The following is a 57671-nucleotide window of genomic DNA, read 5'->3' as shown; positions in this document are numbered from 1 at the left end:
CATTTTCTTTAATACTGGATTTAAAATAAGTAATAATAAAGCTGTTGCCGCTGGAACTATGGCAAAAATCATAAAGAAGTATGACATAGAATGTTCAGCTGTAATTTTATCAATATAGGATCCTAAATATCCACCAATAAAATTAGCAATAGCTGATGCACAGAACCAAAATCCAAATAACAAACCTAATAATTTCTTAGGGGATAGTTTACTTACATAAGATAGTCCAACTGGTGATAAGCATAACTCTCCTGTAGAATGAAAGAAATAAGCTATAATTAACCAAACCATACTCACGGTTGCAGTCTTAGCTCCCTGCGGAATTTCACTTGCACCATAAGCTAATGCAGCAAAACCAACACCGACAAGAAGAAGTCCTAAGGCAAATTTCACCGGCCCTGAAGGATTCCATATTTTTTCCCAAAATTTACTAAAAGAATTAGCCAATGAAATAATAAAAAACGCATTCAAGATCTGGAACCAAGAAGCAGCTACTTCTGTTTCTGTTGCTCCAAACTCCCTAAAAACTTTCCATAGACCTAAACACCAAATAACAATAAATGAAACTCCTGTGAAGATAATCGTTAATGGATATTGTTTATAGATTTTCTTTGCTAGCGTTAGCAACACAATACTCACAATAACCATTGGAGCAATGGTCAAGATCGTATCGATCCATTTGAAAGTAGTAGCTGTATTTCCTGAAAGGACACGTTGCGTATAGTCTTTAGCAAAAATAGACATCGATCCTCCTGCTTGCTCAAATGCTAAAAAGAAAACAATACTTGCGATCATCAAAACAGCAATCACAATCAAACGATCTCTGACCACATTAGCAGGAATCACCTCTTCGGGTTCCTCTTCATGATTTTTGATTTTTTCATCATGGAAAGCTTTAGTCGCTTTTGGAGATTCTCCAATAACACCGAAAATCTTTTGAGCAAAATAAAACTGTAACATACCAAAGAACATGAAAACACCTGCTAATCCAAAACCATAGTGCCAACCTACTTTCTCTCCGATATATCCACATAAAAGCATACCTAAAAATGAACCGGCATTGATACCCATGTAAAATATGGTATAACCAGCATCCTTCTTAGAACTTGCATCGGGGTAAAGATTACCAACCATCGAAGAAATATTGGGTTTAAACATTCCATTACCGAGAATCATTAAACCAAGACCTACGTAAAAGAAATTTGCGTTTATTCCCTCGAAAGCCATAGATAGATGCCCCATTGTCATGATTAGCGCTCCAATTAAAATGGCTTTTTTAAATCCGGTCAATTTATCGGCAATCATACCACCTATCAACGGGGTTAAATAAACCAGTCCCGTATAAAGACCATATAGTTTCATTGCCTCTTCATTACTCCAGCCCCATCCTTTATCAGCAAGGGAACTGATTAAGAAAAGTGTTAATAAAGCACGCATGCCATAATAACTAAACCTTTCCCACATTTCGGTAAAAAATAGGACAAATAATCCCGCAGGATGTCCAATTACCATCTTATCATCCACGCCTTGTTTTTTCAAATGGATAACAAGAGCTTCATCTCTTTCTTGATACATATATTTAATAATAGGGTTCTCTAAGTTATAATTTTAGCAAAATAATAAAAAGATATCGAATTAATGAATTCCGTGCATCATTTTCTTGATACCCGAACTACACAAAACTAAAATAATAGCAAATATAAAAGAAACAACGGTAAACATCCCAAAGAAATAAGACATCGAGTGTGTTGCTGTAATATTATCTATGTAAGAGCCTATAAAACCTCCTATAAAATTGGCGATGGCATTTCCACAATACCAGATGCCAAATAGAAGTCCTATCACTTTTTGAGGGGATAATTTACTGACATAAGATAGCCCAACGGGTGATAAACAAAGTTCCCCAACGGTCTGTAAAAAATAAGCCAGTACCAGCCAAATCATACTAACAGATGCTGTTTTTGCTCCCGGAGGTATAGCTAAACTTCCATAGGATAATGCGGCAAAACTTAAACCAACAATTGCCAAACCCAATGCTAGCTTAATGGGACCTGAAGGATTCCATACCTTTTCCCAAATCCGACTAAAAGAAGTTGCTAAAGTGATGATAAAAAATGAATTCAACATAGGAAACCAAGATACAGTGACTTCGGAACTTAGAGAATTAAATTCTCGATATAATTTCCAACCGCAAAGCACCCAGATGATCGCGAATGACAGTCCTGAGCAGATGACAATAAGGGGATACTTAAACCAGATTTTTTTTGCTAACGCAAACAAAACTGCCGATACAACAAGAATTGGAAAAACAGTCAAAGCTGCATCGACCCACTTAAAAAGGACTGCAGTTTGGCCTTCTAAAATACGTTGTGTATAATTCTTTGCAAAAATAGTCATCGAACCTCCAGCCTGTTCAAAAGCCAAGTGAAAGATGATGCTTGCAAACATGAAAATACCGATCACAATTAATCTGTCGCGAGTAACATGTGCTGGTGTTGTTACCTCACTCTTATCCTTTACTTCTTTTATTTCCTTCTCTTTAGTCGACTGTGGAGTATCACCGATAATGCCAAATATTTTTTGAGCGAAGAAAAATTGCAACATGCCCAAGAACATAAATATACCTGCTAAACCAAATCCAAAATGCCAACCCACCTTTTCTCCGATATATCCACAAAGCATCATTCCTAAAAACGCTCCGCCATTAATACCCATATAAAAAATGGTATAACCGGCATCTTTCTTACTACTGGAATCTGGATAGAGCTTTCCAACCATGGAGGCAATATTGGGTTTAAACATACCATTGCCCAAAATCATCAAAATCAATCCAAGAAAGAAAAAATGAGTATGAATTCCTTCCAAGGCCATAGCAGCGTGGCCAGCAGTCATAGTTACCGCACCAATTAGAATGGCTTTTTTATAACCCAACAGACGGTCTGCAATTACTCCTCCAAGCAGCGGTGTTAAAAATACAAAACCCGTATAAAGTCCATACAACTTCATCGCCTCTTCATTACTCCACCCCCATCCTCCATGTGCAATTTCACTTATCAGAAAAATTGTTAGTAAGGCACGCATGCCGTAATAGCTGAAACGCTCCCACATCTCAGTAAAAAATAAGACAAATAGACCAGCAGGATGTCCTTTTACTAAAATATTATCGACTTGCAGTTGCTCCAAATGTGAAACAAGGGCTTCATCTTTTAATTGATTCATAGGTATGGTTTGTTTTTTTATTGATTGTTTCTAAAGGTGCTGCAAAATACTAATTTAATTCAGTTGCTGAATTAAATTAGTATTTTATTGGCTTAAATTTCGCTATTCGTTTACCACATGTAAGATCTGTGGATATTTCGATTGATAATCGTTCAACCCCAACTTATACGAAATGGTAGATCTTTAGACAACGATTTGCATCTTTGAATTTCTAACAAGTCTAATGGGTACTAGGAGAAAATAACGATCACAAAAAAAGGGAAAATCAATAATAGATCTCCCCCTTTTAATATATAGATATTGATGGTAAAATTTCATACCACAATTACCATATCATAATTAAATTGTAGGACGCAAACGCTCCAATAATTTTTTTGTTGCAAAAATACCTTCTTCTTCACTAAGCTTACTTCCTTCGTATTCAATACCGATGTAACCTTTAAATTTAGCATCTTTTACTATTTTAAGCATTCGTGCATAATCGATTTGAGTCTCATTACCATTAGCATCAAAATCATGTGTTTTAGCACTCACTCCTTTGGCGTACGGCATTAAATCTGCTACTCCCTGATAACGATCGTACTCATAAAAATTACCTAAATCTGGTAAACTTCCACAATTTTTCTTACCGACAGTTTTTAAAGTATCTGCCAACCAATCACCATGAGATGAGATCCCACCATGGTTTTCAACGATAACACTGATCTTTGATTTTTTACCGTAATCGGCTAATGTTGAAAGACTGTCAACCACCGCCTTTTTCACTTCCTCAGGAGTTCCTTTACCAGCAGCATTTACACGTACAGCGTGACAACCTAAAAAGTGAGCCGCATCAATCCATTTGTAATGATTTTCTACAGCTTGTTTACGTTTGGTTGCGTCTTCATCTCCTAGATTGCCTTCACCATCGATCATAATCAATACATTGCGAACTCCATTATCTTTCGCGCGATTATTTAGATCTTTCAAATAAGTCATGTCTTTCGCTTTATCTTTGAAAAAGGCATTTACATATTCTACGCCATAAATTCCAAATTTTTTAGCTGCTAGCTCTGGGAAATCAATATTTTTTAGATCCCCCTTAAAAAGGGTTTTGTGCAATGACCATTCGGCCAGTGAAATATCAAACCAGTTCTTCGGAGCAGCGAGCAAATCTAAGCTCGGCATTAACGCTACTCCTGCAGCAGTTAAACCCAAATTTTTGAGAAAATCTCTTCTTGAATTCATAATTTTAGTATTTAGTTTAAGTTCTTTTAAATATTACCCCAGCCAGTTGTTAGTACATCTACCAAATGAATAGTTCTGATCGGCAATTTATATTGGTCGATATAGGCTTGTAACTGTAACAAACAGGAGGCATCTGTCGAAATGATATAATCTGCACGCATATCAAGAGCATTTCTCACTTTTTGCTCTGCCATCGCAGACGATATACCTTCAAATTTAACAGCAAATGTACCTCCAAAGCCACAGCAAACTTCACTATCCTTAACTTCCACCATTTCTAAGCCAAGTACTTTACTCAATAGGCGCCTGGGCTCCTCTTTGATTTTACATTCGCGCAATGCTGAGCATGCATCATGATAAACTCCGATTCCTTCCAATTCTGCTCCAAAATAATCTTTCTTTACTACATTGACTAAAAAATCAGAAATTTCAAATATATTTTTTTGGATCGATCGACAGTGCGATTGCTCAATGGAGCCCGTGAACAAATCATTATAACTATGTTTGACCATACCCGTACATGATGCCGATGGAGAAACTATATAATGATCTGCACTAAAATCCTTTAAAAACTTTTGCCCAACTATCGTTGCTTCATCCCAAAAACCAGCATTATAAGCTGGTTGACCACAACACGTTTGCTCAGCATTATACGTAACTTCACATCCTGCTTTCTCTAACAATCGTATGGTATTAAAAGCCGTTTCCGGATACAACTGATCAATAAAACAAGGAACAAAAAGTTCAACTTTCATATCGTATATTCTTAAATTTAAATTTAGGATTTATTATATCGCAATAGACGAATTAATAGTAACAATCCAATTATAAAAAATAAAGATAAGGATAATGCCGAATATCTGATATTGTGTGTGATTTGTTCTATCATCGCGAATGAAAATAATCCTACAACAATGGCTATTTTTTCCGTCACGTCATAAAAGGAGAAAAATGCGGTCGTATCTTGTATATCTTCAGGAATTAACTTTGAAAATGTCGATCTGGAAAGTGATTGAATGCCCCCCATCACCAAACCAACTAAGGCCGCTAATATGTAAAACTGAATCTCTGTTGTCAGAAAATAAGCTGAAATACAGATACTGATCCAAATCACAACGACTAACATTAATACTTTAACATTTCCAATACGAGCAGAAATAGCAGACATAATGAATGCTCCAGCTATCGCAACAAGTTGAATTAAGAGAATGGTTCCTATTAATTTAGTAGCTCCCAAATGTAGCACTTTCTCCCCGAAAGCAGATGCTACGATCATCAAAGTCTGCACACCGATACTATAAAAGAAAAATGCAGGTAAAAACTTTTTTATTTCTGGAATTTGTTGAATATGTCCCCAGACAGAACTAATTTCAGCTTTTACTTTTTCAACTAATGATAAGCCTTCTCCTTTTCTTGTTGCAGGAATATTAGGAAGATATTTAAATGGAATAAGTGAAAACCCTAACCACCAGATTCCAACCATTAAAAATGAAATCCTTGCGGGCAAAGATGGGTCCGATATGCCAAACCATTCGGGTTTCAGGACAACAATGAAACACAAAATCTGCAACGTCACACATCCGACATAACCATATGAAAAACCTTGCGCACTCACTTTATCTTGCTGATCAACAGACGCAATAAGAGGTAAATATGAATTGTTAAAGAGAACACCGCCAATATAACCCATAGCAGCTATTACAAAACAGATAATACCGATTTCTAACGTTTCTAACTTAAAGAAAAACAGTCCCATACAAGCGATTGCTCCCGCTGTAGTAAAAAATTTCATAATTTGTTTCTTCTTTCCGTTGGCATCAGCATAGGACGAAATAAAAGGCAGCGTCAATGCCATGACCAAGTAAGCAACCGCCAAAGCAAAGTTTGATAGGGCCGTATTGACAAACTCAGCACCAAAGAAACGTACGACGTCACCATGCTCTTTTGTATTCGTAATTGTGGTATAATAAACAGGAAAAATAGTCGAGGTTATAACCAAGTTATAGGCTGAATTAGCCCAATCAAACATCGCCCATGAGCGAATTAATTTTTTATTATTTTTTTGAATGACAGACATACTTGAGGTTTAGTTGATAAAAATAATGATTAACCCATATAAACTGAAATATTAATAATTTTGCCTGATATAAGTCATGATATTAACCATTTCCTTTCTAATATTACTCCCTTTTTCATCAATAAAATTGTTATTCAGAAAAGAAAACGCGAGTCTTTTACCTGATCTTGTGATTAAGTAACCACTTTGACAATATACGGAAGTGATCGTACCTGTTTTTGCAAATATAAAAGGAACACCCAGATCTTTACTATAAGCTCTTTTCAATGTACCATCAACACCGCCAGCAGAAAATAGTTTAAATCTTTTCGTTTCATCTGGAATTTTATTCTTTATAGCAACTAAAACATCGACCATGCTTTGGGGGCTTATTTTATTGTAGGATGATAATCCTGATCCATCATGGAGAACAGTCTCATCAGAATAATATTTATAGTAATTATCCTGCATCCAATTTCGAACTAAATAGGTGTCAAATTTTTTAAAGTTCTGTAGCGATGCCATCATTAGAATTTGTTCTGCTAGATAGTTATCACTTGGTAACATCATTTCACGTAAAACATAATTTGTAGCATTAGAATATAATGTTTTTACATCTATGGGCTTCTTATAATCAATGATTTGTATTTTTTTATTTAGCGTATCAGACAATAATTTAATAGCCAGATCATCCGAGTATTTAAATGGGATTTCATTCACATAATTGGCAGGAATATTTTCTCGAGATTGTAAAAATTCATTTTCAGTAAATGATCGACTCAATGCAAATTGACCTTTGTCAAGCATGGGTTGTATGGCTTGCTTATCTTGAAAATAAGCTGGAACGATACTCATTTTATTATTTCCGGTCGCTCGAAAGGTAACCACGTTTCCATAAATAGGTAAAACGGCAATTTCAGGTTGATAATATGCATCGAAATCATCCATAGACCACCCAGCAGCAAAAAATCGATTTCGCATCGGACTTGGAACATAGAATATTTTTTTATCTGTTTTCTTTAGAAAATTATAAACGATGTGAGAGTCCATTTTACTATGTAAAAATGTCGGATCACCTGTTCCCCAAAATAAAAGAGAGTCACCTTTTTCTACATATTGCAATCCTGGAATAGAATCACCCAATAACTCTAAAGCGGCATAAAGTGTGAACACCTTTGTATTGGAAGCTGGTGTAAAATGCTTGTGCCCATTAATATCGACAACAAATCGATTACTATCCAAATCGTACAAGGAAAATCCAAAAAAGTGATCGTTAAGTATTGGGGATTGCTGTAGTTTAGTATAAACGTCATTATACTGTTGGGCAAAAGAACTAAAACTATATGTACCTACAGCTAGAAAAAAAAGTATCTTCTTTAAAAATTTCATCAGCGTAAAACTACGAAAATTGATATATAAAATTGATTTAACATCTCTTAATCAAAAAAAGAGTTGAAGTCTGCTGCAATCTATATTTTGATAACTATAACACGTAATGATCATAAATTAATGATCTAAAGATGACGACATCGTGATGCCATAACCAACAAAAAAGAGATCCGCCGGTTTTAAAGCCTTCAAATTAGTATTGATGAAAACTTACAGTCAATCAATAAATATAAAGCAAAAGGTGCTTATATTTGTTCTTAATGGATGTAAGCAATTTATTAGAAAGAGCCTTAAGATTTGAGTTTTTAACCAAAGATGAAGGTATATATTTATATCATCATGCAGCCACAGCTGATTTAAGCTATGTTGCAAATGAGTTACGTAAAATACAAGTACCTCATGGTAAGGTTACTTGGCAAATAGACCGTAATGTAAATACAACAAATGTTTGTATTGCAAACTGTAAATTTTGTAATTTCTTTCGTAGACCTGGTCATGATGAGAGTTACATTACGGATATCGAAACCTATAAGCAAAAGATTGAAGAGACCTTTATGTATGGCGGAGATCAATTATTGTTACAAGGGGGGCACCATCCCGACCTAGGATTAACATTTTATGCTGATCTATTTAAACAATTAAAAGAATTATATCCGACATTAAAGTTACATTCTTTAGGTCCACCAGAAATTGCGCATGTTGCTAAATTAGAAAACATGTCACATATAGAGGTGCTTAAGGCGCTAAAAGAAGCGGGTTTAGACTCACTACCTGGAGCAGGAGCTGAAATCTTAAATGACCGTGTTAGACGTCTTATATCTAAAGGTAAATGTGGTGGTAAAGAATGGTTAGATGTGATGCGTGCTGCTCATCAAATTGATCTACCAACTTCAGCAACGATGATGTTTGGTCATATCGAAACGATTGAAGAGCGTTTTGAACATCTGGTGTGGATCAGGGAGGTACAGGCTGAAAAACCTGAGGGACACTTTGGTTTTGTAGCATTTATTCCTTGGCCATTTCAAGATGATGGCACCTTATTAAAAAGGTTAAGAGGCATTACTAATGATGTCACTGGCGAAGAATATATTCGTATGATCGCTTTAAGTAGAATTATGCTTCCAAATATCAAAAATATTCAAGCCTCGTGGTTGACTGTAGGAAAAAGAACTGCTCAGTTATGCTTACACGCTGGTGCCAACGATTTTGGATCCATCATGATTGAGGAGAATGTTGTTTCGGCTGCAGGTGCTCCACATCGATTTACAGCAAATTCTATTCAGAAGGCAATACAAGAGGCCGGATTTGAACCTCAACTGAGAACACAGCGCTACGAATTTCGTGAACTTCCTGAACATATGGTTGAACAAGTAATCAATTATTAATCCGTGAAAGATATTATTCGTAATATAGAGGCCATTATATATGCCTCAGAAGATGGTGTTGGTCTACAGGATATTAAACATGTTCTACAAGAGGCATTAGCCATTGAAATTTCTAAAGAAGAGCTGCAAACTTTTATTGATAAGATAAGCAGTAAACATCAAAGCGAAGACGAAGTATTGGAATTGAAAATTATTAATAATACTTTTCAGTTTTTGACAAAATCCGCTTATCATGAAACGATCAATCAGTTACAGCTTCATCGTGATAAGAAGAAATTAAGTCAAGCTGCGTTAGAAACACTGGCAATCATAGCTTATAGACAACCTATTACAAAGCTGGAAATAGAGCAAATTAGAGGTGTTAGTTGTGATTATTCCGTTCAACGACTCTTAGAGAAAAAATTAATTCAAATTGCTGGAAAAGCGGATTCAATCGGAAAACCACTCTTGTATAGTACAAGCTCGCAATTCATGAATCATTTTGGCATCAATGGAGTTCGAGATCTGCCGCAATTAAAAGATATTGTGACTGTTGAAAATGAAATCGGAGAGGTGGCTGAATAGTTTCAATACTCATTTTTTTCATCATTAACAAATTATCGAATTTCACTAATAATCAATATTTTACGTCAATTATTTTTTTTCAAAAAAAGTTTAAACTTCGAATTTTGTTATATAATTTTACAATATTAAATAAGCAAAAATAAAGTATAATTTTATGAACACGGCAATGATGAAAAGTGAATCTATGCATGCAGTAGATGAAGAGAAATTTGGTTCATTCAATGGACCTGATGATGATTCTGATGACATCTTAGAAGATGACTTTAATTTAGAAGACATTGATCCTATTGGTGGATTTGACGATTTCGGGGACGAAGACGACTTTTAATCTAAATAAATCACGCTATCTATAGAAAACAACTTAAGTTGTCAATCAGAAGAAAGTAAAAAGGCTTGCAGATAATCTGCAAGCCTTTCTTTTATTCATTCCCAAAATTGAATAAAATCTATTTCTTGTGTAATTGCTCGTAAAGATCAATTACTTTCTTTTGCAATTCGATCACTTCGGTTTCACGTACTTGCAATTTTTTAGTTAATTCTGCCAATTCATTTACAGCTTCTTTATCCTCTTCCATATCTGAAGTTGATAAAAGTTGAACTACTGACAAATTAAATAATTTTGAAATCTGATTTAAACGAGATAAATTTACATCTGTAATTCCCGTTTCAATTTTTGAAAAAGCTGGAATGGAGATATCTAATCTCTTTGCAACATCTTCTTGACTCCACCCTTTTTGGTGTCTCAATAATCTAATTTTTTTTCCTAATGCATTCATTTGGTAGATATTTTTTATTTACAAAACAAATATAAAATAAAAAATTCTTTAATCAAAGTATTAACGCAATTTTATTAATAATTCTTAAAAAAATGATCCGCTAACTCTGTTAAATTAACCCCACTGTAATTGCCCGAGCTCATTAGCAATAAATTATTGCCTTTTGATTTAAAATTCTCAAGGAACTTGTATAGGTCTCCTAAGTTCGTCACAATATCCAAATCCGACCGGTTAAAAGCACTTCGAATATCTTCCAAAAGATGAGTAGTACACTTATTAACTTCCTTTATTGACTCCATATTAACAAACACAACGGGAAGATCAGCTTCATTCATGGTGTCCTTATATTGATTCACAAAGCTTTCATCTAAACTATCGTATGCATTTAATTCAATTATTGCAACCAGCTTCTGACTTGGAAATTGTTCCTTAATCGCATGAATACTTGCCTTCAATTTTTTAGGCGTATGAGCAAAATCCTGATATACCACAGAACCTTCAAAACTAGATACAAATTCCAAATATCGAATGGAGCTTTTAAATGTTTTTATTGTTTCAAAGAAATCTTCCTTTTTTATCCCCAGCCATTCACATACCGTATAAGCGCCAGCGATATTAGAAAGATTATGCTTACCAAAAATTTGCAAAGGAACGTCCCCTTTGGTTGATTTTATAGAAGTTATACCCTTATTAATAGCATATTCAGGAATTTGATATCCGTGCCGGTTGATTTTACATGATTTAGTCTCAGCAATAATCTTCTGCAGGTATTTATCTTCCTTGTTATAGATCAAGGTTCCTTTGGCCTCTATGGTGTTGATAAAGTCTTCAAATTGCTTTAGATAATTATCAAAAGTTATTGTAGTGCTATACTCATTCCAATTAATACCGCTAATCAAGGCAATATTGGGTTTGTAAAACATAAACTTGGACTTACTGCTCAAACTAGAAGCTACATTTTCGTCGCCCTCTATTAAGATGATTTTATTTGTTTTTGTTATCTCAATCAAGTTATCAAAACCTTCAAGCTGTGCTCCAACTAAATAATCGAAAGGTCTATTGAGATTTTTCAGAACATGCATGACCATACTCATGATAGTCGTTTTACCATAACTACCAGCAATGACCACGCGTGTTTTATCTTGAGAAAGTTCTTGGATAAATTCAGGAAAAGAATAAATTTTAAGACCTAATTCCTGAGCTTTTATTAATTCAGGATTATTAATAAGTGCGTGAGCTCCTAAAATAACGGCATCAATATCATCCGTAATCTTTTCCTCAAACCACCCCAATTGTTCTGGAAGTAATCCCGCATCAATTAGATGGCTGCGAGAAGGCTCTACAATTTGATCATCAGATCCAGAAATCTGATGGCCCTGCCGCTCTAAAGAGATAGCAAGGTTATGCATGATACTTCCACCTATCGCAATAAAATGTATGCGCATATGATTAATTTACTTTCACGAATTTTGCCGAGCACCAATTGTCTAACACCTGATTAGAAACAAACTCCAGTCCAAGTGATTCTGCACGTTGTTTTAAAATTGATAAATCTTCTCCTTCAAAAAAACCGCTAATATATAATTCTCCATTTGGTCGCAGAGATTTACTGTATTGTGGAAATTGTTCCATCAATATATTACGATTAATATTAGCTAAAATGGTATCAAAATGACGATCGACGATGGTTTCATAAGATCCTAATTTCGATTCGATATTCGTAATATTATTCAAGAGCTTATTCTCTTCGACGCTATCTACACAGACATCATCAAAATCCACTGCAAGTAATTGTTTTGCACCTTTTTGGGCGGCTAAAATCGCCAATATTCCTGTTCCACACCCCATATCTAAAACTTCCTTACCTTGAAAATCATTTTCCAAAATATAACGAAGCATCATGGTTGTAGTCTGGTGATGACCAGTCCCGAAAGACATTTTAGGATCTATTACGATCTCATATGAAATATCAGGTTTAGCTTCATGAAAAGTTGCTCTTACATAACATTGATCATCTATCAAAATTGGACTAAAATTACTTTCCCACAGTTTGTTCCAATTTTGATCTTCAATATCTACCACCTCATACTCAACTTCAAAACCATCTTGTTGAAGTAAAACAGTTTCCAAAGCTTGAAGATCAAGGTTTGCAGTTGGAATAAAAGCTGCAAACCCCGATTTCGTATGTTCAAAAGTATCGAAACCTATATCAGCTAGTTCGGCAATAAACAGATCCTGTTGCCACTCTTCCCCTACTTTTCTCGTAAATATTACCTCACTATATTTCATAATAGATTCTTACTTATTAAAAACTTTTACAATATCTAAGAAATCTCGTGACTTCAGAGATGCACCACCGATCAATCCACCATCAATATCAGCTTGTGCAAATAATTCACCTGCATTCTTAGGATTACAACTACCTCCATATAAAATACTCGTTTCACCTGCTACAGATTGATCATATTGCGCTGCTACAGTAGCACGAATAAAAGCATGTACTTCTTGAGCTTGTTCTGGAGAAGCGGTCAATCCAGTACCAATAGCCCATACCGGTTCATAAGCTAATACAACCTTTGAAAACTCTTCTTTTGATAAATGAAATACAGCCTCTTCCAGTTGTGTTTTTATTACGTCAAAAAACTTACCTGATTCTCTTTCTTCTTTTGTTTCACCAATACAGAAAATAGGCAATAGACCATGCTTTAATGCAGCATCCACTTTTTCACTTAATAACGCATTTGTCTCTCCGAAATAAGCTCTACGTTCTGAATGCCCTAAAATGACATATTCAACACCAATAGATTTAATTTGGCTTGCAGAAATTTCGCCTGTGTACGCTCCTGATTCAGCCTGATGAATGTTTTGAGCACCAACAGCAACATGTGATGCTGTTTTTGCTAATTGCGCAATACTATGTAAATGAATAAATGGGCTACAAACCACTACTTGCTGATCACCAACGATCTCATCTTTAGCCATATTCACTACCTCAGAGAATAAACTCACCCCATCTTGGTAATCCAAATTCATTTTCCAATTCCCTGCTACAATTTTCTTACGCATAATACTTTAGTTTTTAAATTTTGATTGATTAATTTCTATAATTTTTTCAATTAGCTTCTTGTCTAATTTTCTATTTTTTGATAAAAATACAACTTCTAAATCAGAAATAAACTTTTGAAGTTGATAAGTCTCGTTCCCTTCGTTATATAACCACGTAAATGATGATACAAATTTAGGATAAAAACCGGTTATCGACAACATACACCCCAGACCAACAACAGTACCTGTATTAAACATGGATTGAATACCCGTACGAGTAAAATCTCCCATAAATAAGCCACACTTCATCAATCCGGTATCACGCAATGAATCAGACCTGTAATCATATAGTTTGATTGAAGATAGGTTGTTTTTGAGATTCGAATTTGTTGTTCCAGCACCCAAATTACACCAGTCGCCGACAACTGAGCAACCTAGATATCCATAATGCCCTTTAGCACTGAAATCTCCTATACTCGAGTTCGAGATTTCCCCTCCCACCACAGCATAGTCGCCAATGGAAACATTGCTATAAATGGTAGTTCCCATTTTTACAACGGCATTTTTACCTATATATAAAGGGCCTCTTAAATTAGCTCCTTCCATAATAATGGCACCATCATCTATATAAATCGGACCCGTCTTTGTATTCAAAGTAACACATTCCATCTCCACTGACTGACCAACAAATAATTGATCCCCCAAAACTATATTTGTATTTGAATAAAATTCTGAGCGTCTGTCATGCGTTAAGATTCCAAATTCACGTATGATTTCAGATCCGATGTTTAAATATAAATCCTCAATAAATTGTAGCTGTATACAATCCTGACCAAAAAAGACTTTTTCCATACTGGCATTAAAGGGTTGATCAAAATCAGCTCTAAATGCAAATAAGTTATTATCGGATCGTAAATATTGTCCTTTTGCCAAAGAAATTAATTTTTCAACAAAGGATTCGGTAGGGATAACATTTACAGAAACGAAGAAGAGTTCCTGACCTTCATGTGACCATGAAGCGATTTGTTCATCAAGGGACACCTCACTTGCCTGAGAATCGTATAAGACTACAGCATCTAAGGCATGTGCCCATTTTTCAAACAATGGTAATATGCCCACACGTAGCAAAGCAGTAGATTTGAGACTCGTAAATGGCCATAAAGAATCGGGGTTAAATAGATTCCCCAATCCATTAAAACATTGCAGATAACTTGACTGCGTCGATTGATCAAATAACACAACTATCACCCTATAAAAATAACAAAAAAAAACTCGATAATGAATATTATCGAGTTTTAATATTGTGATACCCTTAGGATAACAAAAATTATTTTTTGTTATAACGGCTACGGAATTTATCAATACGACCAGCCGTATCAACCAATTTCATTTTACCAGTATAGAAAGGGTGTGAAGTATGAGAAATCTCTAATTTCACAACTGGATATTCAATACCATCTTCCCAAGTGATCGTCTCTTTTGTATCAACACATGATTTTGTGATGAAAGAATAGTCATTTGACATATCTTTAAACACAACTAATCTGTAATTTGAAGGATGCAAATCTTTTTTCATTTTTATCTTATGATTACGTATATTCAATAATTGAGGTGCAAAGATAATTTATTAAAACCTTATTTGCAAGAATATTCCGTAACAAATATTCTAAGAAAGTGATTTATTTTTTATCCTTCACGCCTACTGCAAAGATAGGCAATTTTAACATTAAAAAAGACAATATTTATTCCTTATTTAAGGAATATTGTTTAATTTAATGATCAATTATAAAAATCAATTTAATAACACCCTATTATGAGCAAATTAGATGAAAAAATCACTGCATATATTGCAGAAGCAAAAAAATTAAAGTTGCCATTGGAAGATTCTCTTATTGAATCTGTTACAAGAGGACTCGGCCCCTCTATCTATAAAGCAGATGCCGAAACAATCGCATCTTCCGATCCTGATGAAATCAAAGGATTAAAAACTAATTTTCTAATTAAAAAATTAGGTCTTGCAGATGATGCAAAACTTGACGCAGCGGTTGATGAGGTTTTCACTCAAATTGGTAAATCAAATCGTAACAAGTACCGTGTATTAGTATATGCACTACTTGTTAAGAAATTCAAAAAAGAAAGTGTCTATAAATAACTCTAACATTAAAGAGTCATCCAACTCTTACTCAAAAAATAATTCACCAAAGAATTCTGGTAAATGAAAATTAGGAGTTGGATGATTTATTTTATTCCAAGACAAAAAGTGAGGTTTTGGTAAATGGTCTCCACACTTATAAAAATTAGCGAAAATTGGATTTTCTTTCAAAAAAGCATAGGTCACTTGACTATAACTAAATGCACTATAAGGAATGTACTGAATTAAGCTCCACTGTGTCCCCAAATTATTGCGTTCAATGCACGTAAACACTTCGACTTGATCTACCTGTTGCCTGGTCAACCTCGAACGCTCTGCTTTGATACTAGTACCATAACCAATCAAGCCAGCTCCTATAGGATTAAACTCAAAATTATAATAGTGTTTTCTATTATCAAAAGAAATAAAAAACTCAACACAACTATCCTCCCAAATATTATCATTATGCATGTAATAGTGCGCCTTTATAACTTCTTCTTCTATTTTATATTGGATTACTATTGCTTGCTGATCATACGCAATTCTAAATTTTGCTGTAGGTGCATAGGGATAATCATGATTCCAATTAGCAATAGCGATATCGTTCCATGCAATGGCAGATAGTAATTTATTTAAAGACTGGTATCCCTTTAAATCTCCAAAATCAATAGAAGGTACAATGATAGAATTTGTCATATACAATAATACTAAATATAAACAAAGAGAGAGCACAGTTTTACCTATACTCTCATCTGGTAATTATTAATCTTGTAAAACCGAGCTAATAGCATTTTTCAGTTCTTCTTCCTGTCTTTCCATTTCCTCAACCAATTTCAATTGCGTCTTTGTTCTTACTAAATTATGATCAGTATATTTTGTTTTAAAGTAGTGATCACCTTCAAGATAATCTGTTAAAAAACGTACACCCTGCATATAAGGTAACAAAAATACTCCTTCTACTAAAGAGTGAACTTCCACGTCCGTTAAAAACTCTTTCGCCTCGTTGAGATAACCTTCTGCATAAGCAGCGTATAAAGGAATATTTAAAACAATCTTAGATAAATCTTTTTCATCCTCTTCAACTGGATTGATGATCGTTCGTATGGCATCTCCAAAATCATAGGCAACATAACCCGGCATTACTGTATCTAAATCAATGACACACTGCGCCTGATCATTTTGATCTAGCAGCACATTATTAAATTTAGTATCATTATGGGTAATGCGCAATGGCAACTCTCCTTTATCACCTAGATTAAGTATTGTTTTCATACGATCTTCTCTTGACAAGATAAAATCTAAGATCTCAGGTACATTTTTAACCCGATTATGAGAATCATTAGCAATTGCACGCTTCAAATTGTCTAAGCGAAATTGAATATTATGAAAATTAGGTAATACTTCAACAATCTTAGATGCATCTAAATCCGCCAATTGTAATTGAAATTGACCAAAAGCTTTTCCACCCTCTGAAGCCTGAATTGTTGTCTCTACAACATCATAGCTCTTGGTGTCATCGATAAGAATAAACATACGCCAATAATTGCCATCTTCATCTATATGATATAAATCATTCGATTTTGTTGGAATTATGGTCAACACCCTTGATTGTTGGATATCTGCTGGCAAATGTGCAATTTTCGTTTTTAAATGATCCGTTACATGCTTAATATTAAGCATAAGACCATCTACATTTTGAAAAATGTAATGATTTATCCTTTGCAATAAAAAGGATTTACCATGTGTATTTTTTGTTGTTACACGATATGTATCGTTGATATGTCCTGAACCAAAAGCATCTACACTAATGATATCCTCACTTAAAGAAAACGCAGCTGCAGCTTTCAGACCATTTATTTGATTCGAATTTGACATTAAAAATTTTACTAACTATAAATAATTAAGTTTTTAACTGGATTGCAATATCTCAAATAGTTGTGAAAAGTGCTAATAAAATATTAACACAAACGATTGTTCTTTTTTTTCATTTTAGACAAACGTTTGCACATTAAGTTTATATTTCCAATTTGATATATTTGTTTAATAGCGAATTCTGTGATATCAAACTAAAATCACATGTTATTAAAAAAGGATATTTAATATCCTGATTATAAAAGAACAAAAATTATGGACAGAAGAAATTTCATAAAATCTACAGCAGTTACAACTGCGGGATTGGGCATCCTTTCTAGTACAGATCTATTTGCAAAAGATGGTAAAGTAAGGTTAGCATTTATAGGTGTAGGACTTAGAGGTCGTAACCATGTTGCCATTGCATTGAACCGTGATGATGTCGAAGTTGTAGCAATTTGTGATACACAAGAAGAGTCTTTATCACAGTGCCGCAAGCAATTTGACAAAAAAGGAATTAAACTTCCAAAGGAATACACTGGTGGTATCGATGCTTACAAGAAAATGTTAAGTAAAGAAAAGTTAGATGCTGTCATCATTGCAACTCCTTGGGAATTTCACAAAGATCAAGCCATTGACTCTATGAAGGCAGGTCTATATGTAGGTTGCGAAGTGATCGCAGGTTTGACTTTACAAGATCACTGGGATGTTGTTAAAGCATCTGAGCAGACAGGTAAGCCGTACATGACTTTAGAGAATGTTGCTTATCGTCGTGATGTAATGGCTGTCCTTAATATGCACCGTCAAGGATTATTTGGTGAATTGCTACATTTAGAAGGAGGTTATCAACATGACTTACGTGAAGTACTTTTTAATGATGGTAAAAGCTACTATGGCAACGGTGTCGAATTTGGTCCAAAGGCTATTTCTGAAGCACAATGGCGTACAAAATACAATGTAGAGCAAGATGGAGATTTGTATCCTACTCACGGTTTAGGTCCAATTCTACCTTTTATCAATATAAACGCAGGAAATCGTTTTACACACCTGACTTCGTATTCAAGTAAAGCGAGAGGCTTAGCTTCTTATGTTGAAAAGAAAGCACCAGGTCATCCAAATGCAAAATTGAATTATAAAAATGGTGACATTACTCAAACCATGATTCAATGCCAAAATGGTGAAACCATTTTATTAACGCATGATACACACTTACCAAGACCCTACTCGATCGGTTTCCGTGTACAAGGGACTGAGGGAATATGGATGGATGTTGCACAAGGTATTCACATCGAAGGTAAATCTAAACCACATACATGGGATCCGGCAAAAGAATGGGTAGAAAAATATGATCACCCGATCTGGAAAAAATATGAAACACTTGCAACAGGATCTGGTCACGGAGGTATGGATTGGTTTGTATTTAACTCCTTCATCCAAGCCACTAAGCAAGGCAAACAAACTCCATTTGACGTATATGACTCTGTTACCATGAGTGCAGTATTTCCACTATCAACTGATTCCATCAAACAAGGAAACAAAACAGTTGACTTTCCTGATTTCACTTCTGGAAAATGGAAAGCAAAGAAAAACACTTTTATGCTTGACGATAGCGGATTATAAAAACACACAAAAGGCTTCTGATTTAGAAGCCTTTTGTATTTCAGACGAAGGCTAAAACGATGACAAAAGAGAGCTATCAATCTTTTTTACAGATTAATTTCTAAAAATTCACTACATTTAGCCTAAGTATAAAAAAAACATGCTCACAGAAGTCCTTATTATATTAGCTCTAATTATTCTTAATGGAGTATTATCTGCATCTGAAATTGCAATCGTCTCCAGTAGAAAAGCCAGATTACAAGCTGCATCTGACAAAGATAACCCCGCAGCAAAAATAGCTTTAGCATTAAAGGAATCACCAAATAACTTTTTATCCACCGTTCAAATCGGTATAACATTAATCGGGATCTTAACAGGTTTTTTTAGTGGTGGAAGCATTGCGACCTATCTGAAACAATTATTTGTACAGATATCTTTTTTAGCTCCTTATAGCGAGCAATTATCGGTCATAATCGTTGTTTTTGTCATTACATTCTTCTCCCTAGTATTAGGAGAACTCGTGCCAAAAAGAATTGGAATGGCGATTCCAGAAAAGTATGCTATGGTGATCGCCTATCCCATGAATCTATTAAGTAAAATAGTTCGTCCATTTGTATGGTTGCTAAGTATTTCAACAGATTGTATTGTCAAATTATTTAATATCAAAAGCACGCACAATTCAGTAACCGAAGAAGAAATAAAAGCATTAGTAGATGAAGGGGTTGATAGTGGTGCTATTGAAGGAATAGAGCATGACATCGTAGATCGCCTATTAAGCCTTGGAGATAAGAAAGCGATAAACCTAATGACACACAGAAGTAATATAGCATTCTTAGATTTAGAAGATAGCTTCGAGGAGCATCGACATATCATCATGAATACAGAGCATACCATGTATCCTATTTGTGAAGGCAATCTAGATAATATTAAAGGGGTTGTCCATGTTAAAAAATTATTATCGCAATACCTAAAAGAAAAACCAATTGATTTACAACAATTGATTGAACCTATAAAATTTGTCAACGAACATAGCTCTGCCTATAGTATATTGGCAATTCTCAGGGCTTCACATATCCATCAAGCCATTGTAATTGATGAATACGGTTCTACACAAGGGGTAATTACGCTTCGAGACATTCTTTCGGATTTAGTCGGTAATTTACCGGAAGATCAATCAACAGGCAAACCCCGAATTCGAAAACGTGAAGATGGATCTTACATTGCCGATGGACAATATCAATTAGATCGATTCATGGAAGAATTTGAAATTGGTCTTTCTGAAGAAGATGAAGATGAAATCAATAATATTACAACACTTGGAGGGCTCGTATTTTTATTGCTTGACCATGTGCCCCTAGAGGGAGAACAAGTTCACTATAAAAATATTGAATTTGAAGTTCTTGATATGGATGGTAATCGAATTGACAAGATTTTGTTCAGAAAAAAGGATGATGATTAAATCATCATCCTTTTTCTATTTGTGTGAATCAATAAGCTTATGGAGGTCAGCCTTTGTGATCATTCCACTCTGCCTCCATACTTGTGTACCATTTTTAAACAGAACAAATGTAGGTACACCACTTACCTTGTAAATTGCCGCTATCTTAGGATTTTTGTCCACATCAATTTTAATAATTGACAAACTTTCATCATAAAATTCTTTTACATCTTGTAATATGGGCGCCATAGTTTGACATGGTCCACACCAAGTTGCAAAAAAATCCACTAATACAACGTCATTTGATTTTATAATCTCATCGAATGTAGCCATTATTTTTCCTCCTTTATTTTTTTCAATGCTTGATAACCACCTTTTATATTAATTACATTTTCAATACCTTTTGCTTTTAAAATAGATATAGCGATCATACTGCGATATCCAGAAAGACATTGAACGTAATAATTGTTATACTCTGGTAAATTAATGTTAAAGTTACCTAAATCTTTAAGTGGAAAATTCATCGCATTGTCAATATGCCCTTCTGCAAACTCTTTTTCCGACCTAACATCAATTATTTGACCTTTTGTTGATAAATCTAAATAAGTTGCTGCATCAACCTCATCAACAGTATTTAACAAATACTGTTTCTTATAACTATCTACTCCATCATGAAGATAACCCAGTACTTGTGTATAGCCAAGTTCTGTAAGCATTTCAAATACAAGTGTAATAGATGAATGGTCTGCCACGTATATTATAGGCTGATGCTTGTCCATAAATATTTTTTGCACCCAAATTTTAAATGGACCTTTCCATCCGATATGAATAGATTTGGGGATATAACCCGCTTTGAATTCTTCAGAAGATCTAGCATCCAATATAACCGCTCCAGTAGCTTCTAAAGCCATAAATTGAGTCAGATTTAAGGGTAAAGGACTTATACTATCTTGATGGATACTGGATAAAAGCGATTTATTCATTGTCGCAAACGACTTTCCAAAACTTAGAAAGGTAACGAACGTAAAAAGTATAAGTGAAATTGCTATGTTTCTATATGTATGTTTCATGATGATTAATTACGCATGATTGCGTTGCTGATTAAGCTATCTGATGTTCAGCAGCACGCTCATGATTATTTTGTATACTAATTTTAAAAAGGAAGAGTCAGTCGTTCCAATTCTTCAATGTTTCCGTTAAAGATATTTAAATCTACATTTCCTTTAATCCCCCTTACCGTTCCTTTTTCCGAAAATTGCCAAAAATTCCAATGATCTTTTAAATCTTCAACCCAAAAATTATAATTAGCGATCCACAATACATAATCGCTAAATTCCCTTTGTAAAAAATCTGTGAAATATTTATCTCCTGAATATAAAATCGGTTTGACCTTATAATGTGATTCAACTTCATCCAACCAACGCTTTAATCCTACTTTCAAACTATCCATAGGTTGATGCTTAGGCATCTCCTCAATATCCAAGACTGGAGGCAGATCTCCAGGCACAAGTTTAACAGCTTTAATAAAATTTTTAGCTTGCTTGACAGAGTTTTCATTAGGTCGGAAATAATGATAAGCACCTCTTAGATTTGCTCTTTTAGCAACAGCATTCCAATTCTCTTTAAATCTTTCGTCTACATTACGTTCCCCCATAGTTGCCCTTATAAATACAAAATCGATTGGAAATTGATCATTTATTGTATTTACTTCATTCCAATTAATATCACCTTGATATTGTGAAATATCAATACCAAAAATTTTATCTGAATGGCTCGACATGATCTCTACATTTCGAATATCATACTTAGCCTCTTTACTAACTACTGCACGACCGGCTCCCCATGTGCCGATATAGTATTTAATACCTGCACGATAATGCCATGCGATTGCTAAAAGCAAAAGTAAAAGAAGCGTTCCGCCTAATATAATATAATTCCATTTTTTATCTTTAACGTTAGCGGCATGATAAGTCTTACTAAGCTGCACTTTTTTTTTCTTCATTTGGAAATGAAATTAATCTATCTTTTACAAAGTATCAAAATTAAAATAAACATTTTGTATTTTTGTCTATGATTGTTTACAACCCAAAAGATTGGCTAACCTCAACTATAAAACTTCATAAAACAGATACTTTTCGAAAATTATTTCCCTATCTGATTTTAGCAGCACTGTACTCTTGGGGGATTGCATATCTCGAACTTGAATATCTTAAACTAGCTGAAAAAAGTTGGATTAAAAATATTACAATCGTACATAGCTTACTTGGATTTGTACTTTCTTTGTTACTTGTTTTTCGAACAAACACAGCTTATGATCGCTGGTGGGAAGCAAGAAAGCAATGGGGAACTTTAACAAATATCAGTAGAAGTTTAGCATACAAGATGAATGCTTTTTTAGAGACCGATGATAAAGTAAACCGAAGTTTTTACAGAAAAGCAATTCCATTATATGCCGAAACACTCTATACCTTTCTTCATTCAGATTATACCAAGTTTATGTTAGATGAGGTTCTGCATCCTGAGCTTAAAAATTTAGATGATCAAAAACACGGACCTAACCAAGTGGCATCTTTAATTTTTAAAAATACTAATTCATTATATAAAGACGGAAAAATAACTGGAGATCAGTTTATCATTATCAACGATGAACTACAATCTTTCACAAATGTATGTGGAGCTTGCGAACGTATTAAAAATACCCCAATCCCACTATCATATAATGCATTTATAAAAAAGTTCATCATAATATATACCGCAACTTTACCGATGGGATATGTTTTTTCGATCGGTTATTTTGTGATCGCAGCAGTCCCTTTTATCTTTTATGTACTGACGTCATTGGAATTAATTGGAGAGTCAATTGAGGAACCATTTGGAACTGATACTGATGATCTACCGATTGATAAAATAGCAAGTAATATCAAAAAACATTGTTTTGAAATCTTACATCCATAGCGTTTAAAGGCATTTTAATGCTTTTTTAAACCTAAAAAAAAGCATTAAAAATTAATCTACCTCATTTTCAATCAACTAAAAAATAAGTTTTGGTGACTAAATGAATTTTTCTACTTTTGTGGCGGAGAGCTGGCAGAGTGGTCGAATGCGGCAGTCTTGAAAACTGTTGACTGTCATAGGTCCGGGGGTTCGAATCCCTCGCTCTCCGCCAATAAAAAATAAAGCCCAAAGCAATTTGGGCTTTTGTTGTTTATAGACTTTTGGGAGCTTGCTCCAACAATAAGACATAAACAACAAAGTAAATGAGCAAAGCGAATGGCTTTATTTTATGATGAAGCCTCCCCCCCTTTAAGGGATCATGTAATAATCCATCGCTCTCCGCCAACAAAAAATGAAGCCCAAAGCAATTTGGGCTTTTGTTGTTTATAGACTTTATATCCGATAAAATAGTAATGTTAGCTTAAATAAAAATACCCCCAAAAAGTAAGATACTTTTTGGGGGTATTTTAAAAATCCTATATTTTATATGATGAGTAGTATTTATATCATACAGATTATTTATCGATATTAACTTTTTCAGACTTATCCTCTTCTTTTGGAAATCCAGAACGCATTATTTCATCCCATAGTGAAGAACTAACTCCAAATCCATGTTCAGGATCTGAATAGTGATGTAACATATGGTGTTGTTTTATTCGCTTAAATATTCCACTTTTAAAATTAGCGTGGTGCATAGCATAATGACATTCATCATATATTAAATACCCAATCATAAATCCTGAAAAAAATGCAGCTAATACAATATCAGAACTAAAGAAGAACGTGAATAAATAATAAACCAGAGCCGCTAAAGGAATACTAGCAGATAAAGGCATTACCAATCTTAATCTATCTTTTGGATAGTCATGGTGCACTCCATGAAATATAAATGCGATTCTCTTACCCCATTTGGTGGTTGGATGATAATGAAAAATCCAACGATGCAAAGCATATTCAAATAAAGTCCAAAAAGCAAGTCCAAAGACAAAATATTGTATATAACTAAAAATACCAAGCTCACCAGGACCTAGGGCCTTCCATGAAAAATAACCTATTACAGGTAAATAAAATATTATAGGAACACTCCAATGAACCTTAGTCAGTGATTCTAATAAATCACTTTTGAACATCCTTGAAGATTCAGTGGAATTTGAAACAAAATTACGCTTTGCCATACCATCTAATTATTAATAAAATTGCTAAAGATTAACTTTTGCAAAAATAATAATTTTAAAAAATATTTAACCCTTTATTCATCAAGTTAAAGTCAAATTACTGACTTTTATAATTCAAAAGTTAAATAACTGATTTATAAAGATTAATCAAAATATAATGAAATAAAATAGGAAATTATCTAACCAATTCTTTCAACTCTCCTTCACTAAAAGAATTTGCTCCTTTTATATATTGATATATTATTTCTTTAACATCGCGATTTTGCATACTATAAAGATGATTAATCATAAATTTCTTATCTTCCAGTATATCTGCACTATAATTTAAAATAGAAGGGGCATGTGTCTGGACACTCCATCTTATAAAACGGAGTTCAACATTATTAGGTTCTTGTACGATTAAACTCTCCAATAAATTTTTTCCTTTATTGAATTGACCAAGTTTTTTAAATGGATTACCCATATGCTTCGCATAGACCATTTCGTATACAGCTAAATAACCTTTTTCTGTTGTAGCTTTAGCTTTAGATCGTAATAAATTCAAATTATTTTCGCAGATATCTTCACTTTTTACTGCCGAAGAGTATTCTTTCCGAATTTTAAGGAGGTTCAATTCTTGCGCGGAAATATGTGATGAGATCATCAAAAACAATAATAGAATCCTAATCGCCATAAATAAAAAGTTTAAATAAATAAAATGAGTGCATTTATATTCTTGGTTTATTAAAACTAATAAAAAGCCTCTAATTTTCAAAAATAACATAAACAGATATTCAATTATCATACCACGCCCAATAAATTTGAGATCTAATTAAGAAACAAAAAACGATCGAAGCATATGTATCGAGAATTACGAATTAAAAAGATGACTTCTAGCGTTGGGTACAATAGACTTCACGCTTTCTATAAGAAAAGCACGCTATCTGATCACTTAACTTTAAGGTTGTTTTTTTGTTTCACTATCTATGCTTACTGAGCAATGCCTATAGGTCTCAATTAGTTCGTATGCAGTCGATTAATACAAGCAATAGAAATAAAAAAAGCCGAGGTAGTTTTTAAAAAAATACTAAACAAATTTTTATTATTAATTGTTTTTGACTATATTTAAGTAACCGATTATAATTAATTAACAACTGAACTATGCAAGCGTCTTTAGAATATGAAATTTGGGATATTATTGTCAATAGTGCCAAAACAAAGTTTGATTATAACCACATCCTATCCCTATTCAAACAAACTGATAGTGAAATTATTGACAAATTTTTATTTCATATATTGGTAGCATTTGCCTGTGGTGAAGAACATGAAACTATATCAACGAATCTCTTCAATGAATTACAGCAAATTGGATTTGACTGTACCGAACATCAAATTGACGAGTTTATTGCGGATAAACATGAAAAATTAAGCCTTGAAATTTATGCAACTTATATTGCGTTTTCCCTGTTAGAAGATGAAGAGGATACTACAACAATTACGGCAACAATACAAGAATTACTGAGACAACCCGAATAAATCGTATCTATTTTTTAGACCAATATTACCTTTCATATAGGGGACATCTATCGTGTTAATAGGATTACACTATCCTATGGAATTTTTTGTGCATAAAATTTAACAGATTTACTACCTTCGCAAATAAAAAATGATGATTGAGAGGGACAGATCGATTGATATTATACGTGGTTTAGGATTAATCTGCATTATATTGGCACATGTCAACCCTCCATTCTTTATTTTTCAAGTTCGAAATTTTGATGTACCACTAATGGTGTTTATCTCAGGTTTTTTATTTGGCGATAAAAATCAAGAATTTAAATCCATTGCAGACATTACCTCTTATCTATGGAAACGATTTGTTCGTCTTGTAGTACCTGTTTGGGCTTTTCTAACCCTATTTTATAGTATTCAATACTGCTTTCCCTATTTATTCAAGGTCGACTACACACAATATCCGCACATCATCCTATCAAGTTATATGTTAATGGATGGATTCGGATATGTTTGGATAATCCGTATTTTTTTGATGATCGCTATTTTAGGACCATTATGTAGCAATTTCATAAAAAATAAATGGCAGCTATTATTATATTATGTTATCTATGAAATAGTAATCCACTATTCAAAAAATCTCTTTGAGCCTACTGTACAGAGATATATAGATCAATTTGGCTCTTATAGCTTGGGGTTTCTTCTTTTTTTTATGCTCGGAGCACAATACAAAGATTATACTTCAAAGACCAAAATTACCTTATTTATGACCTGCATGGTCATAACTATTCTAGGAATGGCATATACTATATTTTACTTAGATAAACCATTTGATATTGGATCACTTAAATATCCACCACGTTCATTTTATATTTATTATGCTATAATTATTTTTTCGATTATATTTTGGATAAAACCCCGTCTCAGAAATATAAACGTTACCATTTTAAATTTTATCGGATCATCTACTATTTGGATTTATCTATGGCATATCTTGTTTATATTTTTAATCAATTTTAAACATTGGTATTTAAATTGGATTATTATTATCATTTTTTCCATGGTATTAACATATTTGCAGCAGAGGATTGTAAGTAAGGCCATCACTTATTTCCAGCTATCAGATACAATCTCGAAACAGCTTCGGATAATTTTTTGTTCATAATTTCATTTATGAATAACAAACATTATAGAAGGGTAATTTAAGGTCAAAAATGTACCTTAGCACTATGAATAGTTATGCCGTTATTTTCGATATGGATGGAGTTATATGTCACACCAATCCTTATCATGCTAAAGCTTTTGATGCTTTTTTCAAAAAATATAATATTGAAAGCAGTGAAAAAGAATTTGAGGAACATATGTATGGTAAACATAATAGTTATATCATGCAACATTTTTTCAAGAGACCTATATCTGCTACTGAATTAAAACAACTAGAATTTGAGAAAGAAGAACTTTTTAGAACCATTTACAAAGATGAAATCACTCCAATACCGGGTTATATAGAATTCTTAACAGAGCTGAAAAACTATAATTTTAAAACAGGTGTTGCCACCTCTGCACCAAAAGAAAATATGGATTTAATATTAGATGGCTTGGGTCTTCGTTCTAAAATGAGCTCTATATTATGTAGCGAGGATGTTACCGCCCATAAACCAGATCCAGAAGTATATTTAAAATCGGCTTATAACTTAGCAGTAGATCCAAAAAATTGTGTCGTATTTGAAGACTCCTTTTCAGGAATTACAGCTGGGCTTAATGCGGGGATGACCGTTGTAGCTGTGCTATCTTCGCATAGTAAAGAGCAGTTACCCATATGCCATGAATATATCAATGATTATACAGAAATATCTGCAAATAAAATATTAACATTATTAGAAAAGGCTTAACAGAGCTTAGTTTGATTATTTTACACCATAAAAAAAGTAGCAAACAAATTTGCTACTTTTTTCATGGTGTATTGAATATTTCAATATCTAATATAAAATCTTATAACTAATCTCTTTTAAGACCAAATTTTTCAATCTTACTGTATAAATGACTACGTTGAATATCTAAATCATCGGCTGTTTTAGAAACGTTCCAAGTATTTTTCTCTAATTTGTACTTAATAAATTCTTTCTCAGCAAAATCTTTAAAATCTTGAAAAGAAGCAAAATTATCAAGATCTACCTTACTACCATTTTGGTTAGATTGGCTAGCTCCGTTACTTGGATGACTCGTAGTAGATATTGCATTGACGGTATTAGAAGGATTGGCAAATGCAATAACATCTCTATCAGTGATTGATTTATCACTTAAAATAATCAAGCGTTCAATCATATTACGTAACTCTCGAATATTTCCTGTCCACGGAAGATTGCACAACTCTTTTAATGCAGCTGCAGTGATTTCCTTTACCGGAACACCATATTCATTACAGATCTCTTCACAAAAATTCTTAGACAACAAAGGTATATCATCAACCCGTTCTGTTAGTGAAGGTACGTGAATCAAAATTACAGAAAGACGGTGATACAAATCCATTCTAAAATTTCCAGCATCGATCTCTTTAAATAAATTTTTATTTGTTGCCGCTACAACACGTACATTGACATCAATTTCTTTGTCTCCACCTACCCTTGTGATCTTATGCTCTTGCAAAGCGCGTAGTACTTTAGCTTGAGCCGAAAGACTCATATCACCAATTTCATCTAAAAAAAGTGTTCCATTGGTGGCAAGTTCAAATTTACCAAGACGTTGTTTAATCGCAGAAGTAAAAGATCCCTTCTCATGTCCAAAAAGTTCTGATTCAATCAGTTCAGAAGGAATTGCAGCACAATTAACTTCAATTAAAGGTCCTTCTGCACGATTAGATTTCTCATGAATCCATCTTGCCACCAACTCTTTACCAGCACCATTTGCACCAGTGATAAGTACACGAGCTTCGGTAGGTGCAACACGATCGATGGTTTCTTTGATCCGACTGATAGCCTCAGATTTACCAAGAATTTCTTTTGTTTTGTAACTTGTAACTTTTCTCTTTAAAACTTTAGTTTCCGTTACTAAAGAAACTTTTTCCAGACCATTTCTAACCGTAATCAGTAAACGATTCAAATCCAATGGTTTTTCCAGAAAATCAAAGGCGCCTTTCTTAGCCGCTTCAACAGCTGTTTCTATAGTACCATGACCCGAGATCATGATAAAAGGAAGATCTGGATTTATTTTTTGAGCTGTTGCCAAAACTTCCATACCATCCATCTTATTCATCTTAATATCACAAAGAACAAGATCAATTTTTTCCTTTTTAATGATTTCCAAGCCGTCACTACCGTTATCTACATCCAGTATATTATAATCTTCATATTCTAAGATATCTCTTAGCGAATTTCTGATTGCCCGTTCGTCATCAATAATTAATATGGTACTCATAAATAAGTTTTATTACTCCTCTTTAAAGATTATTTAAATTACTGGTAATATAGTAAAAAAGAAGCAAACCTTATAAGCCGGGTTCTGTAAACCGAAAAATCGGAGTTTCTACCATTTATCTAGGCTAGTCATCACTAACTAGCTCCATCAACCTACCCATTACGAATCTTAGCCAAAGCTAAAAGAAGACGAGCAGCCTTCGAATTTCGCAACCTATTTGGTCTTTCAACACACGAGGTTTACCGTAATGCATGTCGCCATACAAGACTGTGAGCTCTTACCTCACATTTTCACCCTTACTCCGAAAAGCGGTATATTTTCTGTGGCACTTTCTGTCTACTAAGTCAATAGCATCCTTCCCGTTAGGAAGCGTGTTGCTCTGCGTTGCCCGGACTTTCCTCTCCTCCTTTAGGGAGCAGCGATAGAACCAGTTTGCTTCTTCTGCAAAGGTAGGATTTAGATTGATAAATATTCGCTTAAAAAAAAGAAAAGAATGAAATTTTGTATCATATCGCCTGTGCAATTGCATAACCAGATGCCCAAGCCCATTGAAAATTGTATCCTCCTAACCACCCCGTAATGTCTACGGCCTCACCTCCAAAAAATAAGCCACTTACGTTTTTACTTTCCAAAGTTTTAGCGTTCAGCTCTGCTGTCGAAACACCTCCACGCATCACCTCAGCTTTATCATAACCCTTATCGCCTGCTGGCTTAACTTTGAATTTATGAATCGTATCTATGATTAAATTGGCGTCTACTTTGCTTAGAGAAGCTATTTTAGTATCTAATGGCAGAAATTTACCGAGGGCTTCTACCATTCTTTTTGTAAAATAATCATTCAAGATATTCGAAACCAAACGTTTTCCACCTTCATTACGTTCATCTTTGATTATTTTATCCAGTTGAAACTGAGGCAAAAGATCAATATAGAACTCTTCTCCAGCACGCCAATAAGATGAAATCTGTAGAATCGCCGGACCACTTAAGCCCCAATGCGTAAAAAGGATGTTCTCTTCAAAACTAATCTTATGATTATAAACTCTAGAAAAAACTGAATTACCAGCTAAAGAAGCATACCAGTCGGCCTCCTTTCCTGTAATAGTTAGAGGTACTAAAGCAGGTGCGGTAGGTACAATTGCCATCTCAAATTTCTTAGCCGTACGAATAGCAAAATCAGAGGCCCCCAACTTCGCGACAGGTAAACCTCCGCTGGCCATAACAACCTTCTTTGTCGTTAACTGCTGAACGCCCTTTTCACTTTCCACTGTTAAGACAAAGTCATCTTCAAGCTTTTCTATAGCCTTAACAACCGTGTTTAATCTTATATCCTGATCCGTTGCAAATAAAATCTTAGTAAAAACGGCTACAACATCTTTAGCCTTATTCGAAGAAGGAAATAATTGTCCCAACGTTTTCTCCTCACCAAATATACCATGCGACTCAAAAAAACTCAATGTATCATCTACCGTCCATTGACTAAATGCAGATCTTAAAAAATCTACATTCTCGGACACAAAATTATCGATGTCAGTACCCAAATTGGTATAATTACACCTTCCTCCTCCAGAAATTAGTATCTTAGCCCCAACTTTATCATTTCGCTCAATTACTAAAGTTCGCTTACCTAATAATCCAGCTTGAGCAGCACACATGAGCCCACACGCCCCTCCCCCAACTATAATGGCATCATATTGCTTCATATTTATATTATTAATAGCCTATTAGTTCATTATCTAATGAAATGACACGACGTTCCGCCTGACTTTTTATCCCCAGTTCGATAATACGAATAACATCACGGCCTTGTTCTGCCGTAACAATTAGAGGAGTTTTCCCAAGAATAGCATCTGCTATATTTTGGTAATAATCAGGATAGCTGCCTAATTTCGAAGTAACGGTCTCTTCGAGATCTTTCCCATTATAAAGCAAATTCAATTTACCATAAATAGATGGATCCTCTTTGCCCCAATTAGGATGCTCATCAGGAAACACACCCGCACGTAATAACTCCTCTTGAGGATCAACACCATTTTTCAAGAAGTTTCCGTTTAATGCAAATACAGTGTATCGCGGAGTCGGCTCTTTAGCAAGCATCCCTCCTTTCAAAGAAACACGCATTTCTGGATAGTAAAGGAGTAATTCGAAATTATCAATTGCCCCCGCTCCAGGTCTTTGAATAGTCAAATCTGCAAATACAGCATTTGGTCTCCCGAAGAGTTGTAGCGTCTGATCAATTAAATGCGCTCCAAGATCATAAAAGATTCCTGAACCTGGCAGATTATCTTCTCGCCACGCACCCGGTCTAAGATGGTTACGGAAACGATCGTAACGAACTTCAAAATTCTTGATCTGCCCAAGTCGTTCGTCCTTAATCACCTCTTTGATCGTTCTAAAATCTGAGTTAAATCTTAAATTATGGTACACAGATAGAATTTTACCGCTTTCTTTTGCCAATGCGATCAATTCATCAGCCTGTTCAGATGTATTGGTAAATGGCTTTTCGACTACCACATGTTTCCCTGCTAGCAATGCCTGCTTAGCAAAAGGATAATGCATATCGTTTGAGGTCGCGATAACGACTAAATCAATAGATTCGTCATTTAATATATCATCAATATGATCCACAGCTAATGCTGTAGGATACTTTTCACTTACAATTACTTTTTGTTCTGCTTTACGAGCAGTTATTTTCACTAATTCAAGTTCAGGAATGGATCGCATAACCGGAGCATGAAACACTTGTCCTGAAATACCAAAACCAACTAAACCTACACGAATTTTCTGAGTCATCATCTTTTAAATTACATACGTTCAGGAACTTCAATTCCTAATAAATTCATGCCTTTAGCGATAATTTTTGCAGCTGCTGCTGAAAGATGCAAACGGAAGTTTTTGACTTCTTCAATTTCTGCTTTCAAAATCGTCTCCTCATGATAAAACTTGTTGTACAATTTCGCAACTTCATAAATGTAGTTGGACATCTGAGCAGGGCTAAATTCTTGAGCTGAAATCGCAATAATATTCGGAAAATTTCCTAAACTCATGATTAAGTCTCGCTCGTAAGCCGATATAGACGCAGGAACCGATATTGCTGACAACTCATCAAAGTTTGCCTTTGAAAGCACGGATTTGATACGAGCATATGTGTATTGAATAAACGGACCTGTATTCCCTTGAAAATCAACAGATTCCTTTGGATCAAATAATAATCGTTTCTTAGGATCAACCTTTAATAAGAAATATTTCAATGCTCCCATACCGATGGTATTATATAGTGCATTTTTATTTTCCTCAGACAGACCTTCCGTTTTACCCAATTCCTCCGTGCGCTCTTTAGCTGTTTGAATCATCTCATTCATCAAATCATCAGCATCAACAACAGTACCCTCACGAGATTTCATTTTGCCAGAAGGTAGATCAACCATCCCGTAAGATAAGTGAAATAAGCCACTAGCCCAAGATTTGCCCAATTTTTTCAAAATTAAGAACAATACCTTAAAATGATAATCTTGTTCATTCCCTACAACATAAATAGAATCATTCATATTGAATTCATCGTATTTCAATTGAGCCGTACCTAAATCCTGTGTAATGTACACTGAAGTCCCGTCTCCACGCAAGACGAGCTTTTCATCCAATCCTTCATCCGTTAAGTCAATCCATACAGAATTATCCTCCTTTTTGAAGAAAACACCGCTATCTAATCCTTCTTGAATAATATCCTTTCCTAGCAAGTAGGTATTTGACTCATAATAATACTTATCAAAATTAACACCTAACTGATTATACGTTTTTTCAAAACCTGCGTATACCCAGCTATTCATTGTTTTCCAAAGATCAATCACAGCCTCATCACCAGCTTCCCATTGCTGCAACATCGCTTGTGCTTCTTTTATCAATGGTGCATTCTTCTTAGCCTCATCTTCAGTTTGACCTTCAGCTTTGAGTGTCTCTATTTCTTTTTTATATTCTTTATCAAAAACAACATAGTATTTACCTACCAAATGATCCCCTTTCATACCTGTCGACTCAGGAGTCTCTCCATTTCCAAATTTTTGCCATGCAAGCATCGATTTACAAATATGAATACCACGATCATTTACCAAATTTGCTTTGATCACCTCATAACCATAAGCTTTTAAAAGTTCAGCAACAGAGTACCCTAACAGGTTGTTACGAATATGTCCTAAGTGAAGCGGTTTATTGGTATTTGGAGAAGAGTACTCCACCATTAACTTTTTACCATTTGATGGAAATACGCCAAAATCACTTTTCACGATTGTTTCATTTAAAAGAGAAATCCAATATTCATCAGCAAGACAAATATTTAAAAATCCTTTAATAACATTAAAATCTGAAATAGCTGTAATTTGACTTTTCAAATATTCACCTATCTCTGTACCGGTCTGCTCAGGAGATTTCTTAGAAAATCGGGTAACAGGAAAAGTTACAATTGTAATTTGTCCTTCAAACTCTTTGCGTGTCTCTTGTAAAGCAATTTGATTTTCAGAAATATCTGCATTATAAAGCTGTTTTACAGCTTGAACAGTGACTTCAATAAGTCTGTTTTGAATAGAATTCGCCATGTAATGATTATGTAAAATATGCAACTCCCTGATATAGAATACAAAAATAATTCACCTTCCCTGTTCTTGTATTCATATTGAAAGTATATCTTTGCAAAAATAATAAAAAATGCAGAGCTATCAGGAATTTCTTGACCTAAGTGTTGGTTTTCCGCAAGACGGATTCGAAATCATCGACGACGAATTGTATTTCCACGATTTGAATTTAATGGAAATGATAGAAACGTACGGTACGCCGTTGCGTTTTACTTATTTGCCAATCGTCAGCAAAAAAATTCAACAAGCGAAAATTTTGTTTCAAACCGCAATTTTGAAACACAACTACAGAGGGTCCTACAAATATTGTTATTGTACTAAATCTTCCCACTTCAAACATATTGTTGAAGAGGCATTGAAGAATGAAATTCACTTAGAGACGTCGTCTGCATTTGATATGCCGATGATTGACTCTTTAGAACGTCAAGGTACCGTAACAAAAGACATTACAGTAATTTGTAATGGCTTCAAAACATATCAGTACAAACAGTACATTATTGATATGATCCATGATGGGTATAAGAATATTATCCCCGTCTTAGATAACAAAGAAGAATTCAATCTCTATGATGATGAAATTGAACTGGAAGAACCATGTGCTTTGGGTATTCGTATCGCTTCAGAAGAGCAGCCAGACTCCCAGTTCTATACATCAAGATTAGGCATTCGTATTGAGGAAGTTATAGAATTCTATAATAACAAGATCGCCAACAACCCTAACTTTAAGGTTAAGTTGTTACATTTCTTCATCAATTCAGGTATATCGGACACACCATACTATTGGAATGAGCTAGAAAAGTATGTTACCCTATTCTGTAAGTTTAAGAAAGTAAACCCAGATTTAGATACGTTAGATATTGGTGGAGGTATGCCTTTTAAAGATTCTCTAGTTCATGATTTCGATTATGAATATATGGTCAATGAGATTGTGAACAGAATCAAGCAGATCTGCGCGCAGCATGAAGTAATGGAGCCTGATATTATCACCGAGTTTGGCAAATATACCGTTGCAGAAGCTTCAGGCATTTTGTACAAGGTATTAGGCAGAAAATTACAAAACGATCGTGAAAAATGGTTTATGATCGATGGTTCATTTATCACAAATTTACCAGATGTTTGGGCTTTAAATCAAAAATATATCCTACTTCCCATCAACAATTGGGATTCAGAATACGAGCGCGTTAATTTAGGCGGTATTACATGTGATGGTCAAGATTACTATAATCAAGAAGCACATACCAGCTCTGTTTTTATGCCCAAAACACGTAAGTTACAGTATTTAGGTTTTTTCCACACAGGAGCTTACCAAGATGTACTAAGTGGATATGGAGGTATTCACCACTGCCTGTTACCGTCACCAAAACATGTACTTATTCGTCGTAACCGCGACGAAACATTTAATTATGAAGTATTTGGTGAAGAACAAAATTCAAAACAAGTTATGAAACTATTGGGCTACCAATAAGAGCGTAGACAACAGATAATAAAAAGGTTAGAAATTTTCATTTCTAACCTTTTTTGTTTTATTTAATATCTGTTATTCATGATTAATTTGTATTTTTAGGTGTATAATACTTTAACGCAACCATAGTTATGACAGATTCAATTTATAATTGTTTATGGTTTGATGGTCAAGCCCAAGATGCAGCAAACTTCTACTGTTCAGTATTTAAAGATGGAAAAATCATTTCCTCCAATCCTTTGGTCGTTATTTTTCAAATTAATAACACTCGATTTATGGGACTAAACGGAGGTCCATCTTATAAACCTTCCGATGCTGTCTCATTTGTTGTTGAATGTGAAGATCAACAAGAAATCGATCACCATTGGAACATGTTGACCGCAAATGGCGGGCAAGAAAATATGTGTGGTTGGTTAAAAGACAAATTTGGATTTTCTTGGCAAATCATACCAAAAAAAATTCATGTACTCATTTCAAATCCAAAAGCAATGGAAGCTTTGGTGAAGATGAAAAAGATTAATATTAAAGGATTAGAAGAGGCGTCATAAGACAAAGTATTTAATGGCATGAGCACAAAAGCTATTCCTTATAAATCGCTCTCGTTATAACTGTCCTCATATCCAATGTTATTTAGACCGTAACCACAGAAAAATAATTATTTGTCATGTAAAACAATAACAATACGATTGTTATTATGCTATATAAATAAACAACAATACTATGAAAGAAGAATTTATCAATCTATCCTTAACTAAAAATGATCAAGTGAATCATTTTGAGCTTCATATAGGAGAGTATCAAGCTTTTATTGCATTCAAAGAAAGACCTACCAAAATTTGGCTTATACATACGGAGTCCGATCCACAACTGGCCGGCCAAGGAGTCGCAACTGCAATTATTGAAAAAACACTTCACTATTTAAAAGATCATCATTACACACTGTTTCCTCTATGCCCTTTAGTATATGCCTATATTAAAAAGCATCCTGAATGGAAAGCAATAGTGGATCCCAGTTTTGAAGGATTCGAACAAGATAAGTAGGTATAAATCTTATTTTTAGCTGAAATATAAAATAAATGTTTCAACAAATTACAACTGCAATCCATAAAATTAAGTTACCTTTGTCGCTTACAAATAAATAATTAGATTGCAATTTCAAGATTTAAAACTCATAGCTCCAATCCTTAAGGCATTGGAAGCTGTTGGATATACTACTCCTACCCCAATTCAGGAACAAGCAATTCCAATCATTTTTAGGAAAAATGATTTATTAGGTTGCGCTCAAACAGGAACCGGAAAAACTGCTGCTTTTGCTATTCCTATACTTCAAATGTTAAGTTATTCAAAAGTTAAAACTGCGAAAAAAAATATTCGTGCTTTAGTTTTAACACCAACACGCGAACTGGCGATTCAAATTGAAGAAAACTTTAATCAATATTCAAAAGATCTTCCACTCAAAAGTCTTGTAGTTTTTGGAGGTGTTGGACAACAGCCACAGCGCGATGCCCTAAAAAGAGGTGTGGACGTTCTTATTGCTACACCAGGTCGCTTATTAGACTTATATGGTCAAGGTTATATCGATTTAAAACACTTAGAGTTTTTTGTTTTGGATGAAGCTGACCGTATGTTAGATATGGGATTTATACATGACGTAAAGAAGCTAATTAAAATAATACCTGAAAAAAGACAAACATTATTTTTCTCAGCAACAATGCCACCTGAGATTCAAAAATTAGCAAATCATATTCTTGTTGATCCTATCAAGGTCGAAGTCACTCCAGAATCTACTACCGCAGAAAAGATCCAACAAGAAGTTTATTACGTTAAGAAAAACGACAAAAAAGATTTGTTAATCCATGTTTTAAAGGAGAAAAATATAAATCACGTGTTAGTTTTTTCTAAAACTAAACATGGTGCAGATCGTATCGTTAAAGATCTTGCAAAAAAGAATATTCAATCTGCGGCCATTCATGGAAATAAATCTCAAAGTGCCCGTCAAAACGCCCTTAAAAACTTCAAAGACCGCACCCTACGCGTATTGGTTGCTACCGATATTGCAGCACGTGGTATTGATATCGATGAGCTGGCATTTGTAATCAACTATGATTTACCCAATATTCCTGAATCATATGTACACAGAATTGGCCGTACAGGTAGAGCTGGTAAAGATGGTCAAGCGATTTCATTCTGCGACGAAGAAGAATATGCTTTTCTATTAGATATTCAAAAATCAATTCGTATGGAAATTCCTTTAGTGGAAAAACATCCCTACGCATTACATATCTCCGGAATAGCACCAAAAAAGCCTGCTGCAGCGAAGAAATCAGGAAGACCAGCATCTGCAGGCAGAAATGGACAAAGCTCTAGTAATGGAAATACTGGTGGAAATAGAAGAAGAACCTCATCAGGTCCAAGATCCGAAAATAGAAATAGAACTACTTCTAGAAGAAGAGATTCTTAAATAGAGAAATACAAAAAAAGAGAGGCTTTAGCCTCTCTTTGATTTTTTATTTCCATACTCGCGATCGCGCTCGAAAGTATTCATATGCCTTTCTTTTTTCACTGGATATACATCCGCTATTGTAATCAAGATCCCCGTCTCTTCTACCTCACCAAATTCATCATTAATAGCTGTTCCAAATGATTTCATAGTTGGAGAAAGATTCATATAGGTATTGATTAAAGGTGGAATATTTTCTCCTAATGCCCTTATTTTACTATTCAAGAGTTTATAAGATTCTTTATAATCTAATCCGTCAAACATACCCTCATATTTAGAAAAATCATTTTCACAATTCAAACTCGGAATAGGTACAACTAAATTCTCTTTATCAGGAAAATGATACTCCATAAAATAAAGAAGCATACCGCGCGCCTCTTTATTATAGTGAGGGTACATCGTTACTTTTCCAAATAAGTATTTGATATCTGGATTGATCATCACTAAAGCGCCTAGACCATCCCAAAGATTATCCAATGAAAAAATTCCTTTACGGTTATCGATTGCAGGCTGAAATTTGGGTTGTACAAAAGATCGACCTAATTCGATCGTATAAGGTAAATAGTCACTTTTAAATCGTTCGGAAAATTGAAAATAATGTGCAGTAGATAAATTCGGAACACCATCTTTCATAGAGGCATTAGCACATTTAATAACACGATAACCTGCAACTACCTCCTCTTCTTCTGGATTCCATGCGATCAATTGATCATAGCAATCTTCACAAGTATCATTTTCGTCAATATCTATAGATAATCCAGTACCACCACCAGCACCTCTAAAAGTCAATTCTCTCAATCTTCCTATCTCACGCATCACATTGGGTGCGTTATGATAATTGATTAAGTATATTTCGTTATTTCCGTTGTTAGTGTAACGTATAAAAGCCTCTTTACCCAACTCAGCTTTTAACAACTCTCTATCAACTGGAGCAATAATTTCTTGCATAATTTTATTTTTCTTGAGACATTCCGTAAACCAATCGCTTAACCTCTTCAGCCCATTTTTTTTCGCCCTTAGATTGATCAAAATGTGTGTAAGATATTTTCTCGCCGATAACAATCGTCACAGTTTGGTTGCGTTGAGAAAACATTTCATCAGGTAGATAAAGCATTTCCAAATTTGCCTTTAAGCCAATCTTCTGTCTTAGCCTTGCAAAATTATAAAAAAAGTTAGAGTTTTTACCCTCAATATATACCGGTACGATATCTTTTTTATATTTCTTTGCCTTATTTATAAAACTTTTCTTCCATTCGAGATCCTCAATCCTTCCATCTGCTTGTTTTCTGGAGACCAGGCCTGCCGGAAATACCAGTAGCGCGGTATCAGAAGCATAAGCCTGTTCAATAGCAGCAATACCACTCTTCCCCTGTCCACCCAATTTATTCACAGGTATAAATAAGGGTTGTAGATTCCCTACATTCATTAATATATCATTGACCAGAAACTTGACATCTTTACGATACCGTCCGATAGCATGCATGAAAGCAATACCATCCAGACCTCCTAATGGATGATTAGAAGCAAAAATTACACTTTCATCAATCGGAATATTTTCTGCACCCTTTAACTCGACATGAACACCCAGGTCCTTTATTAGCGCATCTACGAAGTCTAAACCTTGCAAATTCGCAAAACGAGTCATGATATCATTGATATCATCCTCGTGGATAGTTCGCTCTAAATATTTTAATAAGAATGAAGGAATCCATTTTGCCAATTTTGGACTCTTCTTTCGAATTACTTCCCTAACTTCAATAAATTTCTGACTTGCAACCTCACCCATAAAAATTCCAGTACTATGATTTAACTACCTTACATATTCAAAATATAAATCGCACTTTTGTAAAAGTAGATAAAATTTGTACAATCCATTATCAATAATATATAAACTGTGCAAAGTTAAAGTAAAAATTTAATGACCTTTAATCTGATAAAGCTTTTTTATTAATAAAAATCGGATTGTTTAAACATTTTATTAAATTTAAGGTCAATAGTATACAGATAAACAACGGACATGTATATAGCGAACATCCCCCTATCACAAAACACGACCATAAAGCAAACTGACACGATCGCCTTTGCATTAGATCGAATGGAAGATTTCCAATTTCATTTACTACCAGTCGTAGATGGCGATAATTATTTGGGTTATATAACTCAAAATGATTTATTAAACGCCCTAGATGATCAATTCACTGTTGCTACGATCCATTTAAAAACAGATCCTATTTACGTCATGGCAAATCAGCACCCCTATGATGCAGTTCGCTTAATGACAGCATATCATATGGATACCTTGCCTGTTTTAGATGAACATAATAATTATAAAGGAATATTGACCTCGCTAGAACTAATCAAAACGATTTCAGTACTACAATCTCTCAATGACGTTGGAGCGATTATTGTTTTAGAAGTCGGAGCTCATGACTTTTCATTGTCTAAAATTGCTCATTTGGTTGAAGTCGAAAACTGTCAAATATTAAATTGTTCAACCCAAGCAATACTTGAAAATGCGACAATTCAAGTAACTATAAAGGTTAATCAATCCAATATAGCAAATTTACTTTCCTCTTTCGCACGACAAAACTATAAGGTTATGGCAAGTTTTAATACCCTACAAGAGTTTGATGACCTAGAAGATCGTTACAAACAATTAATGAATTACATCAATATTTAGCAATACGGTAGTTTTTTCTCATCTTTGGCAAACAAATACAATCATCACTGCTAGATAAAAAATACTGTACAATATGAGAGTGGCAATTTATGGTAGAGAATTTACTCCTTCAGTTATTCCCCATGTAAGACATTTACTAGAATATTTAATTGCGAAAGAAGTAGAAATATGGATTTATGATAGTTTTTATAATTTTCTAAAGAAACAATTTGATTGTACTAAAAACTTTTCTACGTACACTTCCAATGCAGATCTTCCTCTCGACACAGATTTTATGTTAAGTTTAGGAGGAGATGGAACTATGCTATCCGCAGTATCCCTAATTCACAACTCAGGCATACCCATCGCTGGTATCAATTTCGGAAGATTAGGATTTTTAGCTTCGATAAACAAAACAGATTTTGAAACATCCATTGATCAAATTCTTGTTAAAAATTATAAAATTCAAAAAAGAGCACTTTTAGCTGTTGAATCCCCGGATAAGGAATTATTTGGAGGAAATAGCAATTATGCTTTGAACGATATTACCGTATTTAGATACGATAGTTCTGCCATGATCACGATCAATGCCTACTTAAACGGAGAACTTTTAAATTCTTATTGGGCAGATGGACTCATTATTGCTACACCGACAGGCTCAACAGCCTATTCACTGAGTTGTGGAGGTCCTATAATTATGCCCGGAAGCGGCAATTTTGTAATCACTCCAATTTCTCCGCACAACTTAAATGTACGACCAGTAGTCATATCATCTGAATTTGAATTAGATTTAGAAATCGAAAGCCGTTCCGAAAAATATATATTGAGCTGTGACTCAAAAAATGAAACAGTACCAAGTAACGTTAGATTGAAAATCACAAAAGCACCTTTCTATATTAATTTAATTAGATTAGATGGAGAAAGCTATTTTGAGACCCTGAGAGAGAAATTACTTTGGGGATTAGACGTCAGAAATTATTGATATTAGCAATAATTTCTAATTCTCTATTCATCAAAAAGATTTATATTTACCACAAAATATTTTGAACAACTTATTCATTTAACTTACCCAGACCAAAGAGTTGTGCTACAAAGAGCAAATAATGCTCAATGCTGACTAGACGATTCTACATTTAATGAAAGGGTGGCTACTGAATATTCAAATCAAAAAGGACAGATATTTAGGTAGACAAGCTGAAATTGCTTATCAAAGTAATTTTCAATCATAGACATAAGTAGACTAATCAACATTCAATCATTACTACACAATAAAAGTTGTGGATAAAAGATAAAGCTAATGTTGATGAAAATTACGACTACACCTATGCAGGTATTAAATAGGTCGTATATTATAAATGTTTTTACCAATCGGGAGATAGGCAGAAGTAAAGAAATAGAACATGAGCACAATAGATCATATTGACAAAAATAAGCTTCCACAACATATTGCTATAATTATGGACGGCAATGGAAGATGGGCAAAGGAAAAAGGAAAACTGCGAATTTTTGGTCATCAAAATGGTGTCAAGGCTGTTAGAGAGGCGCTAGAAGCTACTATCCAAGTTGGAGTAAAACATCTTACTTTATATGCTTTCTCTACAGAAAATTGGAACAGACCTCGATTGGAAGTAATAGCGCTCATGGAACTATTGGTTTCTTCACTCAAAAAAGAAATCAAAACCTTTCAAAAAAACGGTGTCCGTCTCAATGCCATCGGAGATCTATCTAAACTTCCTAAAAATTGTCAAGAAAAATTACAGGAAACGATGGATATAACAGCACATAACACAAACTGTGTATTGACGCTGGCATTAAGCTATAGTTCACAAGAAGAGATCGTACAGGCTACAAAAAATATTGCAGAAAAAGTATTAAAAGGGGAACTAAACATCGAAGAGATTACCACTGAAGTATTTCAACAAAATCTTTATACATCCAATCTCCCAAATCCAGATTTGTTAATACGAACAAGCGGAGAATACAGAATTAGTAACTTCCTATTATGGCAGATTGCCTATGCCGAATTTTGTTTTCTAGATAAGATGTGGCCCGAATTTGAACAAAAGACCTATTTAAGGCCATTCTTGATTATCAACAGCGTGAGAGAAGATTTGGAAAAACAAGTGAGCAGATCTAATCTTTATTAGTAACTTTGCTAACTGATTTTAAACCGTCATATTTTGCTGGTTCTTAAATTTTTCTTAATTAACAAAAATTAACAACTGATTGATGTACTTTAGCATCAATAAAAATTTATAAATGAAGCGCATACTTATTGTTATATTATTTTTAGCATGTACCCAACCACAATTCGCACAAGCTCAAGTGAATGGAACTGCTATAAACCTGAATGATCCCAACCAAATAAGTTATTTATCCCCTAAAGACTATATCATTGGTGGTGTGACAGTTTCAGGAACGCAGCATCTTGACAACAATGTATTAATTACAATATCCAAACTTGTTGTTGGTCAATACATTGAAGTTCCTAGTGAAGCTACATCCAATGTGGTAAAAGTGATGATGGCTCAAGGGCTTTTTGATGACGTACAATTATGGTCCGAAAAGATAGAAGGTGAAACCATTTTTCTAAATATTCGTGTTGTTGAAAGACCACGTTTAACACGAATAGACATTAAAGGTTTGAGTAAAAGCCAAACAGAAGAAGTTCGTAAAAGATTAAATGATAATGCCGGTAAAGTGGTCAATGAAAATCTGATCAATACCACGCGTAACACCATCCAACGCTTCTTAAGAGAGAAAGCTTATTTATATCCAGAAATTAAGATCAGCACAGAAAAAGATAGTGCTCAGGCTAATAATGAGATTTTAATTGCAGATGTTGACCGTAAGAATAAAGTACGTGTCAAAAAGATAACATTTACAGGCAATAAAGAATTTACACAGAAACAGCTTCGAAAAAATTTAAAAGGAGTCAAGCAAAAAGCATGGTTCCGTATTTTTGGTCCTGGAAAATTCAAAGAAGAAAAATATAAAGAAGCAAAAGAAACTTTAGTTTCTAAGATGCATGATAAAGGTTTCCGAGATGCTGAAATCATTCAAGACTCTGTCATTAAAGTTGACGATAAAAATGTCTTGGTCAATATTGATGTATATGAAGGTCCTAAATATTATGTAGGTAATATCAAATGGTCAGGAAATGCGAAATATACAGACACTGTCTTAAATCGGATTTTAGGAATACGTAAAGGTGATATTTTTAGTGAAGAGAAACTGACTACTAAACTAATGGGTCCCACTCGCAATAGTGATGATATTGCCTCATTATACATGAATGATGGCTACTTGACATTCTCGATCGATCCGCAACAAACACGTATATACAACGATACAATTGATCTCAATCTACGCATGTATGAAGGCCCACAGTTTACAATAAATAATATCATTATAAAGGGAAATGATGTGACCAATGATCGTGTCGTATTAAGGTCCATTCGTACCAAGCCAGGGCAAAAGTTTTCAAAAGAGGCAATTATGACTTCTGTTCGAGAAATTGCACAATTGGGTAATTTTGATGAGCAAAAGACAAATCCGATTCCCGACAATGTTAATCATGCTGAAGGAACGGTAGATATCATATATAACTTAACTGAAAAGCCGTCAGATCAAGTGGAATTATCAGGAGGTTATGGTGCAGGACAGATCATCGGTACTTTAGGATTGACCTTCAATAACTTCTCTACAAGTAATCTTTTCAACAAAAGCTCTTGGAAACCATTGCCACGTGGTGACGGACAAAAATTAAGTATTCGTGGACAGACTTCAGGTAAACGTTACCAGTCCTATAGTTTCTCTTTCACCGAGCCATGGTTAGGTGGTAAAAAACCAATCTATTTTGGTTTAAGCGCCTATACATCTAGTTCTTCATATGGAGGTTTTAACTATTATACTGGGGAGCAGACGGTAAAAGATTCGGAACTTAATAGGATATGGATGACGGGTGTAACCGCAACCTTAGGTAAGCGTTTACAATGGCCGGATAACTGGTTCCAAGCCAACACTTCCCTATCGTTTCAACGTTATAAATTGCAGAATTATGCCAACTATTTCTTATTTGACAATGGTACAGCATATAATATTAACTTAACACAAGAATTCAGCCGCAATACAATTGATGCGCCGATCTATCCAACTTCAGGATCTAACCTTAAATTCTCTGTTCAAGTTACGCCACCATACTCGCTGTTTAATAATATCAATTATGAAACAGCAGAAAATAATGTGAAATACAAATGGACAGAATACCATAAGTGGAAATTTGATTCACAATGGTATGCAAAGATTGCTGGTAAATTGGTATTCAAAGCACAGGCACAATTTGGTTTCTTAGGTAGTTATTCTAATAAAACAGGAATTTCTACATTTGAACGCTTCAAAGTCGGTGGTGATGGTATGCAAGGTTTTGACTTCTTACAAGGATCTGAGATCATCGCAATGCGTGGATATGCCAATGGTGTTGTTATTCCAGAAGGAACTCAGAATGTTAACATTGCAAGAAATTCAGGAAGTCCAATTTATACCAAATATCAAATGGAATTGAGACATCCTGTAATGTTAAATGAACAAGCAACAGTTTTCGTATTAGCATTTGCTGAAGCAGGTAATACTTGGAATAAATTCTCAGAATATAATCCATTCAAAGTAAGACGCTCAGCAGGTGTTGGAGCACGTATCTTCTTACCTATCTTTGGTATGTTAGGTATTGATTACGGTCATGCATTTGATCCAATCCCAGGCTTACCAAGCAGTACATGGAAACAAAACTTCACATTTAGTATTATGCAAAACATGGGAGGATTTTAAGACATAATATTTAAATAAAAAAGGGAGAAATTATAAATTTCTCCCTTTTTTATTTAAATATCTAACATAAATTAAAATAACATACTCCAAAAATTACAATTACATACCCTTATTAAAAAATATAAATTTATTATCATTAAGAATAAATGTGCTAGTAATTTCATTTTATTTGATAGGTAGATATGAATATAAATTTGGTATTTAATTTTTAAAAGATTAGAAAGAATTTTCCTTTATTAAATCGCCGAAGAAGAGGATTAAATTTAGAATATAATATAGAACTAACACATATTCCCAATTATTATCAAAACTGGCCTGTTAACTCTAGCTTATCCGGTATTTAGTTAATGATATGCTCAGTATTCTCTATTGGCTCTAGATGTGTGTATCTTTGTCCTTTCTTTTTCAGTGTCTCTAATTTATAAATTAACCATTATAACCTGTTTGTAAGTAAGGTTACACATAAATTCCGATTTAAAAATTCTAATTCATAAAATGGTGTCGAAAATTTCAATAATTCTATTAGTTCTTTATCAAGGAATGAATACATTATCAAAATTTGGTTTTGTCAATCATTATAATTAAATTTATGAAAGTTTTAATACTTATTAATAACTGAAACGATCGTAACCAAAATATTAGTTTTGACTAATTCGCATTTCGTACTCATAATAGACCTACTTAAATTCAATATGAATAAAATAATAATAAAAACTAAAGGAAAAACTCTTTTTATTGCAGTTCTTGATATTCTTTTTTGTAGAGCCGCTGGAGCATATTCAGTTATTGTGTTAAATTCAGGTGAAGAAATAGTTAATAGTGTAAATTTACTAACTCTAAAAAATCGACTTGAGCCGAGTGGAATTATGTTTCGAGTAAGTCAATCTTATTTGATTAATATGATTCATATCACTTGTATATATCATAGCTCTAGAGAAATAGAACTATCCAATACAACAAAAGTTCCATATACAGTTTCTCTTAAGGATCTAGAACTTGAATTACTAAAATTCACCAAAAATTATTGACCGAGCCCTATAATTTCATAAATTACTTTGATTAAAAAAGAGTTATTTATGATTTTTAATATTCTTAATTGAATCAATACATCCCATCTTTAAGTAAAGAAATCAAATTATCTTGATTCTTTAAAACTCTCTTTCAATTAAGGTAATTTTCATTCCGAATCAAATCAAAAAACTATATCAAATAAAAAAAATAAAAAGCAAAATATTAAAGAGCAGATGTGTAATACAAAGTTTGAATTAAACATCAATACATATTAATATTAAAAAGGCTAAATTGTGATACACTAAATTTATAAATTATGAAAAGAACAAAGCAAATCTTATTCTTCATGACTTCGGCAATATTGTTTATTGCTATCCTATTTGCTAAAATCGAAAAAAACAGCGAGGGCGGATGGGAGATAGGTATTAGTCATGCTAATGCACAAAATCAACCGCCACAACCACAGCCAAATTGCGTATCAGGTGGTGTCAAAGGGAATTCAAGTAATTATAACCACTATGAATTAGAATGCGGAAATCCATGTAAAGGTTATGCTTATTACAAGTCTGTAACAGGAAGATCTACCTGTAAAGTTGCCATTACTCCACCAGCATTTGCACTTTAAATAATACATAAGAAAACAATCAAATTATATTGATTGTTTGTCTAAAAACGCATGGTAATAAAGCAGTTTATTTTAAGAAAATAAATTGCTTTTTTTAATAAAAAAGCAGTTTACCTAAAATATCAATCGAGCATATGTTCAAAAAGAAATTCAATGACAACGGCATAAATCAATTACTTCATTTATTTAAATTTCTACTAGTGATCCATTTTATAGTAGGCTGTTCACACCCTAATCATATTTTTAATAATGAAAATGGAATTATTAAGAGCAAAAGTATCATATCTATAGATTCTTCAGATTTAGTTATTTGCAATATAAATCCTGGTTGCTACTTGCAAACAGAATTTATCAATGATTCTGTTTTAATGTTAATGGATCTATGTAATGAAAATAAAAAGTTCCTCAATTTATATAACTTTTCTCGAAACAGACCGTTATACAATTCTGGCAGTATAGGTAAAGGAGCTAATGAATACATTTATAGACCCATGTTAGCTCGATCAAATCACAATAATACGATCATGATTTCAGATCAAAATGGATTTCTAAAAGAGGTTAAGATCCAAGATAAAGAAATGAAAGTTATTAACGAATATCCTCTATTAACAGAGACTGGAACTCGTGAATTACATGTTATTGATGATAATATTTATGGTAAAAATACAAATTTTGGAAATGGAATATTTTTTATTCAAAAAAATTACTCAAAACTAAATACCTCATCTCTAAAATGGGTAGCATTACCTCCAAGTTTAGATCTAACCGCAGAAGAACAAAAATATTCACAATTATTAGGAGACAATTACTTTCATATCAATAAACAAAAAAATAGAATTATTTCTGGAATGCGTTACTTTAACAAAATATATTTTTTTGATTTAAACGGAGAATTAATTAATGAATTTGAAGTCCATAATGATATAATAAAGAAGAAAATAATAGATGAGTCTACAGAATTTATATCAGATGATGCTATCATTTATACAAATGGTATTACTTCAACTGATAACTATATATATATAATATTTTATGGTAAAACTTTTGAAAATATGGCTAAAATTGATAAATCCAGCTCCTATATTATACAAATTGACTGGGACGGTAAATTAAAAAACACTTATCACGTAAAATATCGAGTAGAATCAATTTCTGTATCTCCAGATGATAAAACATTATATCTTTCGATACAACAACCTGAAAATGGTGCTGGTAAACTTTGGAAAACTGAAATTTAAAAAATAAATTGAGAGAGTGTAACTCGAACTGTGTCATTGGATAACTAACCTAATGCTAAAAGCCTCTATCAAGTTTGAGTCTATCTCCAAATTTAATGTAAAGTTGCGATATGGTCAAGTCCCAGTTGTGCACTGGCATCGTCCACTTTTTAGAGATGTCCTTTATTATCAAGAACATCAACTTCATAAGAGCCTGCGCAGAACTAAATGCACCTTTAGTTTATTCATTCGTGTTTGTTTTTATAGGTATTCATGAGCTCGCTATGCTCGGTTTGCTAATTTTACGGATCTGACGGTGCATGCCCTCAATTGGATTTGTGGTGTAAATAGTTTTACGTACCTGCTCATCATTCTCAAAAAAAGTAGAGAGATTGGCCCAGTTTTATAGCCATGTCTTAGCAGCTATTGGATATTTCTTTTCCCCATTTCTCTTCGAAGACCAGTTTATTTTCATAGCCCATTTCTTCGTGGAAAGCTTTATAAAACGGCTTCAGGCCCCGAATAACAGCCTTTTTATCCTTTTCTGTAACGTATTATCCTTTTCCGTAACGTAGTGCATACTTGATCGGATCTGGTACACAATGCATAACTGAACTTTGGTTTTTGGATAAATAGCTTCTATAGCTTCCAATTATAATATAGATTATATTGAAGCTGAAGCCTTCCCATTTTGGGGAAGTTTACTATATAGTATTTTATACTTTTAAAAATAAATATACTAATGTGAGTCAGATCTGCTAGATTAGATAAAAAATAACAAAGAAACTAATATTCATTTTGAATATAATCTTTTTAATATATTAAGTCCCATATTATAAGGCTTAATACAAAATTAGTAGATCAATGCAAATAAATGATGAAAATATAAACTAGAGCAAATGAAGATTATAATTGATTCTAACAATGTCAAACACAAATATTCTCTATTTCAGTAAATTATCGTAAAAGAATTACTTTTATACTTTGAAGATATTTTCAATTATATAATATCTTCAATAATCAACTATTTATTTTAACTTCAGTCATAATGAATTATGTTTTGATAGGATTATTACGACATATAAAATATGTGTTCAACAAGCCTTATATATTTGAAAATTTCAAAACGCAAAGTCATACACAATATCAACTGTTAAAAATTGTGAAAGGCTAATATAATATAGCTGTTAAACCATTTTTTTATTTAATTTAGCATACTATTATATTAAACTATTTAGTTTTAGATTTGTCAGAAGATTAAAAGATTGGGTTTATGAAAAAAATAATATTAGTAATAGCATTTGTTGTAGTTACCGTATCAGCTACTTTTGCGCAAAATTTTGCATATGTGAATTCAGAATATATTTTAAAACATATTCCTGAATATACGTCTGCTCAAAAACAATTAGATGATTTATCTCAAAAATGGCAGCAAGATGTTGACCAGCAATACGCGGAAATCGAAAAATTGTATAAAGCTTATCAAAACGATCAAGTTTTATTAAACGAAGATATGCGTAGACGTCGGGAAGATGAGATCGTGAAAAAAGAAAAAGATGTTAAAGATTATCAAAAGCAAAAGTTTGGTTTTGAAGGTGAGTTATTTAAGCAACGTGAAAAACTGGTTCAACCTATACAACAACGTGTCTCTAAAGCAATTCAAGATTTAGCAAAAGCACAAAGCTTAGACATCATATTAGATAGAGGTCAAGAAGTGACTTTCCTATATGCAAATCCAAAACTTGATAAAAGTAATGACGTCATTATTAAATTAGGATTAAAACCAAATCCTGCACTTGCAAACTAAATATTAGTTTACTAATATTGCGAGAACGAATAGGAGTATTATTAAGTATTAAATTAGAAACACAAAAATTTGTCTCAAAATAATTTGAAGAGACGATTTAAGATTAACATGAAAAGAATGAAAAATTTATTTAAAGGTGCTATTGCATTTGTAGCAGTTTTTTTTGCAACTCAGTTAGCTCATGCACAACAAAAAATTGGTCATATCAATTTTGCGGAAATTATTCAATCAACTCCAGAATTCAAAACGGCTGAAGGACAATTGAAAACGTTAAGTGATGGAAAAACAAAAGAGCTTCAAGATATGTATGCGATGTATCAAACAAAACAAAAAGAAGCAAATGACAAAGCACGTAATAGAAGTGAAGCAAACAAAGAAACTGTAGATGTTGAATTGCAAAAATTAGGTACTGAATTACGTGATATCGAAACTCGTATCAATGAAAACCAACGTGTTGCTCAAGAAGAATTAAACAAAAAAGAAGAAGAGTTAATTTCTCCGATTCATAGAAAAGTATCAGAAGCACTTAACAACGTATCTAAAGAAAAAGGATATGCTTATGTTTTTGATATTTCAAGCACTAACATTCCTTATTTTCAAGGTGGTGATGATTTAACTGCTGCTGTTAAAACCAAATTAGGTATTTCAGCTACTGCTACTCCGACACCAGCAAAAAAATAATGAATTAATCTCTGTAAAATCTTTCAGATTTTAACAAAAACAGCAACCTTATAGGTTGCTGTTTTTGTTTTACCTTACCTTACCTTACCTTACCTTACCTTACCTTACCTTACCTTACCTTACCTTACCTTACCTTACCTTACCTTACCTTACCTTACCTTACCTTACCTTACCTTACCTTACCTTACCTTACCTTACCTTACCTTACCTTACCTTACCTTACCTTACCTTACCTTACCTTACCTTACCTTACCTTACCTTACCTTACCTTACCTTACCTTACCTTACCTTACCTTACCTTACCTTACCTTACCTTACCTGGTTATCAGATCATTTACTTGGAACAACACATTGTCGAGATTAATCTTCATCTTTGAACATTTTTACCGGCATTACAAATGCACGCTCGATTCAAATCACTAAACGTTATTATGCTGAAGTATACAGAATCAGAAGATTGACTTATCAGTTATAAAAAACTTATAGGCTCCTCATATGAATATGTCTTCAAATCAAATTATCCAAATCAGCCAATTGTTTTTAAAAATTCTAAATAATGTATTATGCAAGCATAATATATTATTTATATTATATTTGTGTATATACTGTTATAAAAAGATATGATTAGCCAACTTATATTTATATTATGCTTTGTTAGCGCGATTATTCTGTTTGCAAAAAATGCAAGACAGATATATAAAAATATTAAAATAGGAAGAGCGCTCAATAGAAACGACAAACCTGCAGAACGTCTTAAGACCATGCTACTAGTCGCTTTCGGTCAAAAGAAAATGTTTAAAAGAGTTGTACCTGCAATTTTACATCTTTTTGTCTATATCGGTTTTTGCATCATTAATATTGAAATGATCGAAATCGTCATTGACGGAATATTTGGGACACACCGATTTTTATCATTTTTAGGAAGTTTCTATAATTTGCTGATAGCATCATTTGAATGGTTAGCATTTGGCGTACTTCTTGGTTGTATCATTTTCTTCATTCGTAGAAATGTGATTCATCTGAAACGTCTCAATAGTCCTGAATTAAAGAATTGGCCAAAAACCGATGCCAATCTTATTCTGATAACAGAAATTCTATTGATGATGGCGTTCCTGCTCATGAACGCAGCAGATCAAAAATTACAGCTCTATGGTGAGTCACATTACATCACTGCAGGATCATTTCCGATCAGTCAATATATCATCTCCTTTTTACCATCCGATCCTTCATCGTTAATGGTTATTGAGCGAATTTGTTGGTGGTTCCATATTTTAGGTGTATTTGCCTTCCTCAATTATTTACCCTATTCAAAACATTTACACATCCTTTTGGCATTCCCCAACACGTACTTTTCAAATTTAAGGCCTAAGGGAGAATTAACAAATATGGAAAATGTAACAAATGAGGTAAAAGCAATGCTCGATCCTAGCTTTACCCCTCCTACTACAGATGAGCCAGTTCGATTTGGAGCAAAAGATGTCCAAGACTTGACATGGAAAAATCTACTTGATGCCTACACCTGCACCGAATGCGGTCGCTGTACAGCCTCCTGTCCAGCTAATATCACAGGCAAGTTATTATCACCAAGAAAGATCATGATGGATACCCGTGATCGTATAGATGAAGTCGGTAAAAATATAAAGGCAAATGGAAACTTTGTAGACGACGGAAAATCGTTATTGGACACGTACATAACACGCGAAGAACTATGGGCCTGTACGAGCTGTAACGCATGCGTAGAACAATGTCCTGTTAATATTAATCCCCTTGAAATTATTGTTGAATTAAGACGGTATTCTGTCATGGAAGAATCGAAAGCGCCAGCCAGCATCAATGCCATGTTTGGAAATGTAGAGAATAATGGTGCTCCATGGAAATATTCACAGATGGATCGTGCAAACTGGACATCGCAACAATAATACTTTTATAAAATTAGAATCATGGAAAAAGAATTACACGTCCCAACTATGGCCGAATTAACGGCTAAAGGTGAAACCGCAGATATTCTATTTTGGGTAGGTTGCGCAGGAAGTTTTGATGAAAGAGCACAAAAAATAACCCGTGATATTTGTCGCATTTTACAACATGTAGGCATCAAATATGCCATACTAGGCACAGAAGAAAGTTGTACAGGAGATCCAGCAAAACGTGCGGGTAACGAGTTTTTATTTCAAATGCAAGCCATGATGAACATCCAGGTATTGGATGGATACCATGTAAAAAAAATAGTGACCGCCTGTCCTCATTGTTTCAATACCCTTAAAAATGAGTATCCGGCCTTAGGAGGCAATTATGAACTCATCCATCATACGCAATTGATCCAAGGGTTAATTGATGAAGGGAAATTAAAACCTGCAGATGGAAATGTATTCCAGGGTAAAAAGATCACCTATCATGATCCTTGTTATTTAGGCCGTGCAAATGAAGTTTACGAGGCACCAAGAAAAGTATTGGAAAGTTTAGATGCACAATTGATAGAATTAAAAAGATGTAAGAGCAATGGTCTCTGCTGTGGGGCTGGTGGAGGTCAGATGTTCAAAGAGCCCGAGAAAGGGACAAAAGATGTCAATATAGAACGGATCGAAGAAGTTATTGACAGCCAGGCAACAATTGTAGCTGCTGCATGTCCATTTTGTATGACAATGCTTAAAGATGGTGTCAAAATCAAAGAAAAAGAATCAGAAATAGAGGTTTTAGACATTGCAGAAATAACGGTAAGAGCCAACAACATATAAAAAAAGGTCTGGAAGTATCCAGACCTTTTTTATATCATCAATATGATGTACCCAGAAGCAGATTCGAACTGCCACACCCATACGGGCGCCACCCCCTCAAGATGGTGCGTCTACCAATTTCGCCACCTGGGCCTATTTTCAAAATGGTAACGCAAATTTAAACGTTTTTTTAAAATCTGCAAGTATTTTTTACTTAGATCCTAATTTTTATTTTATACGCCCTGATTTAATAAATTCTTTTTTATTAAAGTATGGATCACACCATCAACTAAGCCCACACGTGGTACCATGATCTGTTTCAAATGCCCATACTTCATGATCGTCATGAAAATCTCTGTAGCAGGAATAATAACATCAGCACGATCATCATTTAAACCCAATAACGTAATGCGCTCTTTTAAAGAATACGATGTTAAATAATGATAAAGCGCTTTCAATTTTGCATAAGAAATAGGTTTATCAGCCTTTTCACTAGCCAATCGGGATAGTTTATTAATATTTCCACCCGTACCAATACCATATACCTGTTTGTACATTTTGGTATTGTTGGTTACCCATTCTTTAAGATCATCCCAAGTTTCCTGCTCATCCTTATTATCGAGAATACGGATCGTACCCAAATTAAACGATTTAGAATTCACAAGCTTAGCATTTGCAAATAAAGATAACTCTGTACTGCCTCCACCGACATCTATATACAAATAAACCTTATCAAGATCCATCTTTGCCTCCAAGTGGCTATTGTAGATGATTTCAGCTTCTGTAGTGCCATCAATAATAGCGATGTCTATACCAATTTCACTTACTTTCTTTACTACTTCAGGGCCATTAGATACGTCGCGCATGGCAGATGTGGCGCAAGCCATATAATCTTCCACATTATAGACATCCATCAGATCTCGGAAAGCGCGCATAGTCTTCACTAAATTCTCCGCTTTCTTAGGCGATAATTTTTGATGAATAAAAGCATCATCACCAAGACGAAGTGGCACCCTTAACAGGGTATTCTTTTTAAATGAAAAACCATCCTTTTCTTGAATAATATCAGCAATTAAAAGTCTGACAGCATTTGAGCCGATATCGATCGCAGCATACCTCACATTAATACAGTTAAAGTAAATAAAAATGAAATTGATTTCTTATTGAAAGGGAATAACTTATTCCTTATCAACAATACCTCTTTAATTGTTTCGAAAATATAAATAATAAATGAAGCCAAGGTGCATTTTATGTTAAATTATTATAAACAAAATAATAACTTAACACAAAGATGGTTGCTCCAATATTTCCAGCTGCCAATAAATCTGTTCTTCTGTAACAAAGTATGCTCGATTATTTCTGATTTGCTCATATACGGCATCAAATAATTGCATATAATCACCTTTTAATGCCTTTAATTGCTCAGAAATCAAATTGTCATGCTCCAGATAAGTCAATAAGCCTAGTGCATCTTCATTTTCCTCACCGTAGTGATCATCAATTGGACTGACACCAGCAAGTAATTGATTTTCTTGAACGTCCGTACGGTTCTTCACAAAAGTTCCGTTTGTACCATGTAGCAAAAAACTATATTGTGATTCTAAGACCAACATACTCACTGTAATATATACAGTCAGCCCTTGATCAAAAGTCAGCAATAATGTTGCAAAATCATCCACCTCCGAATCCTTACGATGAATAGATGTTCTTTTCACAGCAGAGATGGGTTTCCCAAATAATGAGATCACCTGATCCAATAAATGCGACCCTAGGTCAAATAAGATACCTGCAGCAGGACGTTTTGTTTCTTTGAAGACCTTTTGACCTATTTCTGCACGATATCGATCAAATCGTAGATGCAGCTCAACCGGTTCGCCCAACTTATTGGATTCTAAAACAGACTTCAAAGAATTAAAATCCGAATCAAATCGTCTATTATGGTACGGCAGCACAAATTTACCAACCTTTCTTCCTAGATCAAACAATTCTTTCGCTTCTGCGACCGTTGGAGCAAATGGCTTTTCTATCAGTACATGTTTTCCCGCTAGTAGAGCTTGCTTTGCAAATGCTACGTGTGTATCATTGGGCGTATTGACAATAACAAGTTCAATTGCCTCATCGGCTAGAAGTTCCTCAACACGATCATAACTGATAATGGAGGGATAATCTATATGCGCTTTTTTAGTAGATCGCTCCACTACTGCCCGCAATTCAAAGCGATCATTATTGGCTATAAATGGCGTATGGAATACCCTTCCGGACATTCCATACGACAAAACACCTGTAACTATTTTATTTACAGTCATTAAAATAAAGTTTTATTTAGTGATGTGCATGCTCATCTACTTTTCCACCAGCAAGTTTATATACTTCCTGTAATTTTTCTAAACTCTCATGTGAAAAATGGTTTACAGCAGCATTAGTATTATGTGACTCTTTCGTCAATTTGTTATTTACTTCAGCCTGAATCTTAGCTACCACATCAGCGTAAGCCTTATCATTAAATGCAGCAGTACTGTCTGTACCTAAAGCAGCAGGTGCTTCAAAAGCAGGAACACCTCTCATAGCATCATTCACATGAAGACTTAATGATAAAGAATCCAACTGAGGAAGAATCGTAGTGTATGCCTCCTGAATCTTTGCTGATAATGCTTTCGTATCAGCAGAAGTCGATTTTGACTCAGCAAACTTGGCCAAATTAACTAAATAATTCCCTTGCTCTCCAACATATTTAAACATTGCATAAGCATCTCCATCAGCTAAAGAAGCACGTGAATTTTTATATTGGTTATCCAAACCTGTTTGGTAGTTACAAGAAGCCAATAAAGAACTTCCACAAACTGCTACCGCTATAAATAACTTATTAAATTTCATATCAATTATATTAACAGCACAAAAATAATAAAATAAACGGGCTTCAAAACTCTTATTAAAAAAGAGTTGAAACTTTATGCCACATTTCGACCTGCATTGACAACACCATAAATGGTCCTAGCAATCAATTTAGCATATATGTCCCGTTTCTTTTCATCCAAATTACCTTCATTGATCACTTTGATCGCATAATGCTGAATAATCAATAAGGGCAATACAATATTTTCACGAGCCAATATGGACTCGCGATCAATAGGATAGTTTTCCATCAACTTAGAAGTATTGCTTAATTTTAGTAAGTACTCCTTAGTCACTAAAAATTCCTCATGAAGCATTTTCCAAAATGCACCATACTTCTCATCAAATTGCATGTAAGAAGTAATATCAAAATTGGATTTGGTCATGGACATCATACAATTGTCGATTAATGTCTGGAAGAACCCGGAAGACAAATATAATTGTTGTACATCCTTCCAAAGATTATTCTGCTCTGCCCATTTCAATGCAGTACCTACACCGTAAAAACCTGGTATATTTTGTTTTAACTGGCTCCACGCAGTGACGAAACTGATCGCACGCAGATCTTTAAGTTTCAATTCCTTATCCGAATTTCGTTTAACTGGGCGACTACTGATATTGATAGACGATAGCGCCTTTAATGGTGATAGGTTTTCTAAATAACTCAAGAATAAAGGATTTTTACGCAAATCCATAAATTTATTATAGCTCAGATCAGCTAATTTATCGACAATACCTTTTTGATGTGGAGTCAACGTATCACTCGATCGCTGTTTAAGATCGGAAATAATACCAGCATGTAAAAGCTGTTCAATATTAAATCGGGCAGTATCTAAAGAACCATATTGGCTACTGATAGTCTGTCCCTGTATAGTCAATTGAATATGATCATTCGCAATT

Annotated in this window: 54 protein-coding genes, 2 tRNA genes, 1 other RNA gene and 1 pseudogene (2 of these 58 running past the window's edge); 26 read left to right on the top strand and 32 right to left on the bottom strand. The window is 34.0% G+C overall.

Annotation, left to right across the window (positions count from 1 at the left end; all coding sequences use genetic code 11):
* The 6 genes from AC06G9_RS05170 to AC06G9_RS05145 all read right to left on the bottom strand — a co-directional run.
* Positions 1–1575 carry the 5' portion of a peptide MFS transporter gene (locus AC06G9_RS05170; RefSeq protein WP_045753218.1) on the bottom strand. Its footprint begins 18 nt before the window's first position, so only the first 1575 of its 1593 coding nucleotides appear in the window; it begins with the start codon at positions 1573–1575; its stop codon lies beyond the left edge, outside the window.
* Between the two features lie 60 nt (positions 1576–1635).
* Positions 1636–3219, bottom strand: coding sequence for a peptide MFS transporter (locus AC06G9_RS05165; RefSeq protein ID WP_084405294.1), 1584 nt, complete (start codon positions 3217–3219; stop codon positions 1636–1638).
* 339 nt (positions 3220–3558) lie between these two features.
* Positions 3559–4446 carry a sugar phosphate isomerase/epimerase family protein gene (locus tag AC06G9_RS05160; RefSeq protein ID WP_045753219.1) on the bottom strand — a complete coding sequence of 296 codons (888 nt, stop codon included), beginning with the start codon at positions 4444–4446 and terminating at the stop codon, positions 3559–3561.
* A gap of 26 nt (positions 4447–4472) precedes the next feature.
* Positions 4473–5201 carry a (Fe-S)-binding protein gene (locus AC06G9_RS05155; protein WP_045753220.1) on the bottom strand — a complete coding sequence of 243 codons (729 nt, stop codon included), beginning with the start codon at positions 5199–5201 and terminating at the stop codon, positions 4473–4475.
* Between the two features lie 23 nt (positions 5202–5224).
* A complete protein-coding gene (locus AC06G9_RS05150; protein ID WP_480957631.1) occupies positions 5225–6523 on the bottom strand; it encodes an MFS transporter in 1299 nt (432 codons plus the stop codon).
* Between the two features lie 51 nt (positions 6524–6574).
* Complete coding sequence (locus AC06G9_RS05145; protein WP_480957630.1) at positions 6575–7891, bottom strand: D-alanyl-D-alanine carboxypeptidase; 1317 nt, start codon at positions 7889–7891, stop codon at positions 6575–6577.
* 260 nt (positions 7892–8151) lie between these two features.
* Between AC06G9_RS05145 and AC06G9_RS05140 the strand changes: the two genes are divergently transcribed.
* The 3 genes from AC06G9_RS05140 to AC06G9_RS05130 all read left to right on the top strand — a co-directional run bounded on the left by AC06G9_RS05140 (position 8152) and on the right by AC06G9_RS05130 (position 10168).
* Positions 8152–9276 carry a CofH family radical SAM protein gene (locus AC06G9_RS05140; protein ID WP_045753223.1) on the top strand — a complete coding sequence of 375 codons (1125 nt, stop codon included), beginning with the start codon at positions 8152–8154 and terminating at the stop codon, positions 9274–9276.
* Positions 9277–9279: 3 nt separating this feature from the next.
* The gene (scpB, locus tag AC06G9_RS05135) at positions 9280–9840 is read left to right on the top strand and encodes an SMC-Scp complex subunit ScpB (protein ID WP_045753224.1); all 561 of its coding nucleotides are present in this window, start codon (positions 9280–9282) and stop codon (positions 9838–9840) included.
* Between the two features lie 154 nt (positions 9841–9994).
* Positions 9995–10168, top strand: a complete 174-nt coding sequence (locus tag AC06G9_RS05130) for a hypothetical protein (protein ID WP_153197523.1) — start codon at positions 9995–9997, stop codon at positions 10166–10168.
* A gap of 118 nt (positions 10169–10286) precedes the next feature.
* On the opposite strand, the gene AC06G9_RS05125 is transcribed toward AC06G9_RS05130, so the two are convergent.
* The 6 genes from AC06G9_RS05125 to AC06G9_RS05100 all read right to left on the bottom strand — a co-directional run bounded on the left by AC06G9_RS05125 (position 10287) and on the right by AC06G9_RS05100 (position 15237).
* Positions 10287–10616 (bottom strand): helix-turn-helix domain-containing protein, encoded by a 330-nt coding sequence (locus AC06G9_RS05125; protein ID WP_045753225.1) that lies wholly within the window; start codon positions 10614–10616, stop codon positions 10287–10289.
* Positions 10617–10690: 74 nt separating this feature from the next.
* A complete protein-coding gene (locus AC06G9_RS05120) occupies positions 10691–12061 on the bottom strand; it encodes a Mur ligase family protein (protein ID WP_094772836.1) in 1371 nt (456 codons plus the stop codon).
* Positions 12062–12065: 4 nt separating this feature from the next.
* Positions 12066–12905, bottom strand: coding sequence for a 50S ribosomal protein L11 methyltransferase (gene prmA, locus AC06G9_RS05115; RefSeq protein ID WP_045753227.1), 840 nt, complete (start codon positions 12903–12905; stop codon positions 12066–12068).
* A gap of 9 nt (positions 12906–12914) precedes the next feature.
* Complete coding sequence (tpiA, locus tag AC06G9_RS05110) at positions 12915–13682, bottom strand: triose-phosphate isomerase (RefSeq protein WP_480957629.1); 768 nt, start codon at positions 13680–13682, stop codon at positions 12915–12917.
* 6 nt (positions 13683–13688) lie between these two features.
* A complete protein-coding gene (locus AC06G9_RS05105; RefSeq protein WP_434441480.1) occupies positions 13689–14900 on the bottom strand; it encodes a putative sugar nucleotidyl transferase in 1212 nt (403 codons plus the stop codon).
* Between the two features lie 88 nt (positions 14901–14988).
* Positions 14989–15237 (bottom strand): type B 50S ribosomal protein L31, encoded by a 249-nt coding sequence (locus AC06G9_RS05100; protein ID WP_084405389.1) that lies wholly within the window; start codon positions 15235–15237, stop codon positions 14989–14991.
* Positions 15238–15474: 237 nt separating this feature from the next.
* Between AC06G9_RS05100 and AC06G9_RS05095 the strand changes: the two genes are divergently transcribed.
* The gene (locus AC06G9_RS05095) at positions 15475–15813 is read left to right on the top strand and encodes a DUF2853 family protein (RefSeq protein WP_480957628.1); all 339 of its coding nucleotides are present in this window, start codon (positions 15475–15477) and stop codon (positions 15811–15813) included.
* Between the two features lie 27 nt (positions 15814–15840).
* Here AC06G9_RS05095 and AC06G9_RS05090 read toward each other — a convergent pair whose 3' ends face one another.
* Positions 15841–16488 (bottom strand): carbohydrate-binding family 9-like protein, encoded by a 648-nt coding sequence (locus AC06G9_RS05090; RefSeq protein ID WP_480957627.1) that lies wholly within the window; start codon positions 16486–16488, stop codon positions 15841–15843.
* A 66-nt stretch (positions 16489–16554) separates the two neighbouring features.
* Positions 16555–17667, bottom strand: coding sequence for a phosphotransferase enzyme family protein (locus AC06G9_RS05085; protein WP_045755123.1), 1113 nt, complete (start codon positions 17665–17667; stop codon positions 16555–16557).
* 252 nt (positions 17668–17919) lie between these two features.
* Here AC06G9_RS05085 and AC06G9_RS05080 point away from each other — a divergent pair, with 252 nt between their 5' ends.
* Positions 17920–19263, top strand: coding sequence for a Gfo/Idh/MocA family protein (locus tag AC06G9_RS05080; protein WP_045755124.1), 1344 nt, complete (start codon positions 17920–17922; stop codon positions 19261–19263).
* A gap of 139 nt (positions 19264–19402) precedes the next feature.
* The gene (locus tag AC06G9_RS05075) at positions 19403–20701 is read left to right on the top strand and encodes a hemolysin family protein (protein WP_045755125.1); all 1299 of its coding nucleotides are present in this window, start codon (positions 19403–19405) and stop codon (positions 20699–20701) included.
* A gap of 15 nt (positions 20702–20716) precedes the next feature.
* Here AC06G9_RS05075 and trxA read toward each other — a convergent pair whose 3' ends face one another.
* From trxA to AC06G9_RS05060, 3 genes are all read right to left on the bottom strand, one after another.
* Entirely contained in the window at positions 20717–21013 is a 297-nt protein-coding gene (gene trxA / locus AC06G9_RS05070) for a thioredoxin (protein WP_045755126.1), read from the bottom strand.
* On the bottom strand, positions 21013–21591 hold the full coding sequence (locus AC06G9_RS05065) for a rhodanese-like domain-containing protein (RefSeq protein WP_434441493.1): 579 nt from the start codon (positions 21589–21591) through the stop codon (positions 21013–21015). The genes trxA and AC06G9_RS05065 overlap by 1 nt, the downstream gene beginning before the upstream one ends.
* A gap of 242 nt (positions 21592–21833) precedes the next feature.
* Positions 21834–22682 carry a glycoside hydrolase family 25 protein gene (locus tag AC06G9_RS05060; RefSeq protein WP_480957626.1) on the bottom strand — a complete coding sequence of 283 codons (849 nt, stop codon included), beginning with the start codon at positions 22680–22682 and terminating at the stop codon, positions 21834–21836.
* Between the two features lie 68 nt (positions 22683–22750).
* Between AC06G9_RS05060 and AC06G9_RS05055 the strand changes: the two genes are divergently transcribed.
* Positions 22751–23635, top strand: coding sequence for a bestrophin family protein (locus tag AC06G9_RS05055; RefSeq protein WP_045755128.1), 885 nt, complete (start codon positions 22751–22753; stop codon positions 23633–23635).
* Positions 23636–23758: 123 nt separating this feature from the next.
* Positions 23759–23846: transfer RNA gene (locus tag AC06G9_RS05050), tRNA-Ser, on the top strand.
* Positions 23847–24189: 343 nt separating this feature from the next.
* Here AC06G9_RS05050 and AC06G9_RS05045 read toward each other — a convergent pair.
* Both AC06G9_RS05045 and AC06G9_RS05040 read right to left on the bottom strand, forming a co-directional pair.
* Positions 24190–24849: a sterol desaturase family protein gene (locus AC06G9_RS05045; protein ID WP_248754580.1), complete on the bottom strand. Its 660-nt coding sequence runs from the start codon at positions 24847–24849 to the stop codon at positions 24190–24192.
* Positions 24850–25024: 175 nt separating this feature from the next.
* Complete coding sequence (locus AC06G9_RS05040) at positions 25025–25522, bottom strand: hypothetical protein (protein WP_045755217.1); 498 nt, start codon at positions 25520–25522, stop codon at positions 25025–25027.
* Between the two features lie 467 nt (positions 25523–25989).
* Between AC06G9_RS05040 and AC06G9_RS05035 the strand changes: the two genes are divergently transcribed.
* The 3 genes from AC06G9_RS05035 (at position 25990) to AC06G9_RS05025 (ending at position 28232) form a co-directional block, all read left to right on the top strand.
* A complete protein-coding gene (locus AC06G9_RS05035; RefSeq protein ID WP_480957625.1) occupies positions 25990–26364 on the top strand; it encodes a hypothetical protein in 375 nt (124 codons plus the stop codon).
* Between the two features lie 130 nt (positions 26365–26494).
* Positions 26495–27505: an acyltransferase family protein gene (locus AC06G9_RS05030; RefSeq protein ID WP_480957624.1), complete on the top strand. Its 1011-nt coding sequence runs from the start codon at positions 26495–26497 to the stop codon at positions 27503–27505.
* Between the two features lie 64 nt (positions 27506–27569).
* Positions 27570–28232 carry an HAD family hydrolase gene (locus tag AC06G9_RS05025; RefSeq protein WP_293923474.1) on the top strand — a complete coding sequence of 221 codons (663 nt, stop codon included), beginning with the start codon at positions 27570–27572 and terminating at the stop codon, positions 28230–28232.
* Between the two features lie 106 nt (positions 28233–28338).
* On the opposite strand, the gene AC06G9_RS05020 is transcribed toward AC06G9_RS05025, so the two are convergent.
* The 5 genes from AC06G9_RS05020 to argS all read right to left on the bottom strand — a co-directional run bounded on the left by AC06G9_RS05020 (position 28339) and on the right by argS (position 34340).
* Positions 28339–29754: a sigma-54-dependent transcriptional regulator gene (locus AC06G9_RS05020; RefSeq protein ID WP_045752426.1), complete on the bottom strand. Its 1416-nt coding sequence runs from the start codon at positions 29752–29754 to the stop codon at positions 28339–28341.
* Between the two features lie 57 nt (positions 29755–29811).
* An RNA gene (gene rnpB, locus AC06G9_RS05015) (RNase P RNA component class A) lies at positions 29812–30192 on the bottom strand.
* Between the two features lie 68 nt (positions 30193–30260).
* Positions 30261–31454, bottom strand: a complete 1194-nt coding sequence (locus AC06G9_RS05010; protein WP_480957623.1) for a BaiN/RdsA family NAD(P)/FAD-dependent oxidoreductase — start codon at positions 31452–31454, stop codon at positions 30261–30263.
* Between the two features lie 10 nt (positions 31455–31464).
* Positions 31465–32547: an oxidoreductase gene (locus AC06G9_RS05005; RefSeq protein ID WP_248754582.1), complete on the bottom strand. Its 1083-nt coding sequence runs from the start codon at positions 32545–32547 to the stop codon at positions 31465–31467.
* An 8-nt stretch (positions 32548–32555) separates the two neighbouring features.
* Positions 32556–34340 carry an arginine--tRNA ligase gene (gene argS / locus AC06G9_RS05000; RefSeq protein ID WP_293923468.1) on the bottom strand — a complete coding sequence of 595 codons (1785 nt, stop codon included), beginning with the start codon at positions 34338–34340 and terminating at the stop codon, positions 32556–32558.
* 109 nt (positions 34341–34449) lie between these two features.
* Here argS and AC06G9_RS04995 point away from each other — a divergent pair, with 109 nt between their 5' ends.
* From AC06G9_RS04995 to AC06G9_RS04980, 4 genes are all read left to right on the top strand, one after another.
* Positions 34450–35841, top strand: coding sequence for an arginine decarboxylase (locus tag AC06G9_RS04995; protein WP_045752429.1), 1392 nt, complete (start codon positions 34450–34452; stop codon positions 35839–35841).
* Between the two features lie 128 nt (positions 35842–35969).
* Positions 35970–36386 (top strand): VOC family protein, encoded by a 417-nt coding sequence (locus tag AC06G9_RS04990; protein ID WP_052627464.1) that lies wholly within the window; start codon positions 35970–35972, stop codon positions 36384–36386.
* Positions 36387–36558: 172 nt separating this feature from the next.
* Positions 36559–36879 (top strand): GNAT family N-acetyltransferase, encoded by a 321-nt coding sequence (locus tag AC06G9_RS04985; RefSeq protein WP_045752431.1) that lies wholly within the window; start codon positions 36559–36561, stop codon positions 36877–36879.
* A 106-nt stretch (positions 36880–36985) separates the two neighbouring features.
* Positions 36986–38299 (top strand): DEAD/DEAH box helicase, encoded by a 1314-nt coding sequence (locus AC06G9_RS04980; protein WP_248754584.1) that lies wholly within the window; start codon positions 36986–36988, stop codon positions 38297–38299.
* Between the two features lie 27 nt (positions 38300–38326).
* On the opposite strand, the gene glsB is transcribed toward AC06G9_RS04980, so the two are convergent.
* Entirely contained in the window at positions 38327–39286 is a 960-nt protein-coding gene (gene glsB / locus AC06G9_RS04975; protein ID WP_045752433.1) for a glycine N(alpha)-acyltransferase GlsB, read from the bottom strand.
* Between the two features lie 4 nt (positions 39287–39290).
* Complete coding sequence (glsA, locus tag AC06G9_RS04970) at positions 39291–40124, bottom strand: lyso-glycine lipid O-acyltransferase GlsA (protein WP_045752434.1); 834 nt, start codon at positions 40122–40124, stop codon at positions 39291–39293.
* 231 nt (positions 40125–40355) lie between these two features.
* Here glsA and AC06G9_RS04965 point away from each other — a divergent pair, with 231 nt between their 5' ends.
* The 7 genes from AC06G9_RS04965 (at position 40356) to AC06G9_RS04935 (ending at position 48698) form a co-directional block, all read left to right on the top strand.
* A complete protein-coding gene (locus AC06G9_RS04965) occupies positions 40356–41018 on the top strand; it encodes a CBS domain-containing protein (RefSeq protein WP_084405263.1) in 663 nt (220 codons plus the stop codon).
* 73 nt (positions 41019–41091) lie between these two features.
* The gene (locus AC06G9_RS04960) at positions 41092–41979 is read left to right on the top strand and encodes an NAD kinase (RefSeq protein WP_045752436.1); all 888 of its coding nucleotides are present in this window, start codon (positions 41092–41094) and stop codon (positions 41977–41979) included.
* 418 nt (positions 41980–42397) lie between these two features.
* Positions 42398–43144 (top strand): polyprenyl diphosphate synthase, encoded by a 747-nt coding sequence (gene uppS / locus AC06G9_RS04955; RefSeq protein WP_480957622.1) that lies wholly within the window; start codon positions 42398–42400, stop codon positions 43142–43144.
* 112 nt (positions 43145–43256) lie between these two features.
* Positions 43257–45824, top strand: a complete 2568-nt coding sequence (gene bamA, locus AC06G9_RS04950; RefSeq protein WP_480957621.1) for an outer membrane protein assembly factor BamA — start codon at positions 43257–43259, stop codon at positions 45822–45824.
* A 692-nt stretch (positions 45825–46516) separates the two neighbouring features.
* On the top strand, positions 46517–46852 hold the full coding sequence (locus AC06G9_RS04945; protein WP_480957620.1) for a LytTR family transcriptional regulator DNA-binding domain-containing protein: 336 nt from the start codon (positions 46517–46519) through the stop codon (positions 46850–46852).
* 299 nt (positions 46853–47151) lie between these two features.
* Entirely contained in the window at positions 47152–47460 is a 309-nt protein-coding gene (locus AC06G9_RS04940; RefSeq protein WP_480957619.1) for a hypothetical protein, read from the top strand.
* 134 nt (positions 47461–47594) lie between these two features.
* On the top strand, positions 47595–48698 hold the full coding sequence (locus AC06G9_RS04935; protein ID WP_480957618.1) for a TolB-like 6-bladed beta-propeller domain-containing protein: 1104 nt from the start codon (positions 47595–47597) through the stop codon (positions 48696–48698).
* A 55-nt stretch (positions 48699–48753) separates the two neighbouring features.
* Here the strand turns inward: AC06G9_RS04935 and AC06G9_RS04930 are convergent.
* A pseudogene (locus AC06G9_RS04930) lies at positions 48754–49326 on the bottom strand (transposase); the annotation flags it as partial.
* A gap of 624 nt (positions 49327–49950) precedes the next feature.
* Here AC06G9_RS04930 and AC06G9_RS04925 point away from each other — a divergent pair.
* From AC06G9_RS04925 to AC06G9_RS04910, 4 genes are all read left to right on the top strand, one after another.
* Positions 49951–50484, top strand: coding sequence for an OmpH/Skp family outer membrane protein (locus AC06G9_RS04925; RefSeq protein ID WP_480957617.1), 534 nt, complete (start codon positions 49951–49953; stop codon positions 50482–50484).
* Between the two features lie 117 nt (positions 50485–50601).
* Positions 50602–51165 (top strand): OmpH/Skp family outer membrane protein, encoded by a 564-nt coding sequence (locus tag AC06G9_RS04920; protein ID WP_045755219.1) that lies wholly within the window; start codon positions 50602–50604, stop codon positions 51163–51165.
* Positions 51166–51785: 620 nt separating this feature from the next.
* On the top strand, positions 51786–53084 hold the full coding sequence (locus tag AC06G9_RS04915; protein WP_045754811.1) for a 4Fe-4S dicluster domain-containing protein: 1299 nt from the start codon (positions 51786–51788) through the stop codon (positions 53082–53084).
* Between the two features lie 21 nt (positions 53085–53105).
* Complete coding sequence (locus tag AC06G9_RS04910; protein ID WP_045754812.1) at positions 53106–53900, top strand: (Fe-S)-binding protein; 795 nt, start codon at positions 53106–53108, stop codon at positions 53898–53900.
* Between the two features lie 48 nt (positions 53901–53948).
* Here AC06G9_RS04910 and AC06G9_RS04905 read toward each other — a convergent pair.
* From AC06G9_RS04905 to AC06G9_RS04885, 5 genes are all read right to left on the bottom strand, one after another.
* A tRNA-Leu gene (locus AC06G9_RS04905) sits at positions 53949–54032 on the bottom strand.
* Positions 54033–54112: 80 nt separating this feature from the next.
* Positions 54113–55000, bottom strand: coding sequence for a Ppx/GppA phosphatase family protein (locus AC06G9_RS04900; RefSeq protein ID WP_045754813.1), 888 nt, complete (start codon positions 54998–55000; stop codon positions 54113–54115).
* Positions 55001–55159: 159 nt separating this feature from the next.
* The gene (locus tag AC06G9_RS04895) at positions 55160–56185 is read right to left on the bottom strand and encodes a Gfo/Idh/MocA family oxidoreductase (RefSeq protein WP_045754814.1); all 1026 of its coding nucleotides are present in this window, start codon (positions 56183–56185) and stop codon (positions 55160–55162) included.
* 16 nt (positions 56186–56201) lie between these two features.
* Positions 56202–56753 carry a hypothetical protein gene (locus AC06G9_RS04890; RefSeq protein ID WP_293928238.1) on the bottom strand — a complete coding sequence of 184 codons (552 nt, stop codon included), beginning with the start codon at positions 56751–56753 and terminating at the stop codon, positions 56202–56204.
* 74 nt (positions 56754–56827) lie between these two features.
* Positions 56828–57671, bottom strand: the final stretch of a protein-coding gene (locus AC06G9_RS04885) for a phosphoenolpyruvate carboxylase (protein WP_480957616.1). 1733 nt of this gene lie beyond the right edge of the window; only the last 844 of its 2577 coding nucleotides appear in the window; its start codon lies beyond the right edge, outside the window — the gene reads right to left on this strand; it ends in the stop codon at positions 56828–56830.

The organism is Sphingobacterium sp. MAE (assembly GCF_056711605.1).
This window is presented reverse-complemented; position numbering and strand designations above follow the sequence as displayed.

What these genes read in the sequence shown, in the direction of transcription:
- AC06G9_RS05165 (WP_084405294.1), bottom strand. Translation starts at nt 3,219, where the DNA reads ATGAATCAATTAAAAGATGAAGCCCTTGTTTCACATTTGGAGCAACTG.
- AC06G9_RS05160 (WP_045753219.1), bottom strand. Translation starts at nt 4,446, where the DNA reads ATGAATTCAAGAAGAGATTTTCTCAAAAATTTGGGTTTAACTGCTGCA.
- AC06G9_RS05155 (WP_045753220.1), bottom strand. Translation starts at nt 5,201, where the DNA reads ATGAAAGTTGAACTTTTTGTTCCTTGTTTTATTGATCAGTTGTATCCG.
- AC06G9_RS05150 (WP_480957631.1), bottom strand. Translation starts at nt 6,523, where the DNA reads ATGTCTGTCATTCAAAAAAATAATAAAAAATTAATTCGCTCATGGGCG.
- AC06G9_RS05145 (WP_480957630.1), bottom strand. Translation starts at nt 7,891, where the DNA reads ATGAAATTTTTAAAGAAGATACTTTTTTTTCTAGCTGTAGGTACATAT.
- AC06G9_RS05140 (WP_045753223.1), top strand. Translation starts at nt 8,152, where the DNA reads ATGGATGTAAGCAATTTATTAGAAAGAGCCTTAAGATTTGAGTTTTTA.
- AC06G9_RS05130 (WP_153197523.1), top strand. Translation starts at nt 9,995, where the DNA reads ATGAACACGGCAATGATGAAAAGTGAATCTATGCATGCAGTAGATGAA.
- AC06G9_RS05125 (WP_045753225.1), bottom strand. Translation starts at nt 10,616, where the DNA reads ATGAATGCATTAGGAAAAAAAATTAGATTATTGAGACACCAAAAAGGG.
- AC06G9_RS05120 (WP_094772836.1), bottom strand. Translation starts at nt 12,061, where the DNA reads ATGCGCATACATTTTATTGCGATAGGTGGAAGTATCATGCATAACCTT.
- prmA (WP_045753227.1), bottom strand. Translation starts at nt 12,905, where the DNA reads ATGAAATATAGTGAGGTAATATTTACGAGAAAAGTAGGGGAAGAGTGG.
- tpiA (WP_480957629.1), bottom strand. Translation starts at nt 13,682, where the DNA reads ATGCGTAAGAAAATTGTAGCAGGGAATTGGAAAATGAATTTGGATTAC.
- AC06G9_RS05100 (WP_084405389.1), bottom strand. Translation starts at nt 15,237, where the DNA reads ATGAAAAAAGATTTGCATCCTTCAAATTACAGATTAGTTGTGTTTAAA.
- AC06G9_RS05095 (WP_480957628.1), top strand. Translation starts at nt 15,475, where the DNA reads ATGAGCAAATTAGATGAAAAAATCACTGCATATATTGCAGAAGCAAAA.
- AC06G9_RS05090 (WP_480957627.1), bottom strand. Translation starts at nt 16,488, where the DNA reads ATGACAAATTCTATCATTGTACCTTCTATTGATTTTGGAGATTTAAAG.
- AC06G9_RS05085 (WP_045755123.1), bottom strand. Translation starts at nt 17,667, where the DNA reads ATGTCAAATTCGAATCAAATAAATGGTCTGAAAGCTGCAGCTGCGTTT.
- AC06G9_RS05080 (WP_045755124.1), top strand. Translation starts at nt 17,920, where the DNA reads ATGGACAGAAGAAATTTCATAAAATCTACAGCAGTTACAACTGCGGGA.
- AC06G9_RS05075 (WP_045755125.1), top strand. Translation starts at nt 19,403, where the DNA reads ATGCTCACAGAAGTCCTTATTATATTAGCTCTAATTATTCTTAATGGA.
- trxA (WP_045755126.1), bottom strand. Translation starts at nt 21,013, where the DNA reads ATGGCTACATTCGATGAGATTATAAAATCAAATGACGTTGTATTAGTG.
- AC06G9_RS05065 (WP_434441493.1), bottom strand. Translation starts at nt 21,591, where the DNA reads ATGGCTTTAGAAGCTACTGGAGCGGTTATATTGGATGCTAGATCTTCT.
- AC06G9_RS05060 (WP_480957626.1), bottom strand. Translation starts at nt 22,682, where the DNA reads ATGAAGAAAAAAAAAGTGCAGCTTAGTAAGACTTATCATGCCGCTAAC.
- AC06G9_RS05055 (WP_045755128.1), top strand. Translation starts at nt 22,751, where the DNA reads ATGATTGTTTACAACCCAAAAGATTGGCTAACCTCAACTATAAAACTT.
- AC06G9_RS05045 (WP_248754580.1), bottom strand. Translation starts at nt 24,849, where the DNA reads ATGGCAAAGCGTAATTTTGTTTCAAATTCCACTGAATCTTCAAGGATG.
- AC06G9_RS05040 (WP_045755217.1), bottom strand. Translation starts at nt 25,522, where the DNA reads ATGGCGATTAGGATTCTATTATTGTTTTTGATGATCTCATCACATATT.
- AC06G9_RS05035 (WP_480957625.1), top strand. Translation starts at nt 25,990, where the DNA reads ATGCAAGCGTCTTTAGAATATGAAATTTGGGATATTATTGTCAATAGT.
- AC06G9_RS05030 (WP_480957624.1), top strand. Translation starts at nt 26,495, where the DNA reads ATGATGATTGAGAGGGACAGATCGATTGATATTATACGTGGTTTAGGA.
- AC06G9_RS05025 (WP_293923474.1), top strand. Translation starts at nt 27,570, where the DNA reads ATGAATAGTTATGCCGTTATTTTCGATATGGATGGAGTTATATGTCAC.
- AC06G9_RS05020 (WP_045752426.1), bottom strand. Translation starts at nt 29,754, where the DNA reads ATGAGTACCATATTAATTATTGATGACGAACGGGCAATCAGAAATTCG.
- AC06G9_RS05010 (WP_480957623.1), bottom strand. Translation starts at nt 31,454, where the DNA reads ATGAAGCAATATGATGCCATTATAGTTGGGGGAGGGGCGTGTGGGCTC.
- AC06G9_RS05005 (WP_248754582.1), bottom strand. Translation starts at nt 32,547, where the DNA reads ATGATGACTCAGAAAATTCGTGTAGGTTTAGTTGGTTTTGGTATTTCA.
- argS (WP_293923468.1), bottom strand. Translation starts at nt 34,340, where the DNA reads ATGGCGAATTCTATTCAAAACAGACTTATTGAAGTCACTGTTCAAGCT.
- AC06G9_RS04995 (WP_045752429.1), top strand. Translation starts at nt 34,450, where the DNA reads ATGCAGAGCTATCAGGAATTTCTTGACCTAAGTGTTGGTTTTCCGCAA.
- AC06G9_RS04990 (WP_052627464.1), top strand. Translation starts at nt 35,970, where the DNA reads ATGACAGATTCAATTTATAATTGTTTATGGTTTGATGGTCAAGCCCAA.
- AC06G9_RS04985 (WP_045752431.1), top strand. Translation starts at nt 36,559, where the DNA reads ATGAAAGAAGAATTTATCAATCTATCCTTAACTAAAAATGATCAAGTG.
- glsB (WP_045752433.1), bottom strand. Translation starts at nt 39,286, where the DNA reads ATGCAAGAAATTATTGCTCCAGTTGATAGAGAGTTGTTAAAAGCTGAG.
- glsA (WP_045752434.1), bottom strand. Translation starts at nt 40,124, where the DNA reads ATGGGTGAGGTTGCAAGTCAGAAATTTATTGAAGTTAGGGAAGTAATT.
- AC06G9_RS04965 (WP_084405263.1), top strand. Translation starts at nt 40,356, where the DNA reads ATGTATATAGCGAACATCCCCCTATCACAAAACACGACCATAAAGCAA.
- AC06G9_RS04960 (WP_045752436.1), top strand. Translation starts at nt 41,092, where the DNA reads ATGAGAGTGGCAATTTATGGTAGAGAATTTACTCCTTCAGTTATTCCC.
- uppS (WP_480957622.1), top strand. Translation starts at nt 42,398, where the DNA reads ATGAGCACAATAGATCATATTGACAAAAATAAGCTTCCACAACATATT.
- bamA (WP_480957621.1), top strand. Translation starts at nt 43,257, where the DNA reads ATGAAGCGCATACTTATTGTTATATTATTTTTAGCATGTACCCAACCA.
- AC06G9_RS04945 (WP_480957620.1), top strand. Translation starts at nt 46,517, where the DNA reads ATGAATAAAATAATAATAAAAACTAAAGGAAAAACTCTTTTTATTGCA.
- AC06G9_RS04940 (WP_480957619.1), top strand. Translation starts at nt 47,152, where the DNA reads ATGAAAAGAACAAAGCAAATCTTATTCTTCATGACTTCGGCAATATTG.
- AC06G9_RS04935 (WP_480957618.1), top strand. Translation starts at nt 47,595, where the DNA reads ATGTTCAAAAAGAAATTCAATGACAACGGCATAAATCAATTACTTCAT.
- AC06G9_RS04925 (WP_480957617.1), top strand. Translation starts at nt 49,951, where the DNA reads ATGAAAAAAATAATATTAGTAATAGCATTTGTTGTAGTTACCGTATCA.
- AC06G9_RS04920 (WP_045755219.1), top strand. Translation starts at nt 50,602, where the DNA reads ATGAAAAATTTATTTAAAGGTGCTATTGCATTTGTAGCAGTTTTTTTT.
- AC06G9_RS04915 (WP_045754811.1), top strand. Translation starts at nt 51,786, where the DNA reads ATGATTAGCCAACTTATATTTATATTATGCTTTGTTAGCGCGATTATT.
- AC06G9_RS04910 (WP_045754812.1), top strand. Translation starts at nt 53,106, where the DNA reads ATGGAAAAAGAATTACACGTCCCAACTATGGCCGAATTAACGGCTAAA.
- AC06G9_RS04895 (WP_045754814.1), bottom strand. Translation starts at nt 56,185, where the DNA reads ATGACTGTAAATAAAATAGTTACAGGTGTTTTGTCGTATGGAATGTCC.
- AC06G9_RS04890 (WP_293928238.1), bottom strand. Translation starts at nt 56,753, where the DNA reads ATGAAATTTAATAAGTTATTTATAGCGGTAGCAGTTTGTGGAAGTTCT.